This window comes from Sphingomonas sp. Leaf10, assembly GCF_001421245.1.
Classification (GTDB): domain Bacteria; phylum Pseudomonadota; class Alphaproteobacteria; order Sphingomonadales; family Sphingomonadaceae; genus Sphingomonas.
Map to the genome: position 1 here is coordinate 157,035 of NZ_LMKE01000033.1, position 55,483 is coordinate 212,517.

Annotated in this window: 57 protein-coding genes (1 of these 57 running past the window's edge); 24 read left to right on the plus strand and 33 right to left on the minus strand. The window is 67.1% G+C overall.

Annotated features, from left to right (window positions below; all coding sequences use genetic code 11):
• Positions 1-95 precede the first annotated feature (95 nt).
• Entirely contained in the window at positions 96-1,226 is a 1,131-nt protein-coding gene (gene dapE / locus ASE59_RS17395; RefSeq protein WP_200913335.1) for a succinyl-diaminopimelate desuccinylase, read from the minus strand.
• Positions 1,227-1,317: 91 nt separating this feature from the next.
• On the opposite strand from dapE, the gene ASE59_RS17400 reads away from it, so the two are divergent.
• A complete protein-coding gene (locus tag ASE59_RS17400; protein WP_082458553.1) occupies positions 1,318-2,343 on the plus strand; it encodes an esterase-like activity of phytase family protein in 1,026 nt (341 codons plus the stop codon).
• Between the two features lie 430 nt (positions 2,344-2,773).
• Here ASE59_RS17400 and rpmB read toward each other — a convergent pair whose 3' ends face one another.
• Positions 2,774-3,076, minus strand: coding sequence for a 50S ribosomal protein L28 (gene rpmB, locus ASE59_RS17405; protein ID WP_056459328.1), 303 nt, complete (start codon positions 3,074-3,076; stop codon positions 2,774-2,776).
• 167 nt (positions 3,077-3,243) lie between these two features.
• Here rpmB and ASE59_RS17410 point away from each other — a divergent pair, with 167 nt between their 5' ends.
• A complete protein-coding gene (locus ASE59_RS17410) occupies positions 3,244-3,477 on the plus strand; it encodes a hypothetical protein (protein ID WP_056459329.1) in 234 nt (77 codons plus the stop codon).
• A gap of 61 nt (positions 3,478-3,538) precedes the next feature.
• Complete coding sequence (locus tag ASE59_RS17415; RefSeq protein ID WP_056459331.1) at positions 3,539-3,970, plus strand: nucleoside deaminase; 432 nt, start codon at positions 3,539-3,541, stop codon at positions 3,968-3,970.
• A gap of 2 nt (positions 3,971-3,972) precedes the next feature.
• Here the strand turns inward: ASE59_RS17415 and ASE59_RS17420 are convergent, their stop codons facing one another.
• Positions 3,973-4,650 (minus strand): OmpA family protein, encoded by a 678-nt coding sequence (locus ASE59_RS17420; protein ID WP_056459339.1) that lies wholly within the window; start codon positions 4,648-4,650, stop codon positions 3,973-3,975.
• A 172-nt stretch (positions 4,651-4,822) separates the two neighbouring features.
• Between ASE59_RS17420 and ASE59_RS17425 the strand changes: the two genes are divergently transcribed.
• Together ASE59_RS17425 and ASE59_RS17430 are read left to right on the plus strand one after the other, a co-directional pair.
• Positions 4,823-6,127, plus strand: coding sequence for a hemolysin family protein (locus ASE59_RS17425; RefSeq protein WP_056459528.1), 1,305 nt, complete (start codon positions 4,823-4,825; stop codon positions 6,125-6,127).
• A gap of 69 nt (positions 6,128-6,196) precedes the next feature.
• Positions 6,197-6,547 carry a hypothetical protein gene (locus tag ASE59_RS17430; RefSeq protein WP_056459340.1) on the plus strand — a complete coding sequence of 117 codons (351 nt, stop codon included), beginning with the start codon at positions 6,197-6,199 and terminating at the stop codon, positions 6,545-6,547.
• A gap of 122 nt (positions 6,548-6,669) precedes the next feature.
• On the opposite strand, the gene ASE59_RS17435 is transcribed toward ASE59_RS17430, so the two are convergent.
• Together ASE59_RS17435 and purD are read right to left on the minus strand one after the other, a co-directional pair.
• Positions 6,670-7,377, minus strand: coding sequence for a hypothetical protein (locus ASE59_RS17435; RefSeq protein WP_056459343.1), 708 nt, complete (start codon positions 7,375-7,377; stop codon positions 6,670-6,672).
• A 3-nt stretch (positions 7,378-7,380) separates the two neighbouring features.
• Complete coding sequence (gene purD / locus ASE59_RS17440; RefSeq protein WP_056459346.1) at positions 7,381-8,649, minus strand: phosphoribosylamine--glycine ligase; 1,269 nt, start codon at positions 8,647-8,649, stop codon at positions 7,381-7,383.
• Between purD and xseA the strand changes: the two genes are divergently transcribed.
• The 6 genes from xseA (at position 8,648) to ASE59_RS19995 (ending at position 13,208) form a co-directional block, all read left to right on the plus strand.
• Complete coding sequence (gene xseA / locus ASE59_RS17445; protein WP_056459349.1) at positions 8,648-10,021, plus strand: exodeoxyribonuclease VII large subunit; 1,374 nt, start codon at positions 8,648-8,650, stop codon at positions 10,019-10,021. The genes purD and xseA overlap by 2 nt on opposite strands.
• A gap of 12 nt (positions 10,022-10,033) precedes the next feature.
• The gene (locus tag ASE59_RS17450; protein ID WP_056459352.1) at positions 10,034-10,231 is read left to right on the plus strand and encodes a DUF2093 domain-containing protein; all 198 of its coding nucleotides are present in this window, start codon (positions 10,034-10,036) and stop codon (positions 10,229-10,231) included.
• A 5-nt stretch (positions 10,232-10,236) separates the two neighbouring features.
• The gene (locus tag ASE59_RS17455; protein WP_056459531.1) at positions 10,237-11,022 is read left to right on the plus strand and encodes a M23 family metallopeptidase; all 786 of its coding nucleotides are present in this window, start codon (positions 10,237-10,239) and stop codon (positions 11,020-11,022) included.
• A gap of 56 nt (positions 11,023-11,078) precedes the next feature.
• Complete coding sequence (locus tag ASE59_RS17460; RefSeq protein WP_156360162.1) at positions 11,079-11,606, plus strand: superoxide dismutase family protein; 528 nt, start codon at positions 11,079-11,081, stop codon at positions 11,604-11,606.
• 35 nt (positions 11,607-11,641) lie between these two features.
• Positions 11,642-12,718 carry a lactonase family protein gene (locus ASE59_RS17465; protein ID WP_056459536.1) on the plus strand — a complete coding sequence of 359 codons (1,077 nt, stop codon included), beginning with the start codon at positions 11,642-11,644 and terminating at the stop codon, positions 12,716-12,718.
• A 163-nt stretch (positions 12,719-12,881) separates the two neighbouring features.
• Positions 12,882-13,208 (plus strand): hypothetical protein, encoded by a 327-nt coding sequence (locus ASE59_RS19995; protein ID WP_156360163.1) that lies wholly within the window; start codon positions 12,882-12,884, stop codon positions 13,206-13,208.
• Between the two features lie 7 nt (positions 13,209-13,215).
• On the opposite strand, the gene ASE59_RS17475 is transcribed toward ASE59_RS19995, so the two are convergent.
• Both ASE59_RS17475 and ASE59_RS17480 read right to left on the minus strand, forming a co-directional pair.
• Positions 13,216-13,812 (minus strand): 5'-methylthioadenosine/S-adenosylhomocysteine nucleosidase, encoded by a 597-nt coding sequence (locus ASE59_RS17475; RefSeq protein WP_056459358.1) that lies wholly within the window; start codon positions 13,810-13,812, stop codon positions 13,216-13,218.
• A complete protein-coding gene (locus ASE59_RS17480) occupies positions 13,727-14,323 on the minus strand; it encodes a hypothetical protein (RefSeq protein ID WP_056459360.1) in 597 nt (198 codons plus the stop codon). Before ASE59_RS17480 ends, ASE59_RS17475 begins: the two co-directional genes overlap by 86 nt.
• Positions 14,324-14,844: 521 nt before the next feature.
• Between ASE59_RS17480 and acnA the strand changes: the two genes are divergently transcribed.
• Positions 14,845-17,520 (plus strand): aconitate hydratase AcnA, encoded by a 2,676-nt coding sequence (gene acnA, locus ASE59_RS17485; RefSeq protein WP_056459539.1) that lies wholly within the window; start codon positions 14,845-14,847, stop codon positions 17,518-17,520.
• Positions 17,521-17,595: 75 nt separating this feature from the next.
• Positions 17,596-18,600, plus strand: a complete 1,005-nt coding sequence (locus tag ASE59_RS17490) for a glycosyltransferase (RefSeq protein WP_056459363.1) — start codon at positions 17,596-17,598, stop codon at positions 18,598-18,600.
• 198 nt (positions 18,601-18,798) lie between these two features.
• Here the strand turns inward: ASE59_RS17490 and ASE59_RS17495 are convergent, their stop codons facing one another.
• The 3 genes from ASE59_RS17495 to ASE59_RS17505 all read right to left on the minus strand — a co-directional run bounded on the left by ASE59_RS17495 (position 18,799) and on the right by ASE59_RS17505 (position 20,680).
• A complete protein-coding gene (locus ASE59_RS17495; RefSeq protein WP_056459366.1) occupies positions 18,799-19,545 on the minus strand; it encodes an HAD-IIB family hydrolase in 747 nt (248 codons plus the stop codon).
• Between the two features lie 63 nt (positions 19,546-19,608).
• Positions 19,609-19,989: a hypothetical protein gene (locus ASE59_RS17500; protein WP_056459369.1), complete on the minus strand. Its 381-nt coding sequence runs from the start codon at positions 19,987-19,989 to the stop codon at positions 19,609-19,611.
• A complete protein-coding gene (locus ASE59_RS17505) occupies positions 19,982-20,680 on the minus strand; it encodes an EI24 domain-containing protein (protein ID WP_056459372.1) in 699 nt (232 codons plus the stop codon). Before ASE59_RS17505 ends, ASE59_RS17500 begins: the two co-directional genes overlap by 8 nt.
• A 125-nt stretch (positions 20,681-20,805) precedes the next feature.
• On the opposite strand from ASE59_RS17505, the gene ASE59_RS17510 reads away from it, so the two are divergent.
• A complete protein-coding gene (locus ASE59_RS17510; protein WP_056459376.1) occupies positions 20,806-21,804 on the plus strand; it encodes an adenosine kinase in 999 nt (332 codons plus the stop codon).
• An 80-nt stretch (positions 21,805-21,884) separates the two neighbouring features.
• Here ASE59_RS17510 and ASE59_RS17515 read toward each other — a convergent pair whose 3' ends face one another.
• The 4 genes from ASE59_RS17515 to ASE59_RS20000 all read right to left on the minus strand — a co-directional run bounded on the left by ASE59_RS17515 (position 21,885) and on the right by ASE59_RS20000 (position 24,384).
• Positions 21,885-23,429: an amino acid permease gene (locus ASE59_RS17515; protein ID WP_056459378.1), complete on the minus strand. Its 1,545-nt coding sequence runs from the start codon at positions 23,427-23,429 to the stop codon at positions 21,885-21,887.
• A 107-nt stretch (positions 23,430-23,536) separates the two neighbouring features.
• On the minus strand, positions 23,537-23,914 hold the full coding sequence (locus tag ASE59_RS17520; protein ID WP_056459381.1) for a histidine triad nucleotide-binding protein: 378 nt from the start codon (positions 23,912-23,914) through the stop codon (positions 23,537-23,539).
• A 4-nt stretch (positions 23,915-23,918) separates the two neighbouring features.
• Positions 23,919-24,236 (minus strand): phosphoribosyl-ATP diphosphatase, encoded by a 318-nt coding sequence (locus ASE59_RS17525; RefSeq protein ID WP_056459384.1) that lies wholly within the window; start codon positions 24,234-24,236, stop codon positions 23,919-23,921.
• 1 nt (position 24,237) lies between these two features.
• Positions 24,238-24,384 (minus strand): hypothetical protein, encoded by a 147-nt coding sequence (locus ASE59_RS20000; RefSeq protein WP_156360165.1) that lies wholly within the window; start codon positions 24,382-24,384, stop codon positions 24,238-24,240.
• 171 nt (positions 24,385-24,555) lie between these two features.
• On the opposite strand from ASE59_RS20000, the gene ASE59_RS17530 reads away from it, so the two are divergent.
• The gene (locus tag ASE59_RS17530) at positions 24,556-25,320 is read left to right on the plus strand and encodes a hypothetical protein (RefSeq protein WP_056459387.1); all 765 of its coding nucleotides are present in this window, start codon (positions 24,556-24,558) and stop codon (positions 25,318-25,320) included.
• A 358-nt stretch (positions 25,321-25,678) separates the two neighbouring features.
• Here ASE59_RS17530 and ASE59_RS17535 read toward each other — a convergent pair whose 3' ends face one another.
• From ASE59_RS17535 to ASE59_RS17585, 11 genes are all read right to left on the minus strand, one after another.
• Positions 25,679-26,137 carry a MaoC family dehydratase gene (locus ASE59_RS17535; protein WP_056459543.1) on the minus strand — a complete coding sequence of 153 codons (459 nt, stop codon included), beginning with the start codon at positions 26,135-26,137 and terminating at the stop codon, positions 25,679-25,681.
• Between the two features lie 40 nt (positions 26,138-26,177).
• On the minus strand, positions 26,178-27,434 hold the full coding sequence (locus ASE59_RS17540) for an ectonucleotide pyrophosphatase/phosphodiesterase (protein ID WP_056459389.1): 1,257 nt from the start codon (positions 27,432-27,434) through the stop codon (positions 26,178-26,180).
• 67 nt (positions 27,435-27,501) lie between these two features.
• Positions 27,502-28,602: a redox-regulated ATPase YchF gene (gene ychF, locus ASE59_RS17545; RefSeq protein ID WP_056459392.1), complete on the minus strand. Its 1,101-nt coding sequence runs from the start codon at positions 28,600-28,602 to the stop codon at positions 27,502-27,504.
• Between the two features lie 65 nt (positions 28,603-28,667).
• A complete protein-coding gene (locus tag ASE59_RS17550; protein ID WP_056459393.1) occupies positions 28,668-29,252 on the minus strand; it encodes a TIGR02466 family protein in 585 nt (194 codons plus the stop codon).
• Between the two features lie 38 nt (positions 29,253-29,290).
• Positions 29,291-30,172 carry an alpha/beta hydrolase family esterase gene (locus ASE59_RS17555; protein ID WP_056459546.1) on the minus strand — a complete coding sequence of 294 codons (882 nt, stop codon included), beginning with the start codon at positions 30,170-30,172 and terminating at the stop codon, positions 29,291-29,293.
• A gap of 136 nt (positions 30,173-30,308) precedes the next feature.
• Positions 30,309-30,743, minus strand: a complete 435-nt coding sequence (locus tag ASE59_RS17560) for a GNAT family N-acetyltransferase (protein ID WP_082458555.1) — start codon at positions 30,741-30,743, stop codon at positions 30,309-30,311.
• A gap of 10 nt (positions 30,744-30,753) precedes the next feature.
• Positions 30,754-31,623, minus strand: a complete 870-nt coding sequence (locus tag ASE59_RS17565) for an AraC family transcriptional regulator (RefSeq protein ID WP_056459399.1) — start codon at positions 31,621-31,623, stop codon at positions 30,754-30,756.
• A 617-nt stretch (positions 31,624-32,240) separates the two neighbouring features.
• Positions 32,241-32,858 (minus strand): DUF1190 domain-containing protein, encoded by a 618-nt coding sequence (locus ASE59_RS17570; protein ID WP_056459402.1) that lies wholly within the window; start codon positions 32,856-32,858, stop codon positions 32,241-32,243.
• Positions 32,859-32,872: 14 nt separating this feature from the next.
• Entirely contained in the window at positions 32,873-33,286 is a 414-nt protein-coding gene (locus ASE59_RS17575) for a DUF350 domain-containing protein (protein ID WP_056459405.1), read from the minus strand.
• Positions 33,287-33,305: 19 nt separating this feature from the next.
• Positions 33,306-33,944: a DUF2491 family protein gene (locus ASE59_RS17580; protein ID WP_200913337.1), complete on the minus strand. Its 639-nt coding sequence runs from the start codon at positions 33,942-33,944 to the stop codon at positions 33,306-33,308.
• Positions 33,941-34,945, minus strand: a complete 1,005-nt coding sequence (locus ASE59_RS17585; protein WP_056459408.1) for a potassium channel family protein — start codon at positions 34,943-34,945, stop codon at positions 33,941-33,943. The genes ASE59_RS17580 and ASE59_RS17585 overlap by 4 nt, the downstream gene beginning before the upstream one ends.
• Before the next feature lie 98 nt (positions 34,946-35,043).
• Between ASE59_RS17585 and ASE59_RS17590 the strand changes: the two genes are divergently transcribed.
• Genes ASE59_RS17590 through ASE59_RS17600 form a run of 3 tightly spaced genes read left to right on the plus strand, consistent with a single transcriptional unit; the run spans position 35,044 to position 37,391 of the window.
• Positions 35,044-35,475 carry a YjfI family protein gene (locus ASE59_RS17590; RefSeq protein WP_056459411.1) on the plus strand — a complete coding sequence of 144 codons (432 nt, stop codon included), beginning with the start codon at positions 35,044-35,046 and terminating at the stop codon, positions 35,473-35,475.
• Between the two features lie 12 nt (positions 35,476-35,487).
• Entirely contained in the window at positions 35,488-36,228 is a 741-nt protein-coding gene (locus ASE59_RS17595) for a PspA/IM30 family protein (RefSeq protein ID WP_056459414.1), read from the plus strand.
• Positions 36,228-37,391 (plus strand): glutathionylspermidine synthase family protein, encoded by a 1,164-nt coding sequence (locus tag ASE59_RS17600; RefSeq protein ID WP_056459417.1) that lies wholly within the window; start codon positions 36,228-36,230, stop codon positions 37,389-37,391. Before ASE59_RS17595 ends, ASE59_RS17600 begins: the two co-directional genes overlap by 1 nt.
• 108 nt (positions 37,392-37,499) lie before the next feature.
• Here ASE59_RS17600 and ASE59_RS17605 read toward each other — a convergent pair whose 3' ends face one another.
• On the minus strand, positions 37,500-37,835 hold the full coding sequence (locus ASE59_RS17605) for a DUF167 domain-containing protein (RefSeq protein WP_056459420.1): 336 nt from the start codon (positions 37,833-37,835) through the stop codon (positions 37,500-37,502).
• Positions 37,836-37,900: 65 nt separating this feature from the next.
• Between ASE59_RS17605 and ASE59_RS17610 the strand changes: the two genes are divergently transcribed.
• Positions 37,901-39,571 (plus strand): MFS transporter, encoded by a 1,671-nt coding sequence (locus ASE59_RS17610; protein ID WP_056459425.1) that lies wholly within the window; start codon positions 37,901-37,903, stop codon positions 39,569-39,571.
• Between the two features lie 101 nt (positions 39,572-39,672).
• Entirely contained in the window at positions 39,673-43,068 is a 3,396-nt protein-coding gene (locus tag ASE59_RS17615) for an acyl-[ACP]--phospholipid O-acyltransferase (protein ID WP_235515828.1), read from the plus strand.
• A 4-nt stretch (positions 43,069-43,072) separates the two neighbouring features.
• Here ASE59_RS17615 and ASE59_RS17620 read toward each other — a convergent pair whose 3' ends face one another.
• The 7 genes from ASE59_RS17620 to ASE59_RS17650 form a co-directional block, all read right to left on the minus strand.
• Positions 43,073-44,566: a DUF4139 domain-containing protein gene (locus ASE59_RS17620; RefSeq protein WP_056459428.1), complete on the minus strand. Its 1,494-nt coding sequence runs from the start codon at positions 44,564-44,566 to the stop codon at positions 43,073-43,075.
• 89 nt (positions 44,567-44,655) lie between these two features.
• On the minus strand, positions 44,656-46,062 hold the full coding sequence (locus ASE59_RS17625; RefSeq protein ID WP_056459431.1) for a DUF4139 domain-containing protein: 1,407 nt from the start codon (positions 46,060-46,062) through the stop codon (positions 44,656-44,658).
• Positions 46,063-46,365: 303 nt separating this feature from the next.
• Positions 46,366-47,043 carry a 50S ribosomal protein L25/general stress protein Ctc gene (locus tag ASE59_RS17630; protein ID WP_056459434.1) on the minus strand — a complete coding sequence of 226 codons (678 nt, stop codon included), beginning with the start codon at positions 47,041-47,043 and terminating at the stop codon, positions 46,366-46,368.
• A gap of 306 nt (positions 47,044-47,349) precedes the next feature.
• Positions 47,350-48,207: a TraB/GumN family protein gene (locus ASE59_RS17635; protein WP_056459437.1), complete on the minus strand. Its 858-nt coding sequence runs from the start codon at positions 48,205-48,207 to the stop codon at positions 47,350-47,352.
• On the minus strand, positions 48,204-48,641 hold the full coding sequence (locus ASE59_RS20125) for a hypothetical protein (RefSeq protein ID WP_056459440.1): 438 nt from the start codon (positions 48,639-48,641) through the stop codon (positions 48,204-48,206). The genes ASE59_RS17635 and ASE59_RS20125 overlap by 4 nt, the downstream gene beginning before the upstream one ends.
• A complete protein-coding gene (locus tag ASE59_RS17645; protein ID WP_056459443.1) occupies positions 48,634-48,834 on the minus strand; it encodes a helix-turn-helix transcriptional regulator in 201 nt (66 codons plus the stop codon). Before ASE59_RS17645 ends, ASE59_RS20125 begins: the two co-directional genes overlap by 8 nt.
• A 7-nt stretch (positions 48,835-48,841) precedes the next feature.
• Positions 48,842-49,033 (minus strand): hypothetical protein, encoded by a 192-nt coding sequence (locus tag ASE59_RS17650; protein ID WP_156360166.1) that lies wholly within the window; start codon positions 49,031-49,033, stop codon positions 48,842-48,844.
• A gap of 211 nt (positions 49,034-49,244) precedes the next feature.
• Between ASE59_RS17650 and ASE59_RS17655 the strand changes: the two genes are divergently transcribed.
• From ASE59_RS17655 to ASE59_RS17670, 4 genes are all read left to right on the plus strand, one after another.
• On the plus strand, positions 49,245-50,111 hold the full coding sequence (locus ASE59_RS17655; protein WP_056459447.1) for a glycine--tRNA ligase subunit alpha: 867 nt from the start codon (positions 49,245-49,247) through the stop codon (positions 50,109-50,111).
• Positions 50,108-52,600, plus strand: a complete 2,493-nt coding sequence (glyS, locus tag ASE59_RS17660; protein WP_056459450.1) for a glycine--tRNA ligase subunit beta — start codon at positions 50,108-50,110, stop codon at positions 52,598-52,600. The genes ASE59_RS17655 and glyS overlap by 4 nt, the downstream gene beginning before the upstream one ends.
• A 102-nt stretch (positions 52,601-52,702) precedes the next feature.
• Positions 52,703-55,363: a pyruvate, phosphate dikinase gene (ppdK, locus tag ASE59_RS17665; protein ID WP_056459453.1), complete on the plus strand. Its 2,661-nt coding sequence runs from the start codon at positions 52,703-52,705 to the stop codon at positions 55,361-55,363.
• A gap of 7 nt (positions 55,364-55,370) precedes the next feature.
• Positions 55,371-55,483 carry the 5' portion of a hypothetical protein gene (locus ASE59_RS17670; protein WP_056459456.1) on the plus strand. 82 nt of this gene lie beyond the right edge of the window, so the window shows 113 of its 195 coding nt (coding positions 1-113); the start codon lies at positions 55,371-55,373; the stop codon falls past the right edge of the window.

Genomic DNA, 55,483 nt, shown 5'->3' on the forward strand with positions numbered 1-55,483 from the left:
CCCCTACTCAGCACGAACGGTTCTACCTGTTGTCATCTTGTTCTAACGTCGGCGTATAGGAATTTCCGCGTGCGCGGGAATGACGAGGGTCGGCGTCACTCCCCCGCCAGCGCCGCCCCAACGATATCGACGTAAATTTCCTCCAGCAGCCGCAGGTCGTCGACCGCTACCGCCTCATCGACCTTGTGCATCGTCGCGTTGAGCAGCCCGAACTCGACCGTCGGGCACAGTGCTGACAGGAAGCGTGCGTCCGACGTGCCGCCGGTCGTCGACAATTCCGGCGCCAACCCGGTATGCTTGCCGATCGCACCGGCGATCAGCGTCGAGAATGCGCCGGGTGCCGTCAGGAACGCCTCGCCCGACACCCGCCCGACGACCTTCGCGTCCGGCGCATGCGACCGCACGACGTGCGTGATCCGCTCGACCAGTGCATCGCCGCGTTGTTCGTCGTTGAAGCGGATCGACAGCCGCGCCGCCGCATGGCCGGGAATGACGTTGGTTGCCGGATTGCCGACGCTCAGGTCGGTGATCTCGATGTTCGATGGCTGGAACCACGCATTGCCGCCGTCGAGCACGATGCCCTCGATCTCGTGCAGCGCCGCGATCAGCGGGGTGATCGGATTGTCGGCCAGATGCGGATAGGCGACATGCCCCTGCCGCCCGGGCACGTCGATCCAGATATTGACCGACCCCCGCCGCCCGATCTTGATCATGTCGCCCAGCTTGTGCTGCGACGTCGGCTCGCCGACCAGGCACAAATCGGGCCTGATCCCGCGCGCCGCCATCCGGTCGATCAACGCGCGCGTGCCATAGACCGCCGGCCCTTCTTCGTCGCCGGTGATGATCAGGCTGATCGTGCCGGCCGCGACCGGCACCCGCGCCGCCGCCGCGACGAATGCCGCGACCGCGCCCTTCATGTCGACCGCGCCGCGCCCGAACACCAATCCGTCGCGGATCGTGCCGCCGAACGGATCGCCTTGCCATCCGGCGCCGGCGGGCACGACATCGACATGGCCGGCAAAGGCGAAATGCCGCCCGCTGTCCCCACGCACCGCCAGCAGATTCTCGACTGGCCCATCGGGGGCTTCGCCGACCGTGAACCGGTCGACCGCGAAGCCGATCGCGGTCAGTTCCGCTTCCAGCACGTCGAACACGCTGCCGGTCGCCGGGGTCACGCTGTCACAGGCGATCAGGCGGCAGCTCAGGTCGACGACATCGGCAGGCATAATAGTCTCCACGCGCATTTCGTCGCGGCTGTAGCGTGTGCGCGGACAAACGCCACTGGCGCTTGGGACGTGGGACGCTACAGCCGGGGCGATGCGGGTCCTGTTCGTGATATTGGCGGTGCTGCTGCTCGTCCCCGGCTGGAGCGGCAGCGAACGGTTGCCGCTATATGCGAAGGTGCCGACGATCACCGCCGAGCGGGTCGCGCTCGATCCCGAAAACCCGACGCGGCGCGATCTCGGGCCGTTCACCTATCTCGGCGGCGTCGTGCTGCGCGGTAACGACCCGGCCTTTGGTGGCTTCTCGTCGATGAATGTCGAGGGCGACCGGTTCAGCCTGTTGTCCGACGGCGGCTCGCTGGTTCAGTTCACCATGGGTGCCGACTGGCGGCCGCATGACGTCGCGGTGCGCGAAATTGCCGGTCCCGGTACCGGCTGGGAAAAGCGTGACCGCGACACCGAATCGCTCGCCGTCCGCCCCGACGGATCGGTGCTGGTCGGCTATGAACGCCATAACCAGATCTGGCGCTTCACCGCCGACCTGTGGCACCCCTTGTCCCACGCCGCTCCGCGCCTGATGGCCGACTGGTCGGCCAACAGCGGTGCGGAGGCGATGGCGCAGCTGCGCGATGGCAGCGTCGTCGTGCTGAGCGAGAGCCATGGCAGCAAGGGGAAACCCGGCTATAGCGCGATCCGCTTCCTCGGCGACCCGACCGATCCCCGGACGCCGCGCTACGGTTTTCGCTACGCACCGCCCGCCAGTTTCGTGAACACCGACGCGGTGCAACTGCCGGACGGCCGGCTGCTGGTGCTGACCCGCCGCACCCGACTGAAGGATTTCTTCACGACCGGCATCGAACTGCTCGACACGCGCGGCGTCCGTCCCGGCCAGTTCCTGCGCGGCCGCACGCTCGCCCGCCTCGCCCCGCCGACGTTGCACGACAATTTTGAGGCGATGGCCCTGACCCGTGAGAACGGCCGCCTGATCCTGTGGCTGGCGACCGACGACAATCAATCGATGCTGCAACGCTCGCTGCTGCTGAAATTCGCGGTCGGCCCGCTACCCGAGTCGTGGCAGCCGAAGGGCAGGCGGAAGTCGAAGCGCAAGAACGGGCGCTAACCCCCATCGTCATTCCGGCGAAAGCCGGAATCCATGGACGCGACCGGCTTCGATCCCATCGAAACGTTCTGCCTCCATGGATCCCGGCCTACGCCCCGATAATAGGCCATGTTGGCAACCGGCCCGTCATTCCCGCGAGGGCGACACCTCTGCAAAGTCTATTTCCTGTACCCCAGCGAAGGCCGGTGCCCAGTTGGGGACGCCAGTAAGATACGGAACAGCCTTCCCGACAGGACCCCGGCCTCCGCCGGGGTACGCGTAGTTTTCGGCTGCGCGCGGACTTACGCCGAGGTCTCGCGAAGGCGGGGAACCATAGCTGCACCATAGCTGCAATGTCAGGACAGGTGCGAACTGCCGGCGCCACCTGCCCACGACAAAACCCCCGGCGCCGCTGGGACGCCGGGGGCATATCTCGTGTCACCCGAACCGCTTATGCGGCGGCGGTGGCGACCTTCTTGGCAACCTTCGCAACGTCGCGCTTCAGGCGACGGGCGCGCAGCGACAGGTCGTCGTCGCGGGTCTTGAGCAGCCAGTTGTCGAGGCCGCCGACATGCTCGACCGAGCGCAGGCCGTGCGTCGACACGCGCAGGCGAATCGACCGCTCCAGCGCTTCCGACATCAGCGTCACATTCTGCAGGTTGGGCAGGAAGGTGCGCTTGGTCTTGTTGTTGGCGTGGGAAACGTTGTGACCCACCTGCCGGCCCTTGCCGGTCAGCTCGCAGATGCGCGACATGATCGTTGATCCTGATTCTGTGTCGGGACACATGCCCCGGAAAGACGGCGCGGATAGCGTCGAACGGCGCGGACGTCAACCGTCCCGCGACCGTGCAACCCTCACCGCCACCACCGCGTTGTTAGGCCATCGATTCGGATACGGACAAGTCGCAAGGGAGTGGCGGAATGCGCGCAATATTGGTTCTGCTGGGCGTCGCGGCGCTGATCGTCGCCGCCCTGATGGCGTTCGGTTTCATCGGCATCGACCAGACCCGGACCGCCGCCCTGCCGCAGGTGAAGGTGGAAGGCGGGCAGGCGCCCAAATTCGACGTCGAAGTCGGCAAGGTCGATGTCGGCACCGTCAACCGCACCGTCGAGGTGCCTGCGATCAAGGTCGAACGCCCCGCCACCGCGCAATAAGCCGCTGGCCGCCGCCGGCCCTGGCTGGCAAGGGGGGTGCGCGATGTTCGACGCATCCCCCATGCGGGCGGCCCTTGCCGCCGCTCTTGCCGCTGCGCAGGCCGGCGAAGTCCCGGTCGGCGCCGTTGTGCTGCAACGGGGCAGGGTGATCGCGACCGCCGCCAACGCACCGCGGACGTTGCACGACCCGACCGCCCATGCCGAAATCCTCGCCATTCGCGCCGCCGCACAGGCGCTAGGCCGCGATCGCCTGGAAGATTGCGATCTCTGGGTAACGCTCGAACCCTGCGCGATGTGCGCCGGGGCCATCGCCCATGCGCGCATCGCCCGACTCTATTATGGTGCCGATGATCCGAAGGGCGGGGCAGTCGCGCACGGTCCGCGCTTCTTCGGCCAGTCGACCTGCCATCACCGCCCCGACATTTATTCGGGGATCGGTGAGGTCGAGGCCGCGGCGCTGCTCCGCGATTTCTTCGGGCAGCGCCGCGAATAAGTTCAGCGCAAATCGTTCTGCGCGATCGGCACGATCTTGATCTCGACGCGGCGATTTTCGGTGCGCCCTTCCTCGGTATCGTTCGACGCGATCGGCTGCGTCTCGCCGAAGCCGCGCGTGCCGATACGGGCCGACTGCACGCCCTGACTGCTCAGATAATTGGCGACCGCGCTGGCGCGGCGTTCCGACAGCGTCTGGTTGTACGCGTCCGACCCGGTCGAATCGGTATGGCCGTACACGTCGATATAGGTCTGGTTATATTCCTTCAGCACGTCGGCGACCTGATCCAGCGTCGGCCGGAACTGCGGCTGCACATTGGCGCTGTCGGTCGCGAAAGTGATGCCCGAGGGCATGTTGAGCACCAGATCGTCGCCACGCCGCGTCACTTCGACATCGGTGCCGGCGGTGCGGGCGCGCAGGTCACGCTCCTGCTTGTCCATATACGCGCCGATCCCGGCCCCGGCCAAACCGCCGATGCCCGCACCCAGAATCTTTTCGGTCCGGTCACGCCGGCCACCGACCAGATCACCCAGCAGATAGCCGCCGACCGCGCCGCCGATGCCGCCGATCGCCGCGCGCGAGATGCTGCGCTGGCCGGTCTCGGGGTCGGTGACGCAGGCCGAGGTCAGCATCGCTGCCGACAGCGCACCCGCCACCCAGATTTTCGAACGAGCCGCCATTAAATCCTCCATGGTATTCGATATCGTCGTCGCCCGGAAAAACCGGGCAGGCGGTCCGTTGTTCCGCAGCCGTTTTGAACGGATGCTGACCGGAGCGTTCGCCAAATCGTGTCGGAAGGGCGACTCGCAGGTTGTACCGCGCGCGGCATTGCGGCATGGGTGGGTCAGTTCGATGGAACCTCTTTCTCCCTTCCCCTGGTTCGACGTCGTCATCATCCTCGCGCTGGTGGCGTTGAACGGCGTGTTCGCCATGTCCGAACTCGCCATCGTGTCTGCGCGCAGGGCCCGATTGGAAGGCTTGGCGAAAGCGGGGGGCAGGGGCGCGCAAACCGCGATGCGGCTGGCCGACGATCCCGGCAAGTTCCTGTCGACCGTCCAGATCGGCATCACCCTGATCGGCATCCTGTCGGGCGCGTACTCCGGGGCCAGCCTCGGCGGCCCGGTCGGCGAACGGATGGTCCTGCTGGGGTTGCCCGAATCGTTGGCGGCCAATGTCGGGTTCGGCGTTGTCATCGCCGTGACCACCTTTGCCAGCCTCGTGATCGGCGAACTGGTGCCCAAGCAGTTCGCGCTGCGCAGTCCCGAGCCGATCGCGGTGCTGGTCGCGGTGCCGATGCTGTGGCTGTCGCGGATCACTGCACCGTTCGTGTGGGCACTCGACACGACCTCCGCGCTGATCTTCAAGCTGCTGCGCATGAACCGTGAATCCGAAAACCGGGTGACGGCGGAGGAACTGCACCTGCTGGTCGCCGAAGCCAGCAAGTCGGGCGTGATCGAGGAGCATGAACGCTCGATCATCTCGGGCGTCGTCCGCCTTGCCGACCGGCCGGTGCGCGAGGTCATGACCCCGCGCACCGACGTCGAATGGCTCGATGTGTCGCTCGACGAAGCCGGCATCCGCGCGGCGATGGCGGCGACGCCGCATACCCGCTTGCCGATCGCCGAAGGATCGGTCGATGCGGTGATCGGCGTCGTGCAGGCGCGCGATATCGTCGCCGCACTGTGCCGGGGCGAACCGCTCGACCTGCGCACGCTGCTCCATGAAGCGCCGGTGCTCCCCGACCAGGTCGATGCGATGGACGCGTTGCAGGCGATCCGCCGTGCCGCCGTGCCGATGGGCCTGGTCCATGACGAATATGGCCATTTCGAAGGGATCGTCACTCCCGCCGATCTGCTGCGCGCCATCGCCGGTGACTTTGCATCGGATGCGGAGGAGGGCGATCATCCGCATATCGTCCGCCGCGACGACGGATCGCTGCTGGTCTCCGGCCAGACCCCGGCCGACCAGCTGGCCGAACGCATCGGCATCGACCTGCCCGAGGACCGCGACTACGCCACTGTCGCCGGCCTAGCACTCGCCATCCTCAAGCACCTGCCGACCGAAGGCGAGCATTTCACCGAGCAGGGCTGGCGCTTCGAGATCGTCGACATGGACGAGCGGAAGATCGACAAGCTGTTGGTGCAACAGGTCGAATAGACCGTTCCGCGCTGCTGCAACGCAGCGTCGATGTTGCGCTGCAATATGTAGGGATGATAGTTTCGTCCCATGCAGATTTCGTCGGAATATGCGTCGCTGGTACAGTGGATCCGCAACAACACCGATGCGTCGGACCCGGTGTTGCATATCCATGCCGGCATGGCGGTGCTGATCCTCGCCCGGCTGGTCACGCGCTATCCGCTGTCGCATCCGGTGCCGTTCATCGTCGTCGTCATCGTGGCGGCGGGGAACGAGGTGCTGAACCGACTGAACTTCGGATCATGGCGGTGGAGCGATACGACGGAAGACTTCACCTATTCGGTGTTCTGGCCGGCGGTGTTGTTCGTCGTGCTGGCTGTGCAGCAGCGCGTGCAGCGTCGTCCGGCGCTTCGGGGAATGCCGGCAAACCGGACGCGCTGACGAGACGTCACCCTCACCCTTCCGCGGCGCTGCCGCTCCCTCCCTCTCCCATCGGGAGAGGGAAGGGGTCCGCCCGGCGCAGCCGGGTAGGAAGGGTGAGGGTGAAGCCCTAAGCGCCCCCCTTACAACTTCCCGAAAACCGCCTCGAACCCGGCAACATCCCCCGCCGCCAGGTAGCGCGCCTGTTCGACCCAACGGTCCTTCGCCATGCGCGGCGCAAATACCCCGAGCCGTGCCGCCACCGCTTCCGCCTCGTCCGGCGGCAACAGTGCCAGTGTCGCGACGTCGGGAATGCCCTGTTCGACCAGCATCGCCGCTACCTTCGGCCCCAGTCCCTTCAACCGCGTCAGGTCGGTACCGGCCGGCGTGGCAGGTACCACCGGTGCCGCCGATTCGACGAAAGGCGCACGCGCCGGCTCGGACGAGACGATCGGCGGTTCCGGTGCCGCAATCGGCGGTTCGGGCGCGGCCATCGGCGGCAGCGGCGCGTCGATCGGTTGTTCCAGCGGCGTCGTGACCGGCTCCAGCGAGACGGGCAGGACCGGTTCCTGCACCACCGGTGCCGGCTGCTCGACCCGCCCCGGCGCGGGCGTGGCGACCGGTTCGCCCGGCGCATCGGGATCGGCCACCGGCACATCGCCGGTCCGCCTCAGATGGCCCGCTTCCTCCAGTTCGCGCGTCGCCGCCCGCCGCTCGCGCGACAGCTTCATGCCATAAAGGATGCCGATGATCGCCAGCACTGCCAATATCGCGATGATGACGAAATGCACCGTGGTCAGCGTTCCCAGAAAGCCCGCCGATTGCAACGGGGTCGTACCGCTATCCTGCATGGTCTATTCCTGCTCGTTCTCGCGTGCCACTTCGCGCCAGCCGATGTCGCGGCGGCAGAAACCCGGAAAGTCGAGCGCATCGACACCGCGATACGCCGCCGCCTGCGCGGTGGTGACGGTCGCCCCGCGCGCGGTGACGGCCAGCACCCGGCCTCCGGCGGTGACAACGCCTGCATCGCCCATACGGGTTCCCGCATGAAATACGGTCGTGCCCGTGGCTTCCGCCGCATCGATCCCGCCGATCGGCTTGCCCGTCTCGGGCGTCCCCGGATAGCCCGATGCCGCCATCACCACCGTCAGCGCGCTATCGTTCGAGAATACCGGCGTTTCCGCCTCGGCCAGCCGCCCCTCGGCCACCGCCAGCAACAGCGGCAGCAGGTCGCTGTCGAGCCGCGCCATCAGCACCTGACATTCGGGATCGCCGAACCGCGCATTATATTCGATCAGCTTCGGACCGCGTGTCGTCAGCATCAGCCCGGCATAGAGCACTCCCGAATAGGGCGTGCCGCGCGCCGCCATCGCCTCCACCGTCGGTCGCACGATCGTATCGATCGCCAGTTTCTCCAAGGCCGCCGTCAGCACCGGTGCGGGCGAATAGGCGCCCATGCCGCCGGTGTTCGGACCAGTATCACCGTCACCGACGCGCTTGTGATCCTGTGCCGATCCGAACGGCATCAGCGACACGCCATCGGTCAGCACGAATAGGCTGGCTTCCTCGCCGGCCAGGAACTCCTCGATCACCGCCTCGCCACCGGGCTTCTCGAAGATCGCGGCCAGCGCGTCCTCCGCTTCGGTCCGGTCCATGGCGATCGTCACGCCCTTGCCCGCTGCCAGCCCATCGGCCTTGATGACCACCGGCAGCGAGAAGGGCGAGAGCGCCGAAATCGCCGTGTCGAGATCGGTGACACGGACATAGCCGGCGGTCGGGATATCGGCCTCGCGGCATAGATCCTTGGTGTATCCCTTCGACCCTTCGAGCTGCGCGGCGGCGGCCGACGGGCCGAAGGTCGCGATACCCGCCGTGCGCAGGTCGTCGGCAAGGCCCGCCACCAGCGGCGCTTCCGGCCCGACCACCACCAGCTTCACCGCCCGTTCGACGCAGAACCGCACCACCGCGACGTGATCGGCGACGTCGATCGGCACCAGCGTCGACACTTGCGCGATGCCGGGGTTGCCCGGTGCGGCATAAAGCGTACCTAGGAGCGGCGAACGCGCCAGCTTCCACGCCAGCGCATGTTCGCGCCCACCCGATCCGATCAACAGGACATTCATGGACGATCGCTTCCCCGGTTTTCAGTCGAGCCGGCTCGTAGCCGAGCAACAGCCCGGCGACAACGCCGCGCCCGAAAGCGTGTCCGAACTGGCCGGTCGCCTCAAGCGGATGGTCGAGGGCGAATTCGGCCGCGTCCGCCTGCGCGGCGAGATTTCGGGCTACAAGCGTGCATCGTCAGGACATGTCTATCTGTGTCTGAAGGATGATTCGGCGCTGATCGACGGGGTGATGTGGCGCGGTTCAGCGGGCAGCCTGCCGTTCACGCCGCAGGACGGGGTCGAGGTGATCGCCAGCGGCAAGCTGACCACCTATCCCGGCCGTTCGCGCTATCAGATCGTGATCGACCGGATGGAACTGGCCGGCGAGGGCGCGCTGATGGCGCTGTTGGAGAAGCTGAAGGCCAAGCTGGCGGGCGAGGGACTGTTCGACCCGGCAAAGAAACGCCGCCTGCCGTTCCTGCCGAAAACGATCGGCATCGTTACCTCGCCGACCGGCGCGGTGATCCGCGACATCCTCCACCGGCTGGAGGATCGCTGCCCGACCCATGTCATCGTCTGGCCGGTGAAGGTCCAGGGCGAAGGATCGGCGGCGGAGATCGCGCGGGCGGTACAGGGCTTCGGTGCGTTGCCCGAGGACGGACCGGTCCGCCGCCCCGACCTGCTGATCGTCGCGCGTGGCGGCGGGTCGATCGAGGATCTGTGGTCGTTCAACGAAGAAATCGTTGTCCGCGCCGTCGCCGCTTCGCCGATCCCGGTCATCTCCGCCGTGGGGCATGAAACCGACACGACGCTCTGCGATCACGCCGCCGACCTGCGCGCGCCGACCCCGACCGCCGCGGCCGAGATCGCGGTGCCGGTCCGCGCCGAACTGGCGCATAATATCGCCACCCTGTCGCTGCGCACCCAGCGGATCGTCCGCCGCTATCACCAGCGCGGCAGCGAGCAGCTGGCGGCGCTCGTCCGCGTCATGCCGCGCCGCGACGCGTTGCTGGGTCCGCAGCGCCAGCGGCTCGACGATGCCGCCGCCCGCCTGTCGCTGGCACTCGAACGCCGCGTCGCGACCGCGCGCCGCAATCTCGACCGCCACGGCCACGCGCTCCGCCCCGCCATGCTCACCCAGCGGCTGGCGCAGGCGCGCGCGCAGTTCGAGGGGACGGCGCGGATGCTGGCGCAGGTCGATCCCGACAATCTGCTGCAGAAAGGCTATGTCCGCGTCACCGCCCGCACCAGCGGCAAGACGGTGACGTCGGCCGCCGAGGCCCGCGCGGCGGGCGCGCTGCAACTCCATTTCGGCGACGGCGTGCTGGAGGCGAAGGTTGAGCGCACCTCCGGCCGCGCCTATGTCTCCCGTGAGCAACCCACTTTGCTGTAGAACCGGAACCTTATGCTGAAACCCGAAGCCCGCCCCGCCAAGCTGCAATATCTGACCAACAATTTCCGGGTGCTGGTCGATGGCGACTTCGTGACCTGCGCGGTCACCGGCGCGCGCATCCCGCTCGACGAACTGCGCTATTGGAGCGCGGCGCGGCAGGAGCCGTATCTCGACGCCGAGGCCTCGACGAAGGCGATGGCCCCGCAGTGATCGCGATCGCCGCCGCGCTGCTGCTGGCGGTCCAGCCCGCCATCGCGCTGAACGGCACGCCGGGGCAGGGCGCGGCGATGACCGGACAGGTGCCGCCCGGCACGACGCTGACGCTAAACGGACAGCCGGTGACCGTCGTCCCCGACGGCGCGTTCCTGATCGCCTTCGATCGCGACGCCGGCCCCGCCGCCACGCTGATCGCGACCCTGGCCGACGGTAGCTCGCTGGTCCGCACCCTCGCCATCGCGCCCCGCGCATGGCGGATCGAGCGGCTGCCGACCCTGCCGCGCGTGTCGCAACCCTCCGCCGAATTCCAGCGCCGCCGCGCCCCCGAACTGGCGCAGATCACCGCCGCCCGCGACACGGCGAGCGACGCTCAGGGCTGGCGGCAACGCTTCGTCTGGCCGGTCACCGGCCGCATCTCCGGCCTGTTCGGGTCGCAGCGCATCTATGCCGGCGAACCCGGCGCGTACCATTCGGGCGTCGACGTCGCCCGCCCGACCGGCACCCCTGTCGCCGCCCCCGCCGATGGCGTCGTCATCCTCGCCGCCCCAGCTCCTTTCACCCTCGAGGGCAATCTGCTGATGATCGATCACGGCATGGGGTTGAACAGCGCCTTCCTGCACCTCTCACGCATCGACGTGAAGGTCGGCGACCATGTCGCGCAGGGCCAGCAAGTCGGCGCGATCGGTGCGACCGGCCGCGCCACCGGCCCACACCTCCATTGGGGCATGAAGTGGCACGACGCGCGCATCGATCCGCTGCTCCTCGCCGGACCGATGACGCAATAGAGGAACCGCAGGCCGCCCCCGATCATTCCGCCCCCATATCAAAGGGGACTGCGACCATGCTGCGTGCCACCATCCTGACCGCCATTGCCGCCACCGCGCTGGCCGGCTGCACCACCACGACCAGCGGATCGGGCACCGCCGCCGGCCGCAGCGCCACCGCGCCGCTGCGCACTGCGACCGGCGCCGATGTCGGCACCGTCACCGCCACCGAAACCGCGGGCGGCATCCAGGTCCGCATCGACGCGCGCGGCATGCCCGCCGGTGTCCATGGCGCGCACGTCCACACCATCGGTCGCTGCGACGCGCCCGACTTCACCACCGCCGGCGGCCATTGGAATCCCACGTCGAAGCAGCACGGCACCAGCAACCCCGCCGGCCCCCATGCCGGCGACGCACCTAATCTGACCATTGGCGCCGATGGCACCGGATCGCTGACGGTCGAACTGCCCTCGGGCACGATGGACGGCCTGCTCGATGCCGATGGCGCGGCGTTCGTCATCCACGCCAATGCCGACGACTATAAGACCGATCCGTCGGGCAATTCGGGCGGGCGCATCGCGTGCGGCGTGTTCGCCGCCGCCTGATTGCGCGGGCGGACGGCCACGGGCATAGCGTCGGGATGACCACCCGACGCACGCTCCTGGCCGGCATGGCCGCCACCGCCACGCTCGCCGCCGTCCCCGCTCGCGCGCAAGGGGGGCGGCTGGACCTCATCGCCGGCACCTATGCCCGGCTGGGCGGGCAGGGGCTTTACAAGCTGCCTGCGCGCGGTCGCGGCTGGAGCGTCGGTGCCGCCGACCCCGCGCTGAAGGACATTTCGTTCGGCGTCAGCCGCGGGCCGATGCGCTATCTGGTCCGCGAATCGGCCGCCGGGCGGCTGCTTGCCACCGATCATCAGGGCAAGATCCTCGCCGACCTGCCGAGCGGCGGTGACGATCCCTGCCATGTCGCGCTCAACCGCCGCGGCAATCTGCTCGCCGTCGCCAATTATTCGTCAGGCACCGTCGCGATGTATCCGCTCGCCGCCGGCCTGCCGCAGCCGCCGATCGTCCGCCGTCACAAAGGCACCGGCCCGAACAAGGACCGGCAAAGCGCTCCGCACGCGCACTGGGTCGGCTTCACTCCGAACGATCGCTTCTGCCACTCGGTCGATCTCGGCGCCGACACGATCTTCGCCTATCCGCTCGACAGCGGAGAGATCGGCGAGCCGGTCGTCGCATGGCGCGCTCCCGCCGGCGCCGGTCCCCGCCACATGGCCTACCACCCGACCTTGCCGCTCGGCTATGTCGTCACCGAACTCGCCAACACGCTGGTCACGCTCGACGCGCAGGCCGATGGCAGCTTCACCACCCGCGCCACCACCTCGCTGCTCCCGCCCGGTTGGACGGGGCAGTCGCAGGCCGCGCATATCGCGATCGACAGCGCCGGCCGCCGCCTCTACGCCTCGAACCGCGGCCATAACAGCATCGCCGTGTTCGATCTGGCCGAGGACGGCACCGCGACGCTCGCCCAGCATATCGACTGCGGCGGCAACTGGCCCCGCTTCTTCCTGCTGATCGAGGATAGCGGCCAGTTGCTCGTCGCCAACGAACGCAGCGGTGACGTGACGGTGTTCGACGTGACCGTCGACGGCCCGGTCCGCCCGACGCCGGCGCGGCTAGCCGTCCCTGGCGTGGTTTTTCTCGACAAGGCGTAGGGGAAAGCAGGTTCACGCGAAGGCGCGAAGGCGCGGAGGAGTCACGTAGCGGGAGAGCGCTTGCGACCGGGAGACGAAATCGTCCGCTACCAGCGAAGATGAAGCCCGCTGGCGCGGGTGAGGCGCCCCAAAACGCAACCCCTCCGCGTCTCCGCGCCTTCGCGTGAACCCAATCTTCTTCTTCCTTCAACCATTACAACACCTTGCCAGCGCATGGCCGATCAGCCAGCCTGCCATCATGGCCAGGGAACCCCGCGAAGGCTTTTCATCTCCCACCCGCTGGGGCTGTGGCGCCGGATTGGTCGTCGGCATACCGATCTTCTTACTCTTTTTCGTTGCCGACACGCTGGGTACCTGCCGGCCGGTCGACAACTGCCGCACCGGCATTCTCCCATGGGTCCTAGCGCCCAGCACCGTAATCGCGCTGCTGGTCTTCTTCGCCATGCGCTTGCTGGTGGGCTGGCTGCAACGTTGCAACCGCCGCGACTGATCGCCGTTTACCCCAGCCGGTCCACCGCCACCGCCAGCCGCTCGTCCAGCACTCCCAGCATCGCCGTCAACCCGCCCAGCGCCTCCAGCTCACCCGGCCCGTCCGACACGCCGCGCAGCCCCATCACCGGCACCCCGAAGCGCTGGCACGCGCGCAGCACCGCGAACGTCTCCATATCGACCATATCCGCATCGATTCCGTCATAGTCGCTGCCCCCGACGATATCCGCCCCGGTCGACAGCCGCGCGACCGGCCAGTCGAGCGGCATCGTCAGCGCCATCTCGGCGGGGTGGTCCGAAAACGGCGTCACCCCCTTGGGCACGCCGATGCGCGTCGCATCCATGTCGCGCCACGACACGCTGGCGACCTGCCAGATCGACCCCAATGGCAGTCTCCGCGACCCCGCCGACCCGATCGACACTACCAGATCGGGCAGCTCCGCCATCCCCGCCAATCCCTGCGTCGTCCCGATCGCCGCCTCGACCGGTCCGACCCCGGTGATGAGCGGCACGAAGCGTTCAGCCAGACAAGGTCCATATTCGTGGTCCGTCGCCATGACGAACAGCACCCGCCGTCCCCCGATCCGCGTCACCTGCATCGCCATTCCCCTGCTGTTCCGCGCGGTTGGTGACGGCAGGAGTAGGCGCAGGCAAGGCTTGCTGCGCCTTCTCCGCCTCGATCCGACGCTTCATTCCGTCGATCCTGGCGATCAACATCGCATCGGTCTCGGCCTGCGTCGCCATGTTCGCGACGATCGCTTCCTCGCCGTCGCGCCGCGCATCTCCGACCCCGCGCGTGAGCAGCAACCGCAACAGCCCATCCGAGTACCGCCGACGATGCCCGACGATCTTGCCGCCATGCCACACCGGCTCCTCCCACCCCAGCACGGCACGTTCATACGCCGCCTGTTCGATCGTCGGCGCGACCTTGGCCATCGCCCGCCGCCACGCCCGATCGAACGCCATCGACCGGTCGCGCATCCGATAGGCGGAGGTCGTCGAAATCTGCGCCCGCACGCACGCATCCCGAACCGACCCCGTCTCGCTCAACGCCCGCAAGAACGCCCGCTGCCGCTGCGGCGTCCACCCGTCATGCCGCACCCGATATGTCGCCATCGCCCGCCCTCCGTGATGAGCGAGAACGTTACGGGAACATTAATGCTGTAGGAAAGGGGGAAGTCTATGTCGATCATCACCCCCGGCTCCCGCCTCTGATGGCCAGCCCGAGAAGGCGCGCCCCGCCGATCGCGCGGCTCAACTCCCCTCCCTGACAAGGGAGGGGGGGGTAGGCTCGAGAGGGAACGTCACGCCTGCCAACCGGCCGACCCACCCCAACCCCTCCCTTGTAAGGGAGGGGGGCCGGTGCACGCCTAAGTAAGTCGGCGATCAACGATAACCGGTCACGAACCCCGCTCTACCCCGACAAAAACCGATATTATCGCTATTGCAAAGCGAAAGCATTTATGATGGACTAAAAGTCGGGGATCGTCCAACCCAATGGCGGATTCACCCACTTCCCCCGGCTTTATACGGTTGCTAAGGGCCACCGGTACAGCTCGATAACCTCCCGCGGCGGCATGCACGTCGACGGCCCCCGGCCGATCGATCCCGCCCGCGACCAACTGGGAAGGATCCGCATGACCGCTATCGGCCAGGACACGCTCGGCACCCGCGACACGCTCGATGTCGGCGGCAAGACCTATTCTTATTATTCGCTGGCAAAGGCGTCGGCAAAGCTCGGCGACGTGTCGCGGCTGCCCTTCTCGATGAAGGTGCTGCTCGAAAACATGCTGCGCTTCGAGGACGGCACGACCGTCACGCCCGAGGATGCGCAGGCGATCGTCGACTGGCAGAAGGACGCCCGTTCGGATCGCGAAATCCAGTATCGCCCGGCGCGCGTACTGATGCAGGACTTCACCGGCGTTCCCTGCGTCGTCGATCTGGCGGCAATGCGCGATGCGATCACCAAGCTCGGCGGCGACGCGGGCAAGATCAATCCGCAGGTGCCCGTCCACCTCGTCATCGACCACTCGGTGATGGTCGACGAATTCGGTACGCCGACCGCGGCCGAAGAGAATGTCGAGCTGGAATATCAGCGTAACATCGAACGCTATGAATTCCTGAAATGGGGTTCGAAGGCGCTCGACAATTTCTCGGTCGTGCCGCCGGGCACCGGCATCTGCCACCAGGTGAACCTGGAGTACGTCGCGCAGGCGGTATGGTCGTCGGAATCGACCGATGGCAGCGGCACGATCGCCTATCCCGACACGCTCGTCGGTACCGACAGCCACACGACGATGGTCAACGGTCTGGGCGTGCTCGGCTGGGGCGTGGGCGGTATCGAGGCGGAAGCGGCGATGCTGGGTCAGCCGGTGTCGATGCTGATTCCCGAAGTCGTCGGCTTCAAGCTGACCGGCAAGCTGCAGGAAGGCATCACCGCCACCGACCTCGTGCTCACCGTCACGCAGATGCTGCGCGCCAAGGGCGTGGTCGGCCGCTTCGTCGAATTCTATGGTCCGGGCCTGTCGTCGATGACGCTCGCCGATCGCGCGACGATCGCCAACATGGCGCCCGAATATGGCGCGACCTGCGGCTTCTTCCCGATCGACGACAAGACGATCGACTATATGCGCCTGACCGCGCGTCCGGCCGAGGTGATCGCGCTGACCGAAGCCTATGCCAAGGCCAATGGCTTCTGGCGCGACGAGAATGCCGTCGACCCGATCTTCACCGACACGCTCGAACTCGACATGTCGACCGTCGTGCCGTCGCTCGCCGGGCCGAAGCGTCCGCAGGACCGCGTCGAACTGCCGAACGTCGACGACGTATTCAACGGCGACCTGACCAAGGTCTACAAGAAGGACGCGCCGAAGCGCGTCGCGGTCGAGGGTGAGAATCACGACATCGGCGACGGCGACGTCGTCATCGCCGCGATCACCAGCTGCACCAACACGTCGAACCCGTCGGTGCTGGTCGCCGCCGGCCTCGTCGCGCGCAAGGCGAACAAGCTGGGCCTCAAGCCCAAGCCGTGGGTCAAGACCTCGCTGGCGCCCGGTTCGCAGGTCGTCACCGACTATCTCGACAAGGCGGGTCTGACGCAGGATCTCGACGCGGTCGGCTTCAACCTCGTCGGCTATGGCTGCACCACCTGCATCGGCAATTCGGGTCCGCTGGCGGCACCGATTTCGGCGGCGATCAACGGCAACGACATCGTCGCCGCCTCGGTCCTGTCGGGCAACCGCAACTTCGAAGGCCGCGTGTCGGCCGACGTCCGCGCCAACTTCCTCGCCTCGCCGCCGCTCGTCGTTGCCTATGCGCTGAAGGGCACCGTGACCGAGGATATGGTGTCGACCCCGATCGGGCAGGGCTCGGACGGGCAGGACGTGTATCTCAAGGACATCTGGCCGTCGAACGAGGAGGTCGCCGACCTCATGGCCGCCAACATCGACGACGGCATGTTCCGTTCGCGCTATGGCAACGTCTATGCCGGCGACAAGCATTGGGCCGGCATCTCGGTCGAGGGGTCGGATACCTACAACTGGCCGACGTCGAGCACCTACATCGCCAATCCGCCCTATTTCGAAGGGCTTACGATGACGCCGAACCCGACTGCGGACATTATCGAGGCGAAGCCGCTGGCGATCCTCGGCGACTCGATCACCACCGACCACATTTCGCCCGCCGGCAGCATCAAGGCGGACAGCCCGGCCGGAACTTTCCTGCAAGAACATCAGGTTAGCCGCCGGGACTTCAACAGCTACGGCGCCCGCCGCGGCAACCACGATGTGATGATGCGTGGCACCTTCGCCAACATCCGCATCAAGAACGAAATGGTCCCCGGCGTCGAAGGCGGCATGAGCCGCTATGACGGCGAAGTCATGCCGATCTACGACGCCGCCATGCGCCACAAGGCCGACGGCACCCCGCTGGTCGTCATCGCCGGCAAGGAATATGGCACCGGCTCGTCGCGCGACTGGGCGGCGAAGGGTACAAACCTGCTGGGCGTCCGCGCGGTCATCACGGAGAGCTTCGAACGCATCCACCGCTCGAACCTCGTCGGCATGGGCGTGCTGCCGCTCCAGTTCGCCGAAGGCGTGACCCGCCAGACGCTCGGCCTGACCGGCGACGAAAGCTTCACGATCCAGGGCGTGGCCAACCTGCGCCCGCGTCAGGACGTCGAAGTCATCTTGACCCGCGCCGACGGCTCGACCGAGACGTTCCTGACCAAGTGCCGCATCGATACCGTCAACGAACTGGAATATTTCCTGAACGGCGGCATCCTGCAATATGTGCTGCGCAAGCTGGCCGCGTAAGCACCGGTAACCGGCAAAGCGCGGGCCGCGTCTCCGATCCGGGACGCGGCCCGTTTCGTATGGGGGGAGCGGGCCATGGCAGGCATCACGGTCATCACGGTGTTCCACAACCGCGCCCACCGGGTGCGGCCGTCGATCGAATCGCTGCTGGCACAGGATTGCGATGACGTGCGGATCGTCGCCATCGACGACGGATCGCGCGACGATACGCTCGCCGAATTGCATGCCCTGTCCGCGCCGAACCTGACCGTTATATCCCAGCCGAACAAAGGCTTCACCGCGACGATGGCGGCGGCCTGCGCGGCGGCCGACACCGATTTCATCGCCGTCCATGGTGCCGGCGACGAAAGCCTGCCTGGGCGCCTCCGCGCGCAACGCGACTTCCTGCTCGCCCATCCGGACGCCGTCGCGGTCGGCTGCGCGATCGAGAATGTCGAGGAAGGCGGCAAGGGCTATGTCATCCGGCCCGCCCAGCCGATCCGCAAGGGGCCGATGATCGCCGGCTTCGGCATTTCGCATGGCGAAGTCATGTTCCGCCGTTCCGCCTATCTGGCCGCGGGCGGCTATCGCCCGTTCTTCCGCGTGGCACAGGCGACCGACCTGTTCCGGCGGATGAGCCGGATCGGCGATTTCGGCTATGTCGACCAGCTATTGTACCGCCGCTTCCTGTTCCGCGACGGCGTCAATGCCTCGGCGGCCAAGTTCGCCGAACACGAACTCTATTCGGCGATCGGCCACGACGCCTTCGCCGACGCCCTGTCGAGCGGCGCGGCTGCCGACGTCATCGACCGGTACGGCGTCCTCGCGCCCTATTACATGCCGCGTTCGAAGAAGATTGCCGGCGGTCTCGCCCGCGCAGCGGTCGTCCACTGGCTGCAGGGCGACGACCGCCTCGCCCGCCACCTCGCCCGCCGCTCGCTGGCCGAAAAGCTCACGCCGCGCGGCGCGATCGTCGCCACCCAGTTGCTGCTCTCGACCATCGGCCTGCGCGACGCGATGCAGCGGCTGGCGGTGAAGACCAATCGAGGGCGCAATGAATATGCGCTCTCCCGCTTCTATCGCCCGCCCGCCGGGAAATAGCGGATCAGCCGCCCCCAATACCCCGCTTTCCTACAGCGAACGGCTTATCCTATCGATCACGGCGCTCTTTCAACGGTCCGTTCAAAACCCCGGTCGACGGGCCGAAAGCATCTCGCCGCGCGATGCTGCACGAGTGTGAACTTTGTGAACTTTGGGCCGCCAACCCCGCCCCGCGCGCGGCGGGGCAGGGGGTGCCGCTTACTTCTGGCAGGCGACGATCGCCTCGATCACCGCCAACGTTTCCTGTGGGTCGCGGATCTTGACGGTGTCCATGCCCGCGGCCTTTGGGGCATAGTCGTTGCCGCCGGGGAAGATTGCGTCGCCGATGAACAGCATGTCGTCGGTGGCGATGCCGCTGATATCGGCCAGCTTGGCAAGCCCGGTCGCCTTGTCGACGCCTTCCTTGGTGATGTCGATCGACGTTGCGCCGCCCATGTTGATCGACAGCCCCGGCAACCGCTGCTTCAAATCGGCCTGAATGATCTTGCGCTTCTCGAACTTGGGGTCCCAATGTTCCTTGGCGTCGATCGGCGCCTGCTGGCCCAGCGCCGAAAAGGTGATCTGGCTGCCACGATTCTCGATCCGCTCGCCCCATGTCTGTTCGGGGACGAAGCCGGTCGCCTCCAGCGCCGCATCGAACGCCGCCAGGATCTTCGCCTTGGTCTCGTCGTCGAACAGGTCGGCATAGACCGTGTTCCAGCGGCCATCGCCATAAGTGTACAGCTTGGTGCCGCTGGTCGGCATCATCCACAGCCGGCTGAGATCGGCGCGTTCGGGGAGGCGGCTGGCGACCTGTTTTTCGAACTGCGGCCAGTCGCCGCCCGAAATAATCGCGACATGCGCCACGCCCAGCAGATCGGCCAGCGCTTCGCCCATCGCCTCGGTCAGTTGCTGTTTGCTTTCGGCCAGGGTTCCGTCGAGGTCGAAGGCTACGAGTTGCTTCATATTGTCACTCCGGCAGGGGGCGAGCGCCGGCGGGCGCCGGCACGGGAAAGGTTGGCAGGATGGTCAGCGGCCGCCCTCGCGACGGGTCAGCGCGGCGACGCAGCTCGCCCGGTCGATCGGCGCGCCGTTGCGCTGGCGCGAATCGATATGGCGGACCACCGGCACGCCCCCGTCCTGCGGCGGGTAGAGATAGGCGTCGAGCACGCAGATGTTCGATCCGAATTGCAGCTTGCGCCCCGCCCCTTCGGTCAGGTCGAGCTGCGGCTGGCCGAACAGGCCGGTCAGCGCATTGGCGTTCTGCCCCAGCACGCGTTCGAGGCCGACGGTGCCATAGGTCGGTCTGGGCGGGACGGGCAGGGCGTTCTGGCGGACGACCGGCGCAGTCGACCCGGCACAGGCCGACAGGGTCAGCCCTGCGGCGACCGCGATGAAACCGCTACGCATGTCCGTCCCCCCTTGGGCGCCGCCGGTGAAACCGATGCGTCGCCATCGCCGCGCCGATCAGGGGCGCAACGAAATTCACAAACGGCACAAGCAGCAATCCGGTTCCGGCTAGCCCCAGCACGAAGCGCCGCCCGCCCGTGGCGGACCGTTCGGCGCGCATCGCGGATGGCGGCAGGTGCCGGGCGGCGACCATGTCGGACAGGTCGCGCCCCAATAGCCAGCCATTGACGACGAAGAACACCGCCGCCGTCCCGATCCCGGTCGCCAGCAGCACGAGGTAGAGCGGCAGGAAGAACAGATTGACCGCCAGCGCGCGAAGCGCCGACGTCGCGCTCATGCGCAACGACCGGCCGATCGGCACCGGCCGTGCAGTGGCGAGGGCGGAGGGATAATGTTTCGCCTCGACCGCTTCGACCACTTCGTCGGCGAACAGGCCGATGACCGCGATCGCGACGATGCGGAACAACAGCCACGCGATTCCGATCGCGGCGATCGCCGCCGCCACCGCCGCCAGCGTACCGGCATCGTCGCCCAGCAGCAGGAAGTCGGCGGTCAGCCAGTGCGCTGCCCATGCCAGCACCGCCGCCAATGCGGCGAGGAGCACAAGGGTCAGCGTCAGCGACTTGGCCAGCACGCGCAGGAACGCGCGGTCGCCGAGTTGGCCTACGGACAGAAGAAAGCTCTCGATCATCGTCCCGGACGATGCGGGCCGCGCCGCCCGCCGTCAACGCCTTGCCTGCCCCCGCGCCGCTGGCTAACGCCGCTGGCAACGTCCGCGCCTATGCTGGCGGCGGATCGCTTGTTCGGAGACCTTATTTGACCCAACCCACGCTCGACGTCGTCGCGATCGGCAACGCCATCGTCGATATTCTCGCGCAGTCCGACGACGCTTTCCTGGCCAGCCAGGGCATGACCAAGGGGTCGATGCAGCTCGTCTTCTCCCCCGCCGATGCCGATGCGCTGTATGCAAAAATGGGTCCGGGCCGCGAAGTATCGGGTGGGTCGGCGGCGAACACCGTCGCGGGCATCGCGGCGCTGGGCGGCAAGACCGGCTTTATCGGGCAGGTCGCCGATGATCAGTTGGGCGCGGTGTTCGCGCACGACATCCGCGCCGCCGGCGTCCGCTTCGACACTGCGGCACGCGCCGCCGAGCCGACCACCGCGCGCTGCCTGATCTTCGTCACGCCTGATGGGCAGCGGACGATGAACACCTTCCTCGGCGCGTCGCAATTCCTGCCCGAAGCCGCGCTCGACGCCGAACTGATCGCCAGCGGCGCGATCCTGTATCTCGAAGGCTATTTGTGGGATCCGGAGGAGCCGCGCGCCGCGATGCGTGCCGGCATCCGCATCGCCCGCGATGCGGGGCGCAAGGTCGCCTTCACCCTGTCGGACACCTTCTGCATCTCGCGCCACGGCGACGACTTCCGCGCGCTGATCGCCGAGGGGCAGGTCGACATCCTCTTCGCCAACGAGAGCGAGTTGCTGGCGCTGGCTATGCAGGAGGATTTCGACGCGGCGGTCGATCAGGTCAGCGCGCAGGTGCCGGTGCTGGTCGTGACCCGCGGCGAACATGGTGCGATCGCGGTGACCGGGGGTCAGCGCACCAGCGTGCCCGCCCAGCCGATCGAGCGTGTCGTCGACACGACCGGTGCGGGCGACCTGTTCGCGGCCGGCTTCCTGCACGGCCAGTCGCATGGCTATGACATCGAACGCTCGCTGAAGCTTGGCGCGCTGTGTGCGGCCGAGATCATCTCGCACTATGGCGCGCGGCCCGAAGTCGACCTGACCAAGCTGATGGTCGAAAAGCTCGGCTGAACGCCGCGAACCCCTACACAATGAAAAGGGGGGAGGCCGACTGGTTCGGCCTCCCCCCTCTTTGTTTGCATCCGGTTCGATCAGTGCGAACCGGGCGTGCTGCGATGATCGTCCATTTCCGCGACCTCGACGATCCCGCGACCCAGATGGCTGCGGCGATAGCCATAGACGAAATAGATGACCAGACCGATCGCGCCCCATACCGGCAGCACCAGCTTGGCGTCTGGCGGCAGTGCCAGGAACAGGCCGACGCACCCGATCATCGTCGCCGGTGCGACCAGCCAAACGGCGGGGGTGCGGAACGGGCGATGGCGATGCGGATCGCGCTTGCGCAGCACCAGCACGCCGACCGCGACCATGAAGAAGGCGAACAACGTGCCCGCATTGGCAATGTCGGCCAGCTTGCCCACTGGCAGGAACGCCGCAGCGAAGGTCACGCCGATACCGGTGATCGCGGTGATGACGTGCGGCGTCTTCCACTTGGGGTGGATCGCCGACAGCTTCTCGGGCAGCAGGCCGTCACGCGACATGGTGAAGAAGATGCGGGTCTGGCCGAACAGCATCACGAGGATGACCGACGGCAGCGCGAGGAAGGCGGCGAGGCCGATCAGGTTGCCGACGTTCAGATAACCGATCTCGCGCAGGACGTGCGCCAGCGCTTCCTTCGAACAGGCCAGCGGTTCGGTGCCCATGCCGGCCAGTTCGGTGCAACGCGCGCCAAGCGCGGTCGAACCCGGTGCCAGCCATTCGCCGATCGCCGACGTCACCGGCTGCGAGCCGAGCGGCGAACCGATCGCACCTGCCGCCACCAGCATGTAGAAGACCGTACAGATGGCCAAGCTGCCGATCAGGCCGAGCGGCACGTTACGTTGCGGGTTCTTCGTTTCCTCCGCCGCGGTCGATACCGCGTCGAAGCCGACATAGGCGAAGAAGATCGACGCTGCGGCACCGACGATGCCCTGACCCTCGCTACCGACCCAGCCATTGGGAGCGAAGGGTTCGAAATTCTCCATCCGCATGACCGGAAGCGCAAGGACGATGAACGCGGTCAGCGCCGTCACCTTGATCGCGACCAGTACGGCATTGACCTTGGCACTCTCGCTGGTGCCGAGCATCAACAGCCCGGTGATCAACAGCGCGATGGCAACGGCAGGCAGGTTGATCAGGCCGCCGGGTACATACGGCCCGGTAATCAGCGCGGTCGGCAGGGTGATGCCGAACCATCCCTGCAACTGCCCGACGAAATAGCCGGACCAGCCGACCGACACCGCCGATGCGGCGACGGCATATTCGAGGACCAGCGCCCAACCGACCATCCATGCCAGCAGTTCGCCGAGCACGGCATAGGTATAGGTATAGGCCGATCCCGACACCGGTACCATCGACGCGAATTCGGAATAGCAAAGCGCTGCCACTGCGCAGACCACCGCGGCGATGATGAACGAGACCATCATGCCCGGTCCCGCCTTTTGCGCGGCTTCGGAGGTTAGGACGAAAATGCCGGTGCCGATGATGGCACCGACCCCCAGCATGGTCAGCTGGAACGCACCCAAAGTGCGGGTAAGCGATTTCTTCTCTGCGGTCGCGAGGATCGCATCGAGTGGCTTGATACGGCCGAAAATCATGCAGGCCCCCCAAACGCGGCGCCTTTTACCGAGGGCCGCGGATTACAAAGGCGTAAGCCTACCCGCAAAAACCGTCCGCGCAATTCCTTTCGTGTAATAAAGCTGTCCTATCGCGAAAGCATCGGTCCCAGCACCTGACCGCCGAACAGGTGGACGTGCAGATGCGGCACCTCCTGTCCGCCGTGCCCGCCGATATTGGCGAGCAGGCGATAGCCCGGTTCGACCAGCGCATTGTCGCGGGCGATCTGTCCCACCGCGCGCACGAAGCCGGCGATCTCCGCATCGCTGCCACGCGCCGAAAAATCGTCCCACGACACATAGGCACCCTTGGGAATCACGAGGATATGGACAGGCGCTTGCGGGGCAATGTCGTGGAAGGCGAGGGCGAAGTCGTTCTCATATACCCGCTTGGCCGGAATGTCGCCGCGCAGGATGCGGGCGAAGATATTGTCGGGGTCGTAACCCTGGGTGGCATCGATCGGCATCGGATCACTCCTTGGGACGGGCGGCCTTTTCGGCGATGCCCGAGCGGCCTTCGCGGGCGGTCAGTTCGGCGCGGACATCGTCGAGCGTAATGCCTTTAGTCCTCAGCAGCAGCGTCAGGTGGAACATCAGGTCGGCTGCCTCGCCGATCAGCCCGGCACGGTCGTCCTGACAGGCGGCGATGACGCATTCGACCGCTTCCTCGCCAACCTTCTGTGCGATCTTGGCAGTGCCGCGTGCGTGCAGCTTCGCGACATAGGATTGGGTCGGATCGCCACCGATCCGGCTGGCGATTACCGATTCGAGCCGGTCGAAGGCGTCCATGTCAGTCCTTGCGCTTGCGGTTGCGGATCGCCCGCCGGGCCAGCACCACCATGAACGCGAACGCGGCAAAGGTCGCGACGTCGGAAAGGGCAAAGCCTTCACGGGGTGGGGCGACACCCGAATGGGCGGCGAGGGCGGCGGTCGGCATGGGCCATGCTCTATGCGGTTTGGCGGGCGGCGGGCAAGCGGCACGATCCGCGCCGTACCGGGACGGCCGCGCGCAGGAACCGGCTGGATCGGCCGGTCGTTTTGACCGATCATCCATTATCGGGCGCTGCGACCCTTGTCGGATCGCGCGGCGACCTGCGGGAGTAATCGCATGTTTTACCGGCTGCGCGCGATCGTGCTGGCTCTGGCGGCGGGGGCGGGCGTGTCCGCCTGCGCCTATGGCGATTTCGGTTATGGCGGCGTCGGGGTCGGCGTCGGATCGGGCTATTATGGCGGGGGCGACTATGGTGGCTATGGCAGCTATTACGACCCCTATGCCGCCGGCTTCGGCGATCCCTATTGGGGGTGGTTCGGTGACTATTATTATCCGGGCACCGGCTATTACGTCTATGATCGCTATCGCCGGCCGTTCCGCTGGAACGATCGCCAGCGTTATTACTGGCAGCAGCGGCGCGGCCAGTGGCGCGGCGATTGGGGCAACGGCCGACCGCGCTGGGACCGCTGGGACCGGCCGGGGTTCGACCGGCGTCCGGGGTTCGAGAATGTCCCGCGCGGCAGCAGTCAGTCGCCGCTGCCCGGCCGTCCCGGCAGCTGGCGCGGGCGGGGCGATGTGCGTCCTGACGGTGACGCGCGCCCGGGCTTCGATCGCCGGCGCGGCTTTCAATATGTACCGCGCGGGTCGACCCAGTCGCCGGCGCCGGGACAGCCGGATGTCTCACCGGGCGGCGCGGCGCGACAGGGCTTTGAACGGCGGCGCGGGTTCGAGAACGTGCCGCGTGGCACCAGCCAGTCGCCACGGCAGGGCGCCGGAGCGGTGCGCGGGTTCGATCGGCCGGAAGGGGTTCGTCCGGGCGGCGGTCGCTTCCGGGGGCCGGAAGGACGCGGACCGGGTCGTGGGGGGCGGCGGCCGGATTGAGCCGCCGTTCGTGCCCGCTTCCTGCACATCGAAGCAAGCGTCATCCCAGTATAGACTCAGATGTGCCGGAAATGGATCGCGGTAGGAGCCGGCAGCAGCCCCAGCCTTTACTCAAGTGACTTCCATGTCCGACCAGCTCCATCTCTCCCGTCCCTGGAAGGGAGGGGGCGGGGGTGGGTGGGCCCGTTGGCGGGCGTGACCATCCCTCGCAGCCCAACCCGCTCCCAGCCCTTCCTACTGTCGCTGACCTTGCGTCCATAGCAGGGTAACATGAGCCTGCCCCGTTCGTCCTAAGCCCCTACTCAGCCCGAACGGTTCGACCTGATGTCATAACGCTCTAACGTCGATCGGACCTTGGTCAGCCCTTCTGCTTCCCCGCCCGCGTCGCAATCAATGCCTGCGAAATGAACGTCAGCACTACCTGATCGTCCTGGTTGCGCACCGTCACCTTGCTCGCGACGCTGCCCATTTCGGGACGGCTGGTCGATGGCCGGACCGACAGCACCTCGGTCTCGCACGACAGCGTGTCGCCGGGATAGACCGGCCGCCGCCAGCGCAGTTCGTCGATACCGGCCGCGCCGAGGCTGGCGACCGGGTTGGCGGTCCAATGTTCGACCAGCATCGCCATGGTCATTGCACAGCTATGCCAGCCGCTTGCCGCCAGCCGTCCAAAATGGGTTCGAGCGGCGGCATCGTCGGACAGGTGGAACGGCTGCGGATCATATTGGCGGGCGAAGTCGATCACCGCGGCGCGATCGACGGCGTAGGAGCCGAAGCGGGCGGTGTCACCGACGGTGATGTCCTCGAAATAGCGCATGGCGACCAGCTTCAACCTGAAACCATCTGGCAGGCAAGCGCTATCGTAGCGCCTTCGCCGCGATGCCGCTGTCACCGTCGAGCGTCGGATCGGCGGGCAGGCCGAGCATTTTGCGCAGTAACGGGTGGATGGCGGTGTTGCGGAACGACGGTAGCGTCACGCCCTGTCGGAAGGCGGGGCCGCCCGCGACGAACAGTGCCTGCATGTCCGGCGCGGCATCGTCATAACCGTGCGCTCCGCCGGTGACCGGTCGGGTCGGAGCGGTCGGCATGATCATCCAGCCGATATCGGCCAGGCACAGGAACGCGGGCGCGCGCAGGTTGGTGCCGTAGCGCAACCGCGCCGGGACGTTTGCCTTCGGCCAGCATTGCATATGCGGCCACGGCCTGGCGAGCGCGACGGCAAGCGTCGCTTCCTTGCCGGGCATCGGTTCGATCGCGGCATAGGGACCGGTTTCGATCAGGCGATAGCTGTCGGTGGGGGCAATGCGGTCGAACGAAATGACCCGGTCGGCGGCGATCGGTGCCATGCCGTGATCGGCAACGACGATCAGGTTGGCGGGCTGGCCCATTGCGGCAAGTTCGCGTTGTAACCGGCCGATCGCGGCATCGACCTGCGTCATCGCCGCCAGCGTCTCGGTGCTCTTGGGGCCATGGTCATGACCCGCGACATCGACATCGTCGAAATAAAGGGTGACGAAGCGCGGGCGGGTTGCGGCCGGGCGGCGCAGCCAGTCGACGACCGCATCGACGCGCTGTTCGGCGGTGACCGCCTGATTGAATGCCTGCCAATCGGACGCGTGGCGGCCACCGGCATAGACGCCGTGGTCGGGCTTGCCGGTGCCGCCCCATGCGACCTCGCTGCCCGGCCAGAACATCGTGGCGCTGCGCACGCCACCTTCCTCGGCCGCGATCCAGATCGGCTTGGCGGTGTTCCACCAGAACGGATCGTCGGTCGCCATGGTGAAGACTTCACCGGGGCGGGCGGCGTCCTCCATCTTGTTGCCGACGATGCCCGACTTGTCTGGGCGGACGCCGGTGGCGATCGTCCAGAAATTGGGAAAGGTCTTGGTCGGGAAGCTCGGCTGCATCGACGCCGACACGCCGTCCGCCGCCAGTCGCGACAGGTTGGGCGCGATCGCGGCCGACAGATAGTCGGGCCGGGCGCCGTCGACGCCGATCAGGATGGTGACCGGCGCCTTCGCCTCGGCCACCGCCGCGGGCGGGGCGACCGTTTCGCTATGGATGACGCAGCCCGACAGGGCGGCAAGCGCGACGAACAGGGTCGGGATACGCATGACAGGTCTCGGCAAAGGTGCAGGCCGTCGGTCTATCGCCCGCGCATGACGGGAATGTGTCGGGCGATCAGACGTTGAAGCGGAACAGCATCACGTCGCCGTCCTGAACGACATATTCCTTGCCCTCGGCGCGCAGCTTGCCCGCATCGCGCGCGCCGCTTTCGCCCTTGCACGCGATATAGTCGGGATAGGCGATGGTTTCGGCGCGGATGAAGCCGCGTTCGAAATCGCTGTGGATTTCGCCTGCCGCCTGCGGTGCCTTGGCCCCGACCGACACGGTCCAGGCGCGGGCTTCCTTGGGGCCGACGGTGAAGAAGGTCAGCAGGTGGAGCAGCGAATAGCCGGCGCGGATGACGCGGGCGAGGCCGGTTTCGGCGAGGCCGAGGTCGGACAGGAATTCGGCGCGGTCGGCGGGTTCCATGGTCGCGATATCGGCCTCGATCGCAGCGGAGACGACGACCGCCTCGGCCCCTTCCGCCTTGGCCTTGGCAAAGACCTTTGCCGACAGTTCGTTGCCTTCGGCGGCGTCTTCCTCGTTCACGTTGCACACGTACAGGACCGGCTTGGCGGTGAGCAACTGCGCCTGCGCGAACAGCCGCTCTTCTTCCTCGTCCTTGATCTCGGTCAGGCGCGCGGGCTTGCCTTCGCGCAACAGGTCGAGCGCCCGGCCGAGCACGGCGGCGGCGACCTTCGCTTCCTTGTCGCCCTGCTGGCCCTTCTTGGCCAGATTGGGAACGCGCTTTTCAAGGCTTTCGAGGTCGGACAGCATCAGCTCGGTCTCGACCGTATCGGCGTCGGCGATCGGATCGACCCGGTCGTCGACATGTTGAATATCGTCGTTCTCGAAGCAACGAAGCACATGGACGATCGCATCGACTTCGCGGATATTGCCGAGAAACTGGTTGCCCAGCCCCTCACCCTTCGAAGCGCCGCGTACCAGTCCGGCGATATCGACGAAGGCGAGCTGCGTTTCGATCTTTTTGGCCGAACCGGCGATCTCGGCCAGCTGGTCGAGGCGCGGATCGGGGACGGCGACGTTGCCGACGTTCGGCTCGATCGTGCAGAAGGGATAATTGGCCGCCTGTGCCGCCTGTGTCTGAGTCAATGCGTTGAACAGGGTGGACTTGCCGACATTCGGCAGGCCGACGATACCGCAGCGAAAACCCACTTGGCGCAATCCCGGTGATGATGGAAAGCCCGCCCCTTAGCGGCTGCGGCCGGGCTTTGCAAAAGCTACCAGCGATAGTTGAAGCTGACGCTGATCCGTTCGCCCTTGCCGGCGTGCGGCATGACTTCGTGCCGCAGCCAGCTTTCCCACAGCAGCAGCGTGCCGGGTTGTGGCGCGACCGTCTCGAACGTGCCGGGGCGGGTGGGGGCGGCCATCAGCATCGGCAGGCGGGGGTCTTCGAAGCGGATGCCGCCGGCGCCCTCAGGCACCGCGACATAGACGGTGCCCGACACCACGCTGTGCGGGTGGAGGTGCCCCGAATGGCCGCCGCCGGGCTTCAGCAAATTCACCCACAGGCTGTCGAGCTTCAGCTTGCGACCACCCAGTTCCATGCCGCAGGCGGCGGCGAACTTCGCGACATGGCGGTCGAGTATGCGCTTCAAATCGGCGAAGACCGGGTCGCGCAAGGGAAGGTCGTTCAAGGAGGCGTAGGAGGTATAGCCGCGATAGCCATGCTCCTTCGACCAGCGGCGCCCCGCCATGTCCTCCTCCGCCAGCGCGCGGACCGATGCGTCGAGATCGGCGACCAGCGCCTCGTCGGCGAGGTTCGCTTCGTAGAGATGGGTCGGGAACAGGGTGCGGACGGTCATGGGCGCGGCTTGGCCGATCGCGAGCGCTTTGGGAAGGGTCAGCGGCGGTGCTGCGACAGGAACGCCCAGAGTGCGTCGTTGTCGACGACCCAGCTATGCCCGCCGCCGACGGTCACCCGCCCGACCACGTCCGCTCCGCCCTGGCAGGCGGTGTAGCGTTCCTCATAGACGTTCGGCGCGACCCAGCGGGTGACGGGGGCGGCGGTGCAGCGGTTCAGCGCGGCCCAGCGCTGTTCGGCGGCGTGCATGGTGTAGGACCAGTATTTGGCACCGCCGCCCTGGATCGGGTTGGTGGTGTCGGCGTCGCCGGCGAAGGCGATCACCGGAACGGCACGCGACGGGCGGCAGGTGGCGGGGTCGGGGCGGCTGAGGTCGCTGCCTAGCGGATTGCCGGCGCGCAAGCCCACGACCGGGGCGATCGCGGCGAAGCGGTCGGCGGCGACGCAGCCGAGCCATGAGGTCATCCGCCCGCCGCCCGACAGGCCGGTGGCATAGACACGGGCGGGGTCGACGCAGCCCGCCTTGGCAAGCTGGTCGATCAGGGCGCCGATGAAGGCGACGTCGTCCGGGGCGTCGGGGCCGGGGATCGTGCCGGCGACGGTGGGAACGCCGGGGATGTTCCAGACGAAGCCCTTGTCATGCGGGATGCCGGCATCGGGGGCGGCGACGAGGAAGCCGTGTTGGTCCGATGCCTGGGCAAGCCGCGAGTCGCGGAGCATCGCGGCGCCGGTGCCGCCGCTGCCGTGGAGCAGGATGACGAGGGCGGCCGGGGTAGTCGGACCCTGTGGCACATGCACCAGAACCGATCGGTCGCCGACCGCGACCCGCGCGTCGCCGGTCAGGGTGCAGGTCGGGGCGGCATGGGCGGTGCCAGTGACCAGCAGGAACAGGAAAGCGAGCAACTGGAGCAGTTTGGCCATGGCGCCGGTATAGGCGGCGGGCGGAAGTTTGCGAAGGTTACACATAAGGAGGGTGTCGGCGGCTGAGCAGCGGGGCCAGCATGGCGCCGGTGGCGCGGTCGAGCATGACGGGCGAATCGCGTGTAGGACAGCCCGTTCAGTCGAGACGGAGCAATAGTTCGTCCGGTTCGACGGGGCCGATCGCCCGGAAGCCGGACGCATGCAGCACCGCGCGCGATCCGGCATTGGTCGCCAACACCGTCGCGAAGACCGGACGTTCGGGATGTTGCGCGAGGAACGCGGACACCGCCGCGCGGGCGATGCCGCGGTTCCAGGCGGCGCGGTCGATCCAGAAGGCGATCTCGCGCCGACGATCCTGCAGGAACGTCGAGACATAGCCGAGCGGGGCGTCGTCGGCCTCGATCGTCGCGACGATGCAGTCGGTATCGGCCAGGATCCGGTGCCAATGCGCATCGAAGTTTACACGATCCCGCGGCGTGAAGCCCGCCATCGCCGCCGCGACCGGATCGCATTGGTGCGCGAAGAAGACCGGGAGGTCCTCGGAACGGACCGGGCGGAGACGTACGGGCAGCGACGTTCCTCTATCGCAGCGGCAGGAACAGGTCGGTGATCGCTTCCGCCTCCGCCACGTCGGGAAAGAAGCTAACGCGCTGGCAGAACAGGGGGAAGTCGCGCAGTTCCGCGCCGCTGTCGGGCAGCCAGTCGCGGTAGAGATGAAGGGCGGCGGCCGCCAGATCGTCGCTGCGGCCGGTCACCCGCAACACGGCGCAGCGGCCGCCGGGGATGAGGCCGGCGGTCACGCCGTCACCTTCGGGAAAAACGCGATCGGTGCCGACGCACAGATCGATGCGGACCGGCCCCGCCGCCGGGTCGGTGGGATCGCTGTGGAAGAGGTTGAAGGTCGCGGTGTCGGCGGGGGAAAGGCCATTGGCGCGACGCCATGCGATGAAGCGGCGGATCGTGTCGCCGATCGCCGCCATATCGCCGTCATGGGGCATCAGTGCGATCGGCGTGGCGGGGAAGTCGCGGATGGTGACGTCGTCGAAATGCTGCATCGTTCGGTTCCTCAGATCGTCGAGCGGCAGGAGCGCCGCGCGCCACGGCGCCCAATCGGGCGCGGAACGGAAATCGGACGGCGACTGGCCGAAACGCCTGCGAAAGGCGCGGGCAAAGGCATCGGGCGCGTCATAGCCGGCATCCAGCGCGACGTCGGTAATCCGGTCGGCTTCGCGATAGGCGAGCTGGTAGGAGGCGCGCTTCAGCCGGGCGAGCTGGACGTAGCGATGCACCGACAGGCCGAAGCAGGCGGTGAATTGCCGATGGAAATGATATTTGGAGAAGGCGGCGACCGCGCTGATCTGCGCGAGGTCGAGATCGTCGTCGAGATGCCGGTCGATATGATCGAGCGCCCGGCGCATGCGGTCGTCATAGTTGCGCTGTGCCGGCGTCATGTCGGTTCCTTGTCATGGCGGGGGCAGGGGTAGCCGGGACGGGGCCGGAGTGCGCGACCGATATTGCGGTTTGATGCCGTTCTCTGCGCTTTTCCCGACAGGATTGGTCTGCCTTCCCCCCCCCCCGGCAGAGCGCAGGAGGTCGCGCGGGGCGACGCGCTGATCCGCGGCGATGCGGATGCGGGCGATGCCGATCCCGCCTGTCATAGACGGGAGCGGCGCACGGCGTTGAAGGCGGCCGGGGTCGGCGACCGCCTCCGGCAGGCTCGGCGCGGCCGGTTGGTCGGGCGCAGGCGCGGGCCAGGGCCGATCGACATTCAGTTCCCTGGACGCGGGACGACTGCTTTATCTGCAATCGTCACTCCCGCGACGGCGGGAGTCCATATGCGCCAGCGTCGCGATTCCAGCCGAAAGGTCAGCGGTTATGGATTCCCGCCTGCGCGGGAATGACGGAAATTCGCGATCGTTGCCGAATGTCGATCGGCTCCGGGCGAAGCTCGGGTCGGTAGGGTTGGGGCTGGTGTAACGATTCCTCGCGGGCCGACCCACCCCCGACCCCTCCCTTGTCAGGGAGGGGAGAGTAGAACCGTCGTTGCAGGTCGATCGGCTTCGGGAGATTACCCCCCGAACGACCTTCCTCCGCCCCAGCCGCCGCTGGAGCGCGCGCTCACGCGCCCGCCGAAGCCGCCGCGCGAGACGACCGAGCTGCGCGTCTGGATGCGCTGGGTCGTGACCGGGGTGGTGATGGCGTCGCGGCCGACCGAATAGCGATAGCCGTTGCCATTGCCGAGATACGCGCCCGACCCCGTGTACCAGCCGCCATCGCGCCGGTCGCGGTACAGTCCGCCATAATTGTAGCGCGACGAATTGTTGTTGAGCAGCTGGCCGATCAGGAAGCCGGTCAGCAGCGGTGTGAAGAAACTCTGCCCGCCTTCGCTGCGGCGCTGGCACTGGGCGGCGCCGAACTGTTCCTCGCACAGTTGCTGGCTGTCGAAACGGGGCGCGGCCTTGCCGTCCTCGTTCACCGCCTTTTGCTGGGCGGCGGTGCAGGTGTCGCGGTCGTACTGGCCGCTGTCGACGCATTGCTGGATCGTCTGGAACGCGGCGACCTCGGTCGGGGGGCCGAAGCGCGTCTGTTCGTTATTGTCGTCGCAGCCGGACAGCATCGCGACCGCGCCGACGGCGGTCAGGCCGGCAGCGACCGAGCGTTTGCGGCGGGGGGGCTGGGTGGTCATGGGCGACAAGCCTCTCAATAGGTCATCGACGCGGCGTTGAGCAGGCCGAGCCCGATCGACGTCGCCGCGCTGTAGATCGCGCTGGCGATATTGCCTTCTTCGATACGGACCGCCATGTCGCGGACGATCAGGCGGCGGACGATGAAGGCGGCGACGATCTGGATCACGCCCGCCAGCAAGGCCCAGGCGGTGAATTCGATCACGCTGACGGTGACGCTGAGCGCCGAAGCGAGGGGCAGAGCGAATCCGATGATCGCCCCCCCGAGCGCGATGCCCGCCGCCGGATTGTTGGCGGCGATCAGCGCGCGTTCGTCATAGGGCGTCGAGATCTGGTACAGCCATTTGAAAACGGTCAGGAACAGGCAGGCAAGGCCAAAGGCGATGACGAAGTGCAGCGCCCCGTCCAGAAAATATGCGACATCGAACATCCCTGTCCCCCCTTAAAGCTCAGGCGTTGAATTCGGCGGGCAGCAGCGGCAGCCCGACCATGATTTCGTGGGTCATGTCGCCGCCCTCGGGCTGCATGGCGATGGCGAGCAGCAGCTCCTGCCCCTCGGGCGCGATGTCGCGCGCATAGAGCATGCACGCCTGCTTGATCTGGCGCACCGGGCGGCCGGTGCGTTCGTAATAGACCGCTTCCCACAGCTCGACCGGCGGTTGGCTGCGATCGTCCTCGGCATACCAGAAACGCTGGAAGCGGGCGAGGCCGGGTTCGTCCCAGACCGGTTGCGACAGGCGCTGGCGGAACGCGCCGGTATCGGCCCAGTCGGTCGGGTAGGTCGACGACCATGGCCGGAACAGGGTGAAGTCGTCGGCGTCGGATCCGTCGGCCGACTGACTCACCGCCTGCAGCATCAGTTCGTCGTCGGTATAGAAGCGGTGAACGTGGCTGCCATCGTCGAGCCGGATCACGCCCTGCGCGGTGATTTCCAGCGTATCGCGATCGAGGGTGAAGGCGGCACCGGTCAGCCGCCGCCATGCCAGCGCATCGAGCCGGACCTGCCGCCCGATGGTGATGTTGCGGACCACGGCGATGGCCGCAGGTTCGTCCTTGGGAGCGCCGCCGAACAGGCTGCCGAAAATCATGCCGCGATCCTTGTCCGGGCGATGTAGAACAGCCGGTCGCCGACCGCGATCCGACCGTCGGGGTCGAATACCGGCGAATGCTGTCCGGCGCCACAGGTCGCGACCAATATTCCGCCGCGTGCGCGCAAATCGCGGGCGGCATCGTCGAAGCTGCCGCCGGTGCGCGCGGTGGTGGCGTAGAGGGTGCCGCCATCGTCGGTATGGCTGGCAAGCTGTGCGATCAGGCGGCTGGAGCCGGGATCGCTTAATGCCTTCACCACCAGTTCGACGGTCGGGGTAAGCACCACCTCGACCTGCGGACAATGCGCCGTCAGCAGCCCGGCGGTGTCGGGATCGCGCAGGAAGCAGACGACATGGCCGGTTTCGTTGAGCGCGGTGACGGCCAAGGTCGCCGCCAGCGTATCGGGATCGGACGGACCATAGACGATGACGCGTTCGGCGGTCGCCACGCCGGCGCGGCGCAGGTCGGCAGGGGCAGTGAGCGAGGCGACGCGGACGAAGCGATGCGTCGTGGCATCGCCGGTCAGTTCCTGCGTCGCGACCAGTACGAGTTCGTGCCCCTGCCCATCAGCGACGATCTCCGCGATCATGCGGGGTGTGCGATCGGGGTCGTAGCCGACCAGGACGATATGGCCGCGCATCGCGCTATAGTCCCCCAAACCCATGCGCCGCCGCCGCCAGCGCGCCGACACCCCGGCAAAGGCGCGCGCGATCGACACGGTGAACAGCGCGATCGCCCCGGGCATGACGAACAGCGCGGTGACGATCCGGCCCCCGTCCGATTTGGGCGACAGGTCGCCATAGCCGACCGTCGAGGCGGTCGTCGCATACCAGTAGAGATAGGCCGAGGGGCGCAGCAGGTCGCCCTCCCCGGCAAAGGCCAGCAATTCCCACGAGATGGTCATGTGCAGGACCAGCAGCGCCAGCAGCACGCCACGGTGCAGCTCGCTGGCCGCAAGATAGAGCCGCCTTAAATAACTGCCGAGACTGAATGACTTCATCCCCTGCTTATGCCCCCGCATCTTGCTTTTTGGTCGGCCCTTATGCTTGGGGTGTCAAGCGCGGCCAACACACCGGGCCATGCTTTTCGGAGGGATGGATGGACGAAGCACCCCGTAGCTGGACGACCGCCGGATTGGCGCAGGCGCTGGGCGGTCCCGATTATGCCGACGAACTGAGCGTCGAGCGGATCGAGCAGGCCGAACCGGTCCTGAAACTGACCATGCATCATTTCGGCGACCTCGCCATCTTCGCCTCGGTCGCGGGCGAGCAGATCGTCGTGTCGAGCCTGTTGTGGCCGGTCGACGAACAGAGCGAGCCGGATGCGTTCAACCGGTTCCTGCTGAAGACGCAGAAGCTGGTGCCGTTGTCCAATTTCGCCATCGCCGATGTCGGCGGGCGCGAATATTATGAACTGGTGGGTGAGTTGTCGGTCGAATCGTCGCTCCGGACCGTGTTGATCGAACTGCGCGTGCTGGCGCAGAATGCGATCGAGGCGGCGTCCGAGCTGCGCACCGAATTCGCCGCGTAACGGAGAGACACGATGTCGATGTGGAAGAACCTCGTGGCGCTGGTGCGCGGCACCGCGCACGAAACCGGGCAGTCGATCGTCGATGCCAAGGCGCTGACGATCCTCGACCAGCAGATCCGCGATGCGGGCACGTTGCAGGCGAAGGCGCGCGACGATCTGGCGACGCTGACCGCCAAGCGGCGGATGATGGAAAAGGAGCTGGAGGGGCTGACCTCGCAGCGCGAGAAATATGAATCGTCGGCGCGTGCTGCGATGGCGCGCGGCGACATGGACCTGGCGCGCGAAGTCGCGCAGCGCCTCGCAACGATCGAGCAGGAACAGTCGAGCAAGACGCCGCAGATCGCCGACATGCGCGCCGCCGAGGACAAGATTCACGGCATCATCAAAACCGGCGATGGCAAGATCGATGCGCTGCGCCGCGAGGTCGACGTCGTCCGCGCGAACGAAAGCGTGCAGAAGGCGCAGGCCTCGGTCGCCAGCAGCTATGGCGGCGCGGCATCGTCGCTGGGGTCGGCGGCGGACAGCCTCGCGCGGCTGAAGGAGCGGCAGGCGATCCGCGAGGAGAAGTTCAAGGCGTCGGCCGAACTGGAGGATATGCGCACCGGCGCCGATCTCGACGCCAAGCTGCAGGCGGCGGGGCTGTTGCCCGGCCATTCGAGCGCCGATGACATTCTCGCGCGTCTGTCGCAGCCCAAGGACGCGCCGCGCCTGTCCGACGGGACGCGCGACGGCGGGACGATCGGGCGCGATTGATGGAACGCCGCGCGGTCGCCCCCCGTCCCGACTGGCGGGCGACCGCCGAGCGGATGGGATTCACCTTCCACCATCAGGACGGGCAGAAATATTGGGAGGAGGGGGCGTATTACGCCTTCTCGCTCGACGAGGTGGAGCAGGGGATCGAGGGGCCGAGCGCCGAACTCCATGGCCTGTGCCGCGAGTTGGTGAACGAGGTCGTCGGCAGCGAGGCGCTGATGCGCCGCCTCGCCATCCCCGACGATATGCGCGACGTGGTGGCGGCGTCGTGGAAGGCGCATGCGCCGTCGCTCTACGGGCGGTTCGATTTCGCGTTCGACGGGCAGGGGCCTGCCAAGCTGCTCGAATATAACGCCGATACGCCGACCAGCATCTTTGAGACCGCGCTGTTCCAGTGGCAATGGCTGGAGGATCGCATCGCCGACGGCACGCTGCCGGCAGGCGCGGACCAGTATAACCGGCTGCACGATGCGCTGGTCGAACGCTTCGGTGCGCTGTTCACGCGGGGCAGCACGGTGCATTTCGCGTCGGTCGACGACCATATCGAGGATCGCCAGACGGTGCGCTATCTGGAGGATGTCGCGCGGCAGGCTGGGCTGGACCCGGCGTTCGTCGCGATCGACCGGATCGGGGTCGATGGCGACGGCGCGTTCGTCGATGGCGACGACGTGCTGATCGCGGCGCTGTTCAAGCTGTATCCGTGGGAGGATATGCTGCGCGAACCGTACGCCAAGCAGTTGGCGGCGACGAAGACGCTGTTCCTCGAACCGGCGTGGAAGGCGTTGCTGTCGAACAAGGGCATCTTGCCGTTGTTGTGGCAGCGTCACCCCGGGCATCCGAATTTGCTGCCGGCGGCGTTTGCCGATGATGCGGCGGCGTTGGCGGAGATCGGCGACGCCTATGTGCGCAAGCCGATCTTTTCGCGCGAGGGCTGGGATATCGAACTGGTCGATGGCGGGGCAACGGCGCGCGGGCCGGATGGCGGTTACGGCGAGGAGGGTCATGTCGTGCAGGCACTGGCGCGGCTGCCGGTGTATGACGGCAACCATGCGGTGGTCGGGTCGTGGATCGTCGGCGACGATGCGGTCGCGCTGTCGGTGCGCGAGGATGACGGGCCGATCACGCGCGATCTGGCGCGGTTCGTGCCGCATGCGATTGTTTGAGGGTTAGCGTTGCTCCCCTCCCTGAGAAGGGAGGGGTTGGGGGTGGGTAGGCCCGCGAGGGAAGGTCACGCCAGCCAACTGGCCGACCCACCCCCGACCCCTCCCTTCTCAGGGAGGGGAGTTAGGGCAGCAGGCCCGCAACGCCGCCTCCAACGTTCCCGGCTCTCCCTCGATCCGCAGCCGCTTCACCCGGCTCGTCTGCCCCGCGACCAGCGTCACCGCGCTGCGCCCGACCCGCAACTGCTTCGCCACGAACCGCATAACCTCGTCATTCGCCGCGCCATGGACCGGTGGGGCGGCGACGCGCAGGCCGAGTGCGGTTGCTTCGGCCTCGAGCGCCACCACGCCCGTAACCGCCGTCTTCGATGCTTTTGGCGTGGCTCGGATGGTCAGCGTGGCGCCGGTCGCGTCGAGGGTGAAGGGGTCGCGCATCGTCTTCGACATGCCGCGCCGCCGGTCCGTGAGGCAAGCGGCTTGGCACAAAGTCGCACGCGGCGCATTCATCGGCCATGGTATCTGCTCCCGTAACGACCACGACAGCGACGCATAGCTCGCCGCTGTCGATCCCGATTTTTCGCGCCATCTGGATCGCGTCGATGGCGTCCAATTTCGGCGGGCTGATCCAGTCGGTCGGTGCGTCGTGGATGATGACCTCACTGGCCGCGTCGCCGCAGATGATCGCGCTGGTGCAGGCGTCGACGACGCTGCCGATCATGCTGTTGTCGCTCTGGGCCGGGGCGGTCGCCGACAATCTCGACCGGCGACGGGTGATGCTGGCGGCACAGGGGTTCATGCTCAGCGTCTCGGTTGCGCTGGCGGTGTGCGCATGGATGGGGTTGCTCAGCCCATGGCTGCTGCTGTCGTTCACCTTCCTGATCGGATGCGGGACGGCGATCAACGGGCCGGCATGGCAGGCATCGGTCGGCGACATGGTGCCGCGCAGCGTGCTGCCGAGCGCCGTCGCGTTCAATTCGATGGGGTTCAATATCGCACGAAGCGTCGGGCCGGCGATCGGCGGCGCGATCGTCGCCGCGGCGGGGGCGGCGGCGGCGTTCCTGACCAACGCGGTCAGCTATATCGGGCTGATCGCGGTGCTCGCGCGGTGGAATCCCAACTATCCCCCGCGCACCCTGCCGCGCGAGACGCTGGGCCTCGCAATGGCCGCCGGCGTGCGATACGTCCGGATGTCGCCGAGCCTGCGGACGGTGCTGATCCGTGCGGCGTTGTTCGGGTTGGCGGCGAGTGCGGTGCCGGCGATGATGCCGCTGGTCGCGCGCGACCTGGTGACCGGCGGGCCGCTGACCTATGGCGCGCTGCTGGGCGCGTTCGGCGCGGGGGCGGTGATCGGCGCTCTGTCGAGCGTGCGGTTGCGGCGACTGTGGAACCCCGAACGGCTGGTGCGGGTGGCGGCGACGGCGCTGGCGGCGGGGGCGGCGATCGCGGCGGTCAGCCCGGTCTTGCCGCTGACGCTGGCGGCACTGGTGCTGGCCGGCGCGGGCTGGGTATCGGCGCTCAGCACGTTCAACGTATCGGTGCAGATGGCGGCGCCTCGCTGGGTCGTGGCGCGGGCGGTGGCGCTGTACCAGATGGCGGCGTTCGGCGGGATGGCGGCGGGAAGCTGGCTGTTCGGATCGATCGCCGAAAGCCATGGCGTCTCCGATGCGCTGCTGGCGGCGGCGGGGGTGCAGATGTTGAGCGTCCTGGCCGGGCTGCGCCTGCCCTTACGCGATATCGAGACCGCGAACCTCGCCCCGCGCGGTTGGGAGACGCCCGATACCGAAGTGCCGGTCGAGGCGCGGTCGGGGCCGGTGGTGGTGACGATCGATTATCGCATCGCGCCGCAGGACGTCGTCGCGTTCCTGAACGTCATGAACGAGCGCCGCCGCATCCGGCGGCGCGACGGGGCGCATCACTGGGCATTGCTGCGCGACCTGAACGATCCGGCATTGTGGATCGAGCGCTATCACGTGTCGACGTGGCTCGAATATATCCGCCACAACCAGCGCCGGACCGAGGCCGATCGCGCCAATAGCGAGGCGTTGTTGGCGCTGCACCGGGGGCAGGAACCGCCGCGTGTCCACCGGATGATCGAGCGCCAGACCGGGTCGCTGCCGGTCATGCGCCTGCCGACCCCGCGCGAGATGGCCGATCCGCTGACCGATCCGACGCGGTCGAACTGATTTATTGAACACTGTTATTTTTCTGCTAGTCTGACCCCGTCGCCGTGATTCGGGGCGGGCTTGTGCCTGTTTCGCTGTCCGGCATCCCGATGGGGGAATGGATGTCCGCGCCCGATTTCTCGCTGCTGACCAAGCGCCGCTATGCACCGTTGTTCGTCGTTCAGTTTCTGGGCGCGATGAATGACAATCTGCTCAAATTCGCGTTGCTGTTCCTTGCGAATTTCACGCTGTACCGCGCCGATCCGGCACAGGCGGCGACGCTGGCGACGGTGTCCACCGGGCTGTTCATCCTGCCCTATTTCCTGTTTTCCGGGCTGGCCGGGCAGATGGCGGATGCGTGGGACAAGGCGTGGCTGATCCGCGCGGTGAAGGCGGCCGAGATCGCGATCATGGCGTTGGCGGTGGCCGGGTTCTGGTTCCAGTCGGTCCCGGTGCTGCTGACCTGCCTGTTCCTGATGGGCGTGCATTCGACCGTCTTCGGTCCGGTCAAATATTCGATCCTGCCGCAGCATTTGCGCCGCGAGGAGTTGATGGGCGGGACCGGGCTGGTCGAGGCGGGGACGTTCGTCGCGATCCTTACGGGTCAGTTGCTGGGCGGGATCATTCCGCCATGGGAGGCGGGGCTGGTCGCGTTCGGGGTGGCGGTGCTGGGGTTCGTCGCCGCGCTGGCGGTGCCGTCCGCCCCATCCGCCGCGCCCGACATGCGGATCGACCTGAACCCGTTTCGCAGCACCGCCGCGATCCTGCGCGCGGCGCATGGCGGGCGGGGCGTGTGGCTGGCGATCCTCGGGATCAGCTGGTTCTTTTCGGTCGGCGCGGTCGTGCTGTCGGAATTCGCGCCGCTGGTCGCGGGGACGCTGAACGCCGCGCCGGAGGTGGTGACGCTGTTCCTCGCGGTGTTCAGCCTGTTCGTCGCGGTCGGATCGCTGCTGGTCAACCGCCTGCTGAAGGGGGAGGTGTCGGCACGCTATGTGCCGATCGCGGCGATCGGGCTGGCGGTGTTCCTGATCGATGCATGGATCACGTCGCGCCGGTTCGTGGTCCTGACGCCGGGCGCGGATATCGCGGCGTTCATGGCGACGCCGGGCAGTTGGCATCTGCTGATCGACCTTGCCGGCATCGCGCTGTCGGGCGGGGTGTTCGTGGTGCCGCTCTACGCCATTCTCCAGACGTGGAGCGCGCCGGAAAAGCGGTCGCAGATCATCGCCGCGAACAACATCATCAACGCCATCGTCACGGTCGTGATGGTCGCGGTGGTGACGGCGATGCTGGCGGGCGGGAGCAGCGTGCCCGGCATCTTTGGCGCGCTGGGCTTCGCGACGCTGTCGATCGCGCTGATCTCGTGCTGGCTGCTGCCCGAGACGGTCTTCAAGTCGGTGGTGCGTGGCGCGCTGCGGCTGGCATACCGGGTAAAGGTACATGGCGCGGAAAACATGCCGCTGCCCGGCGAACGCGCGGTGGTGGTGGTCAACCATGTCTCGTTCCTCGACGGGCTGCTGCTGGCGGCGTTCCTGCCGGGCAAGCCGACCTTTGCGATCCATAGCCGGTTCGCGCGGGCGTGGTGGATGCAGCCGTTGCTGAAGCTGTTCGATGCCTTTCCGGTCGACCCGACCAACCCGATGTCGGCCAAGGCGATGGTGAAGGCGGTGCGTGAGGGGCGGACGCTGGTGATCTTTCCCGAAGGGCGGATCACGGTGACCGGCGCGTTGATGAAGGTGTTCGACGGGCCCGGCATGGTCGCCGACCGCGCCGATGCGCCGATTGTGCCGGTGCGGATCGACGGTGCGCAGTATACGCGCTTCTCACGCCTCAAAGGCAAGGCGCGGTTGCACTGGTTCCCGAAAATCGAATTGACCGTGCTGCCCCCGCGCCGCTTCGACCTGCCGGAAGGGTTGAGCGCGCGCGAGCGCCGGGCGATCGCCGGGCGGCGGCTGTACGATGTGATGAGCGAGATGATCTTCGCCACGTCGGACACCGACCGGACGCTGTACGACGCGCTGATCGATGCGCGGCACCTGCACGGCGCGAACATGGGTGTGGTCGAGGATGTGCAGCGCTTGCCGCTGACCTACGACCGGCTGGTGACGGGGACGCAGGCGTTGGCCCGGCCGCTGGCGAAGGGCACGGCGCAGGGTGAGGCGGTCGGCGTGCTGCTGCCCAACGTCAACGGCGTGGTCGCGACCTTCTTTGCGTTGCAGGCGATGGGGCGGGTGCCGGCGATGCTGAACTATACCGCCGGCCTTGCCAACATGCGGGTGGCGTGCACGGCGGCGCAGGTGCGGACGATCGTGACCGCGCGAGCGTTCGTCGAGCAGGCGAAGCTGGGCGAGGTCGTCGCCGGGCTGGTCGATGACGGGATCAGGGTCCGGTATCTGGAGGATATCCGCGAGACGATCGGTGCGAAGGCGAAGCTGGTCGCACTGGTCCGGTCGCGGATGGCGGGGCGGCTGCATCGGCGGTTGCGGGTGTCGGCGGATGCGCCCGCCGTCATCCTGTTCACCAGCGGATCGGAAGGCGTGCCGAAGGGGGTGGTGCTGACGCATCGCAATTTGCTCAGCAACTGCCTGCAATTGTCGTCGCGGATCGATTTCAATCGGGCGGATACGGTGCTGAACGCGCTGCCGGTATTCCACAGCTTCGGGCTGACCGGTGGCACGTTGCTGCCGATCCTGTCGGGGGTGAAGACGGTGCTGTATCCCAGCCCGCTGCATTACCGGATCGTGCCGGCGCTGGCCTATGATGCGAATGCGACGATCCTGTTCGGGACCGATACCTTCCTGTCGGGCTATGCGCGGATGGCGCATGGTTATGATTTCTATGCGCTGCGCTACATCTTTGCCGGGGCGGAGCGGGTGCGGCCGGAGACGCGTGCCGTCTATGCCGAGAAGTTCGGGCTGCGCATCCTCGAAGGCTATGGCGCGACCGAGGCGGCGCCGGTGATCGCGGTCAATACGCCGATGCACTTCCGTGCGGGCAGTGTCGGGCGGCTGCTGCCGGGGATCGAGGCGCGGCTGGAAAGCGTGCCGGGGATCGACGAGGGCGCAAGGCTGGCGATCCGCGGACCGAACGTCATGGCCGGCTATCTGAAGGTCGATGCGCCGGGCGTGGTCCAGCCGCCGGCGGACGGGTGGCACGACACCGGCGATATCGTCACCATCGACGATGCCGGGTTCGTGACGATCCGGGGGCGGGCCAAGCGCTTCGCCAAGATCGGCGGCGAGATGGTGTCGCTGCCCGCGGTCGAGGGCTATGCGGCGAAGGTCTGGCCGAATGCCGAAAATGCGGTGGTGACGCGGCCCGATGCGAAGAAGGGCGAGCAGCTGGTGCTGTTCACGACGCAGGCCGGCGCGACGGCGGGCGAATTGTCGGCATGGGGGCGGGCGAACGGGGTCGCCGAGCTGGCCTTGCCACGCGACGTGCGGGTTGTCGCGGCGCTGCCGGTGCTGGGGACGGGGAAGCTGGACTATGTGACGATGGGGGCGATGGCGGCGGGGTAGCGGTTCAGAAGCGATAGTCGAGCGTCGCGGTGGCGCCGGGGGGCAGCGTCGTGCGCCACGTCGGGATGCCGTCGATCTCGGTCAGGCCGGCGGCCTTCACGCCGGAGCCGGCCCAGCCGATCGGCAGTTCGACATCGACCGCGACGTCGCGCGCATTGGTGACGGTCAGGCGGGCGACCCGGTCGGAGAGCCGGATCTGCGAGACCAGCACCTGTCGGCTGGTGCCCGCCGCGATCAGCAGCGTCTCACCCTCCGCCCGGTCGGTCATGGTACCGGTGCCGACCAGCAGCGAAGCGTCGCCGCGCGGTGCATAGAGCGCGGTGGTGCCGGCGGGCAGGGGGATGCCGAGGCCATCTGCCTTGTCGTTCCTGACGCGCAGGACGATGTCGACCGCCTGCGCCTCGATCGGCTGCCCGACTCCGACCTTGCGGCGGTAGATGCGGGCATAGCGCACCCCGTCCTGCCGCAGCAGCGCGACCTGTTTCTGCCCCTGCGCGGCGACGGTGGTCCGGCCGGGCAGGCGGTAGAGTTTAAGGTCGCCGAGATTTTCGGGGGGCGGTGGCGGTGCGGGCGGGGCCGGTGGGGCAGGCAATGGTGCCATCACCGGCGGCGGCGGTGTGATGCGTGCGGCGGTGACGATGATCTCATCGGCCAATTCGAACGTCTCCTCGCGCAGATCGGACGTCGTCGTGCCGAGTGGATAGCAGCGCAGTTGCAGCCGGGTCGCCGCCGCCTCGACCGGTGCGACGCGTTCGCGGTTCAGCCGGCCGGCGACGACCTGTACCTCCGCATCGGCGAACCCTTCGCGATTGCCGTTGGCGAGCGTGGTCCAGGCGAACAGGTTCAGCCGGTCGCCTGCCAGCGTACCGACATAGCTGGCCGACCAATCGAAACCGCTGGCGAGATAGGACAGGCTGACGGTGACGGTGCGTGTGGAAAGGCTATCGGTGGTGACGCTCAGCACCGGTTTGGCGGCGAGGTCGGCAGGCACGCGGGCATAGCGCAGCGATTCGGGCAGGCCGCTGCATCCCAGCGCCTCGACCCCGCTGGCGGTGCGCAGCACCACGCCGCCGATGGGACCGGAGACGATCGTCGCCGCCTCCTCGCGCGATCGGCCCGTCGCACGATCGGTTCTGCGCAGCGTTACCCGGTTGCCGAGCGTGCCGTCGACCAGCGCGGCGGGGGAGAGCAGCCGGGCGTCGCGGTTCTTTTCGATCGTCCCGCCGGGCAGGCCGTCGATCACCGCGCTGACCGGGATGATCCCGCCCGCCACCCCTTCGAACCGGAGCACGGCACGGCCCTTGGGCAGTTTCACGCGGCGGGTTTCGGTGACCAGCGCATAGCCGTTCAGCGCGTCGAGGTTCATCGCGTCGCGCGGCGTGCGATAGGGCGCACGGTAGACGGTGACCGCAACCGTGGCCGGACCGGGAGAGATGATGCTCGGCAATTGCTGCGCGAACGCGGGGGCGGGGAGCAGGAGGAGGGCGTAGGCGCTCAAGACGCGACGGTGCTGCGGGCGACGTCCGGCGACCGCAGCACCGTGCCTGGCCGCCCCACGCGCCCACCGACGACCGGCCGTCCCCGGCATCAGTAGCGCGTGTCGAACGTGGCGGTGACGACCGCCGATCCGTTGGCGGGGACCGGCACCTGCCACACGGTCTGTCCGGCATCGATCCGTTCGCTGGGGCGGCTCTGTTCGGGAATGCGGGTGTCGCTCCAGTCGAGGCCACCCTGCACCAGTTCGACCGTCACCGGCGCAGGCGTGGCGTTGGTGAGCGTGTAGCGCATCTTCGTCTGCCAGCGATTGACGTTGATCCGGGTCCGGCTCTCGACCACCGGGCGGACCTTCACGTCGAAGGCATCGCCGGTGGCCAGCGCGATCTTCGACCCCTGCGGCGTATGGTCGATCGCCGCTTCACCGGTAAATTGCGGCTGGCCGCGCGCGTCGCGCAGATAGACGCGGATCGTGCCGGCGGGCAGGGCGTCGCCAAGACCCCCCTGCCGCGCGTTGCTGAAGCGGACGATGGTCTGCGCGCTCTGCGGGTTTTCGGCGGTGCCCAGCCAGCCATTTACGTAGCGATAGCCACTGGTCGCGGGTGCGCCCTTCACGTCGAGGAAGCTGACCTGCTTAGTCTGCTTGTCGGCGATGGTCGTGCGTTCGGGCAGCGGATAGAGGTAGAAATCGCCGAGCTGTTCGCGGTTCGCCGTCTCGGTTCCGGCCTGGAACCGCGCGCGCGGGCGCTGCGGACGGTACATGCCGTCCTCGCTCGACCCGACATCCCCCGCGACCAGCAACGTGCGGGCATTGGCAAAGGTCGTGCCGGTGGTGTTGGTGAGCGTGACCCAGCCCTGCACGTCGATCGTCCCGCTCTTGCGATCGAGCAGCGCGACATAATCGGCTTTCCAGCCCATGCCGCGGCTGAGATAGGACAAGGTCGCCGGACGGGTGCCGGACCGGCTGCTGTCGAGCGTCACCGACAGCGTCGGGCGCGCGCGCAGCGACGGCGGCACCTTGTCGAAGATCGCGCGTACCGGCAGGCCGTCGTCGCGCAGCACCTCGATCCGGTCGCCGATCTGGAGCACGACGCCACCATTGACCGCCAGCACCTTTGCCCGTTCGCGCGTCTCGGCACCGGTCGCGGGGTTGGTGCGCAACAGGGTGATGGTCTCGCCCTCCGCCTTCTCCATCAGGCTGGAGGGGGAGAGCAGATCGAAGTCGAAATTCTGTTCGATGATGCGCGTGTCGGGGACGGCCAGTGACACCGTCTCGGCGCGGATCTGTGCGCTGACATCGGGAAATTCCTGCCGCACCGTGCCGCGGTCGAGGGTCAGTTGCCGGACGTCCTGCACCAGCGCGACATCGTTGTTGTAGATGGTGACCGACACGTCGCCCTGCGCATTGCCACCGATGGCCGGGGGCAGGTTGGCAGGGCTTTCCTGCGCGACGGCGGGAAGGGGGAGGAGGGTGGCGAGAAGGATCCAGGTCGGTTTCAAGATGATGTGCCCCCCACTGCGCTGGGCCGAGTGTGGCCGGGGGTGGAGGGGTTGGCAAGGGGCACGCGGACGGCGTTGGGCGGCGAACGGATTTTCTTCCGAAGTCCGCGAGCCGGCGGTTCGGATGCGGGAAGAACGAGAATTTTTGCAGAGGTGTCGATCACGTCCCGAGGGGGCGATGGGGACGACCGGACCGCTTTCCCCCTGGAACGGGGCGAGGGATATTACCCGTCGCCCAAACGCAAAGGAGCGGGACGACCTCGGTCATCCCGCTCCCTCGTAACGCCGGAGAGGCGGGGCGGATCAGCCCTCGGCCTTGTCCTCGCCTTCGGCTTCCTCGGCCTCGGCAGCGGCTTCGGCCGACTGCGCTTCGGCGACTTCGGCGTCGAGCGCCTCGTCCTCGGCGGTCAGCGTGGTCGGCTGGCTGATGGTCGCGACGGTGACGGCGTCTTCCGAAGCGGTCGCTTCGGCGCCGTTCGGCAGCGTCACGTCCGACAGGTGGATCGTGTCGCCGACTTCGCGGCCGGTCAGGTCGACGACGATCTCGGTCGGGATGTTCGACGCTTCGACGGTCAGTTCGATTTCGTGCGCCACGACGTTGAGCACGCCGCCGTCACGCTTGATGCCCGGCGCGTCGTCTTCGTTGGTGAACACCACCGGCACGGCGACGGTCACGGTCGCATTCTTCGAAATGCGCAGGAAGTCGACATGGATCGGCTGGTCGGTGACGACGTCGAACGCGACGTCCTTGGCCAGCGTGCGCACCTTGGTACCACCGACGTCGACCATGATGACCGAGTTCATGAAGTGGCCGGTCATCAGCTGCTTCATCAGTTCGCGGGCGTTCAGGTGGATGCCCTGCGGGTCCTGCTTGTTGCCATAGATCACGGCGGGGACGCGGCCATCGCGACGCAGGGCACGGGAGGCTCCCTTGCCTACCCGATCGCGCGTCTCGGCCGACAGGTGCAGCGTATCGCTCATTATGTCTTCCTTGAATGCTTGGTTTATAGGTCTTGCGCGGCCGGGCCTCCAGGGATGACCCCGGCACGAACAAGCGCGGGCGCATAGGCGAGTTCGGGGGGAAAGGCAAGGTTGGGGGTGTTGCTTCCTTCTGTTCCCGTCCGTTTGCTTCTCCTCCCCCACACCGTTTGCTTCGAGCGCAGGTTCGAGCCTGTCGAGAACCGAAGTCGAGAAGGGGTGCCCCAAACTACGCGTTCTCGACGGACGCTTCTCGACAAGCTCGAAGCTGCTCGAACCAAACGGGATGGGTTGTCTGAGCGCGGGGCGTCATCGCACCCGCGTTACTTGCACCCCTAACGCCTGTAACCTTTGCTGCACGCTGCCCGGCCCGGTCAGATGCCCCGCGCCGACTGCAACGAAGCGCGTGCTCGGCTGGCGCATCCACTTCGCGATCGTCCTCGCCCAAACCGCGTTGCGCCGGTCGAGCAGTGCAGTGCGGACCGCCGGGCCGGCTTCGTCCATGTCGCCGGCCAACAACCGGTCGAGCGCGGCGACGTCGCCCCGGCCCCAGGTCGCTACGATGCGGTCCATTGCCGGCACCGGATCGGGATCGTCGAGAACGCGCGTCAGCATGGTGCGCTGCGCCGGTTGCGACAGGGCGGCGAAGATGGCGAGTTGCTGGCCCAGTGTTTCGAGCGGTTCGATCGCGGTGCCATCGCGATCGGCGAGTGTCGCCAGCAGCGTTTCGGGCGCGGGCAAGGGGCTGTAGCCGGCGCGGGCGAGCGGCTGGGCGGCGAGGGTGGTGGCCGCGAACCACGGGTCGGTCGCGTCGAAGGCGTCGTGCGGGAAGCCGAGGTCGTGCGCCCGCTTGCGCAGCCGCCGGTCGAGTTCGGGTGGCAGCGGTGCCGGCCGGACCGGCGCGATCGCGACCAGTGCCTGTGTCATCGCATCGGGGGTTACCGGCGCGATTTCGAGCGTCAGTACGTCGCTGTCGGCAAAGGCCCGCGCGACCGGACCGGTCAGCCATGGCGTGCCGGCGCGCAACTGATGCACGGTGCCGAACAGCCAGATCACCGTGTCGGCATCGCGCGCGACCCACAGGGCGGGCGCCAGCGCTGCCGGAACGGCGACCGGGCTGGCCAGCGACAGCCAGCCGAGCAGCGATGCGACGATGCGGAGGATCATCCGCGGATGCGCTGAACGATGCGGGTTCCGAGCAGCGTCGCTGCAGAAAGGCTCCACCCCAGCATTGCCGGGTTGGGCAGTGCCAGCGGCTTGGCCGCGAGCGACAGCACCGGCAGGGTCGACAGCGCGACGATGCCGGCCAGCCCCAGCGCGATGTTGATCTGTCCGCGCTCGACTTCGTCGGCGGCACGCCACAGGCGATACTGCACCGTGACGGCGACCAGCACCGCCAGCGCCATGCCGACATAGCCGATATGCGCCCGGCGATCCGGCGCCGGCCCCGGAGCGCCCTGACCGGTATAACCGTCGACGATCCCGAGTACGAAGGCCGCGACGATCGGTGCCGCGATGGCCGCGACGATCACCAGCGCGACCCATTTCCACCGCCGCCGCCGACGTTGCCGTTCGCGGGCGGTGCCCCAATCCTCAACCATTCGCGTCATCCTCGAAAATCGCTTCGATCGGTAGGTCGAACAGCCGGCTCATGCGGAAGGCGAGCGGCAGCGACGGGTCGTGCTTGCCGGTTTCGATCGCGTTCACCGCCTGCCGCGACACGTCGAGCCGCCCGGCCAGTTCGGCTTGGCTCCAGTCGCGTTCGGCACGCAGGATCTTCAGGCGGTTCTTCACGCCCGCGTCAGCGCCACGACAGCGAGATCGCGGCATCGCCGAGGCGTGCGGCGAAGGCGACGCCCTGGGTCGTGTCGACCGCGACCGGCAGGGTTACGACCTTTGGCAGGTCGAGCTTCACCCCCTGGAACACGACCAGCACGAACAGGCCGATCGCGAACAGGCTGGGTCGGCGGGGCTGTGATTTCGGATCGGCCATGATCGGCATCCCTTGTCAGCATGGGGCGACACAATGTCGCGTCTACCTGACTATATATCCGTCGGTTCGGGCATAGTGTCAATACTACCTGACATAATATCGTCTTGACCTGACATGGGCGCTGCTTGACCGGTGCGCGACGATCCGGCTAGGCGCGGTGGCTCTTGCACCAATAGGCGAAACCATGTCCGCCCCGCTCAGTTTCCAGAAAATGATCCTGACGCTCCATGATTACTGGAGCGATCGGGACTGCGTCATCCTGCAACCCTATGACATGCGGATGGGGGCGGGGACGTTCCACCCGGCGACCACGCTGCGCGCGCTGGGGCCGGAGCCGTGGAACGCCGCGTTCGTCCAGCCTTCGCGGCGGCCGACCGACGGGCGCTATGGCGAAAACCCGAACCGGTTGCAGCATTATTACCAGTATCAGGTGATCCTGAAGCCCTCTCCGCCTGATTTGCAGGAGCTGTATCTGGGGTCGCTGGCGGCGATCGGGATCGACTTCACGCAGCATGATATCCGCTTCGTCGAGGATGACTGGGAGTCGCCGACGCTGGGCGCATGGGGCCTTGGCTGGGAAGTGTGGTGCGACGGGATGGAAGTCACCCAGTTCACCTATTTCCAGCAGATGGGTGGGTATGACTGCAAGCCGGTCGCGGGCGAGCTGACCTATGGGTTGGAGCGGCTGGCCATGTATATCCAGGACAAGGACAGCGTGTACGACCTGGCGTTCAACGATGCCGGCGTCACCTATGGCGACGTGTTCCTCGAAAACGAGAAGCAGATGTCGAAATGGAATTTCGAGGTCGCCGATACCGACGGGCTGTTCGACCTGTTCAAAAAGGCGGCGGCGGAGTGCGAGAATGCGCTGGCCAACGACGTGCCGATCGCGGCCTATGAACAGGCGATCGAGGCGAGCCATGTGTTCAACCTGCTCAACGCGCGCGGCGTGATCTCGGTCGCGGAGCGGCAGGCCTATATCGGGCGGGTGCGCGATCTGGCGAAGGCATCGTGCGCGAAGTTCATCGAGACGCAGACGCCCAAATGGCAGGCGAAGTATCCGGGGTGGGTGGCATGAGCGTCCAGTTGGCTGGCGCGTCCAGCAAAGGCACCGATTTCCTGCTCGAATTGCGGTCGGAGGAAATCCCGGCGCGGATGCAGGCCAAGGCCCGCGAAGACCTGTCGAAGCTGTTCGTCGGTGAGCTGGGCAAGGCGGGGATCGCGGCCGCGCGGATCACGACCTATGCGACGCCGCGGCGGCTGGTGCTGATCGCGCACGACCTGCCGACACGGACCGAGCCGGTGCGCGAAGAGGTGAAGGGGCCGCGCGCGTCGGCCCCGCCGCAGGCACTGGAAGGGTTTTTGCGCAAGACCGGGCTGACGCGGGAGGCGCTGACCGAACGCGACGGCGTGTTGTTCGCCGTGACCGAGGTGCCGGGGCGCGAGACGGCGCAGGTGCTGGCGGCGGCGATCCCGGCGATCGTGCGTGCGTTTCCATGGCCCAAGTCGATGCGCTGGGGCGCGGCGTCGCTCAGCCCGGAGTCCCCACGCTGGGTACGGCCGTTGCAGGGCATCGTCGCGCTGTTCGGCAGCGACGTGGTGCCGTGCGAGGTCGCGGGCGTGACAAGCGGGGCGGTGACGCTCGGCCATCGCTTCCACCATCCGGGCGCGATCACCATCGGGTCGGCGACGGACTATATCGAGAAGCTGCGCGCGTGCCATGTGATCGTCGATCAGGACGAACGTGCCGCGATTATCGCGGTCGGCGCCAAGATGGCGGCGCAGGGTGCCGGACTCCGCCTCGTCGAGGATGAGGGATTGCTGGCGGAGAATGCCGGGCTGACCGAATGGCCGGTGCCGCTCATCGGGCGGTTCGACGAGGCGTTTCTGGCCGTACCGCCCGAGGTGATCCAGCTTACCGCGCGGGTGAACCAGAAATATTTCGTGTGCCGCGATGCGGACGGCAAGCTGGTTAACGCGTTCGTGTGCACCGCCAATATCGATGCTGCGGATGGCGGCGAGCGGATCGTCGCGGGCAATGCCAAGGTGTTGGCTGCGCGGTTGTCGGACGCGAAGTTCTTCTACGAAACCGATCTGAAGACGCGGCTGGAGGACCAGTTGCCGAAGCTTCAGAAGATCGTGTTTCATGAGAAGCTGGGCACGGTCGCCGACAAGGTCGAGCGGGTGGCGAAACTGGCACGGTGGTTGGTCGAGAGTGGCGTCGTAAAGCCCTCTCCCCTTCAGGGGAGAGGGTTGGGAGAGGGGGCTTCCACCGAAGCTTCGGCTCCTGCGGACAATCCCCTCTCCCCGGCCAGTTCCGGGTCAACATCGCCCCGCGCTGTTGAGGTTGTGCCGGGGGCACAACCGACCCGGAACTCCCCTAAAGGGGAGAGGGAGCGGTTGGCCGACATGGCCGAACGTGCCGCGCGCCTAGCCAAGGCCGATCTGGTCACCGGCATGGTCGGCGAGTTCCCCGAATTGCAGGGGCTGATGGGCGGTTACTATGCCGCCGCGCAGGGCGAACCGGCGGAAGTCGCCGAGGCGGTGCGCGATCATTACAAGCCGGTCGGGCAGGGTGACGACGTGCCGACCGCGCCGGTGACGGTTGCGGTGGCGCTGGCCGACAAGCTGGACGGCGTTGCCTCGTTCTTTGCTTGGGACTTGCGACCAACCGGTTCGCGTGACCCTTTTGCACTGCGCCGCGCCGCTTTGGGATCGCTCGAAATCGTTCTGACCAACCATCTCCGTATCGGTCTTACCGACTTACTGAGTAATGCCGCGTTGCCTGCGTCGTTTCTTTGGCAGAAGAACCAAGTCCGGAACGATATGGATGGTTTCTTCCAGTTTCTCAAAGAAGCCGCGCGCGACGCGCAGACTGAGGACCGCTACACCTCAGAAACGATGCAAGAAGCCAGTGACGCACGCGACCAGCAGGCTGCTCAGGCTAAAGCGGACGCGACTGCAGCCCAAATTCTCGACTTCTTTGCCGACCGCCTGAAAGTCCAGCAGCGTGAGGCGGGCGTGCGCCATGACCTGATCGACGCCGTCTTTGCCCTCGGCGGCGAGGACGATCTCGTTCGCCTGCTCGCCCGCGTTCATGCGTTGCAGGCGTTCGTCACCACCGAGGACGGTGCCAACTTGCTCGCCGGATACAAGCGCGCGGCAAATATCCTGAAGAAGGAAGCGCCGGGCACTAGCAAGCACATCCCGGAAACCGGCGAGGAAGACCCGCTGGCGATGGTCGAGGATCCTGATTTCGCCCCGGTCGTCGCCGAACTGGCGCGGACCGAGCGGGCGGCGCGCGACTATGATCGTGCGCCGGCCGAGGCGGCGTTGATCGCGGCGCTCGATGCGGCCGAGCCACGCGCCGCAGCCGCGATCGAGGCGGAGGATTTTGCCGGCGCGATGGCGGCGCTGGCGTCGCTGCGCGCGCCGATCGATGCGTTCTTTACCGACGTGACGGTCAACGACGCCGATCCGCATAAGCGCACCGCGCGCCTGTCGCTGCTGGCACGGGTGCGCGATGCGGTACACCGGGTCGCCGATTTCTCGAAAATTGAGGGCTGACCTGCCGGTTTAACCCGTTTAACGGGGGCTTCGGGCAAGGCCCGATCGAATCACGATACCCCGACGCGGGACCACTCGCGCGGTGAGCATGGGGAACGAGCAATGACGCAATATGTCTATCGCTTCGGCGGCGGGGTTTCGGACGGGGGATCGGGCGACAAGGTGCTGCTGGGCGGCAAGGGCGCGAACCTTGCCGAAATGGCGTCGATCGGCCTGCCGGTGCCGCCGGGCTTCACCATCGCGACGACGATGTGCACGCGCTATTACGAGGAAGGCCAGACCTTTCCCGAAAGCGTGCAGGACGAGGTGAAGACCGGGATCGCCCATATCGAGGGGATCACGGGCAAGAAGTTCGGCGATGCCGCTGACCCGCTCCTCGTATCGGTCCGCTCGGGCGCGCGCATTTCGATGCCGGGGATGATGGACACGGTGCTGAACCTGGGCCTGAACGACCAGACGGTCGAAGGGCTGGCGAGCGTGTCGGACGACGCGCGCTTCGCGTGGGACAGCTATCGCCGGTTCATCCAGATGTACTCGGACGTGGTGCTCGAACTCGACCATGGCCGGTTCGAGGAAGCGCTGGAAATCGCGAAGGAAGATCGCGGCTATTATCTCGACACCGACCTGACCGCCGACGACTGGCGCGCGCTGGTGGCCCAGTACAAGGACATCGTGGTCGAGCTGTGGGGCAAGCCGTTCCCGCAGGACGTGCACGACCAGCTATGGGGCGCGATCGGTGCGGTCTTCGGATCGTGGCAGGCGGACCGGGCCAAGGTGTATCGCCGGTTGAACGACATTCCCGGCGACTGGGGCACGGCGGTCAACGTGCAGGCGATGGTGTTCGGCAATATGGGCGACACGTCGGCGACCGGCGTGGCGTTCACCCGCGATCCGTCGACCGGCGACAATGCTTATTACGGCGAATTCCTCATCAACGCGCAGGGCGAGGACGTGGTCGCGGGCATCCGCACGCCGCAATATCTGACCCGCGCCGCGCGCGAAACGGCGAACGCCAAGCCGCTGTCGATGGAAGAGGCGATGCCCGACGCCTATGCCGAACTGGCGGCGGTGTTCGACCGGCTGGAGCGGCATTACCGCGACATGCAGGACATCGAATTCACGGTGCAGCAGGGCAAGCTGTGGATGCTGCAGACCCGGTCGGGCAAGCGCACCGCCAAGGCCGCACTGAAGATCGCGGTCGACATGGCCGAGGAAGGGCTGATCTCGCGCGAGGAAGCGATCGCGCGCGTCGATCCGCAGGCGCTGGACCAACTGCTGCATCCGACGCTTGACCCCAACGCCACGCGCGATGTGCTGACCAAGGGGCTGCCGGCGTCGCCGGGTGCCGCCAGCGGCATCGCCGTGTTCGACAGCGATACGGCGGAACGGCGCTCGAACGCCGGCGATGCGGTGATCCTGATCCGCACTGAAACCAGCCCCGAGGACATTCACGGGATGCACGCGGCGCGCGGTATCCTGACCGCGCGCGGCGGGATGACCAGCCACGCTGCGGTCGTCGCGCGCGGTATGGGCCGGCCCTGCGTGTCGGGTGCGGGCAGCATCTCGATCGATGCGAAGTCGGGCGTGATGAAGGTCGCCGGGCGCGAAATCCGCGAGGGCGACATCGTCACCATCGACGGTGCTACCGGCGAAGTGATGGCGGGCGCGGTTGCAACGGTGCAGCCTGAGCTAGCCGGCGATTTCGGCACGCTGATGGAATGGGCCGATGGCGTCCGTCGCCTGAAGGTGCGGACCAACGCCGAAACCCCGCTCGATTGCCGCACCGCGCGCGATTTCGGCGCGGAGGGGATCGGGCTGTGCCGGACCGAGCACATGTTCTTCGAACAGTCGCGGATCACCGCCGTGCGGCAGATGATCCTCGCGGAGGACGAAGCCGGGCGTCGCGTGGCACTCGACCGGCTGCTGCCCGAACAGCGCAGCGATTTCGTCGAGATCTTCGAGGTGATGGTCGGTCTCCCATGCACCATCCGCCTGCTCGATCCACCGCTCCACGAATTCCTGCCGCATGAAGAGGCGGAGTTCGCTGAGGTCGCGCAGGCGGCGGGGATTGAGGTCGAGCAGTTGAAGCGCCGTGCCGCCGAACTGCACGAGTTCAATCCGATGCTGGGCCATCGCGGTTGCCGGTTGGGCGTTACATACCCTGAAATCTACGAGATGCAGGCGCGCGCGATCTTCGAAGCGGCGGTGATCGTCGCCGAGAAGTCGGGCGAGGCACCGATCCCCGAGGTCATGATCCCGCTCGTCGGCACCAAGCGCGAGCTGGAGCTGATGAAGACGGTGGTCGACAAGGCGGCGGAAGCCGTGTTCGCCGACAAGGGACGGACGATCGAATATCTTGTCGGCACGATGATCGAACTGCCGCGCGCCGCGCTGAAAGCCGGTGAAATCGCCGAGGCAGGGCAGTTCTTCTCGTTCGGGACCAACGACCTGACCCAGACGACGCTGGGTGTCAGCCGTGACGATGCCAGCCGGTTCCTGGGCGCCTATGTCGAAAAGGGCATTTACGCGCGCGATCCGTTCGTCTCGATCGATGTCGAGGGCGTGGGCGAATTGATCGAACTGGCGGCTGAACGCGGGCGCAAGACCCGGCCCGATATCAAGCTCGGCATCTGCGGCGAACATGGCGGCGACCCGGCGTCGATCGCCTTCTGCGAACAGGTCGGCTTGGACTATGTGTCGGCCAGCCCGTACCGCGTGCCGATCGCACGGCTGGCAGCGGCGCAGGCTGCATTGAAAAAGTGAGAAGCGTATGACGGACGATGCGGCACAGGTGACGAAGGACGGGTTCGACCGCATCGGCCCGTTTCATCCGGCGTTCGTGTGGGGCGCGGTGATCGTGTTCGACCTGATCGTCGTGCTCGC

What these genes read in the sequence shown, in the direction of transcription:
- dapE (WP_200913335.1), bottom strand. Translation starts at nt 1,226, where the DNA reads ATGCCTGCCGATGTCGTCGACCTGAGCTGCCGCCTGATCGCCTGTGAC.
- ASE59_RS17400 (WP_082458553.1), top strand. Translation starts at nt 1,318, where the DNA reads ATGCGGGTCCTGTTCGTGATATTGGCGGTGCTGCTGCTCGTCCCCGGC.
- rpmB (WP_056459328.1), bottom strand. Translation starts at nt 3,076, where the DNA reads ATGTCGCGCATCTGCGAGCTGACCGGCAAGGGCCGGCAGGTGGGTCAC.
- ASE59_RS17410 (WP_056459329.1), top strand. Translation starts at nt 3,244, where the DNA reads ATGCGCGCAATATTGGTTCTGCTGGGCGTCGCGGCGCTGATCGTCGCC.
- ASE59_RS17415 (WP_056459331.1), top strand. Translation starts at nt 3,539, where the DNA reads ATGCGGGCGGCCCTTGCCGCCGCTCTTGCCGCTGCGCAGGCCGGCGAA.
- ASE59_RS17420 (WP_056459339.1), bottom strand. Translation starts at nt 4,650, where the DNA reads ATGGCGGCTCGTTCGAAAATCTGGGTGGCGGGTGCGCTGTCGGCAGCG.
- ASE59_RS17425 (WP_056459528.1), top strand. Translation starts at nt 4,823, where the DNA reads ATGGAACCTCTTTCTCCCTTCCCCTGGTTCGACGTCGTCATCATCCTC.
- ASE59_RS17430 (WP_056459340.1), top strand. Translation starts at nt 6,197, where the DNA reads ATGCAGATTTCGTCGGAATATGCGTCGCTGGTACAGTGGATCCGCAAC.
- ASE59_RS17435 (WP_056459343.1), bottom strand. Translation starts at nt 7,377, where the DNA reads ATGCAGGATAGCGGTACGACCCCGTTGCAATCGGCGGGCTTTCTGGGA.
- xseA (WP_056459349.1), top strand. Translation starts at nt 8,648, where the DNA reads ATGGACGATCGCTTCCCCGGTTTTCAGTCGAGCCGGCTCGTAGCCGAG.
- purD (WP_056459346.1), bottom strand. Translation starts at nt 8,649, where the DNA reads ATGAATGTCCTGTTGATCGGATCGGGTGGGCGCGAACATGCGCTGGCG.
- ASE59_RS17450 (WP_056459352.1), top strand. Translation starts at nt 10,034, where the DNA reads ATGCTGAAACCCGAAGCCCGCCCCGCCAAGCTGCAATATCTGACCAAC.
- ASE59_RS17460 (WP_156360162.1), top strand. Translation starts at nt 11,079, where the DNA reads ATGCTGCGTGCCACCATCCTGACCGCCATTGCCGCCACCGCGCTGGCC.
- ASE59_RS17465 (WP_056459536.1), top strand. Translation starts at nt 11,642, where the DNA reads ATGACCACCCGACGCACGCTCCTGGCCGGCATGGCCGCCACCGCCACG.
- ASE59_RS17475 (WP_056459358.1), bottom strand. Translation starts at nt 13,812, where the DNA reads ATGGCGATGCAGGTGACGCGGATCGGGGGACGGCGGGTGCTGTTCGTC.
- ASE59_RS17480 (WP_056459360.1), bottom strand. Translation starts at nt 14,323, where the DNA reads ATGGCGACATATCGGGTGCGGCATGACGGGTGGACGCCGCAGCGGCAG.
- acnA (WP_056459539.1), top strand. Translation starts at nt 14,845, where the DNA reads ATGACCGCTATCGGCCAGGACACGCTCGGCACCCGCGACACGCTCGAT.
- ASE59_RS17490 (WP_056459363.1), top strand. Translation starts at nt 17,596, where the DNA reads ATGGCAGGCATCACGGTCATCACGGTGTTCCACAACCGCGCCCACCGG.
- ASE59_RS17495 (WP_056459366.1), bottom strand. Translation starts at nt 19,545, where the DNA reads ATGAAGCAACTCGTAGCCTTCGACCTCGACGGAACCCTGGCCGAAAGC.
- ASE59_RS17500 (WP_056459369.1), bottom strand. Translation starts at nt 19,989, where the DNA reads ATGCGTAGCGGTTTCATCGCGGTCGCCGCAGGGCTGACCCTGTCGGCC.
- ASE59_RS17505 (WP_056459372.1), bottom strand. Translation starts at nt 20,680, where the DNA reads ATGATCGAGAGCTTTCTTCTGTCCGTAGGCCAACTCGGCGACCGCGCG.
- ASE59_RS17515 (WP_056459378.1), bottom strand. Translation starts at nt 23,429, where the DNA reads ATGATTTTCGGCCGTATCAAGCCACTCGATGCGATCCTCGCGACCGCA.
- ASE59_RS17520 (WP_056459381.1), bottom strand. Translation starts at nt 23,914, where the DNA reads ATGCCGATCGATGCCACCCAGGGTTACGACCCCGACAATATCTTCGCC.
- ASE59_RS17525 (WP_056459384.1), bottom strand. Translation starts at nt 24,236, where the DNA reads ATGGACGCCTTCGACCGGCTCGAATCGGTAATCGCCAGCCGGATCGGT.
- ASE59_RS20000 (WP_156360165.1), bottom strand. Translation starts at nt 24,384, where the DNA reads ATGCCGACCGCCGCCCTCGCCGCCCATTCGGGTGTCGCCCCACCCCGT.
- ASE59_RS17530 (WP_056459387.1), top strand. Translation starts at nt 24,556, where the DNA reads ATGTTTTACCGGCTGCGCGCGATCGTGCTGGCTCTGGCGGCGGGGGCG.
- ASE59_RS17535 (WP_056459543.1), bottom strand. Translation starts at nt 26,137, where the DNA reads ATGCGCTATTTCGAGGACATCACCGTCGGTGACACCGCCCGCTTCGGC.
- ASE59_RS17540 (WP_056459389.1), bottom strand. Translation starts at nt 27,434, where the DNA reads ATGCGTATCCCGACCCTGTTCGTCGCGCTTGCCGCCCTGTCGGGCTGC.
- ASE59_RS17550 (WP_056459393.1), bottom strand. Translation starts at nt 29,252, where the DNA reads ATGACCGTCCGCACCCTGTTCCCGACCCATCTCTACGAAGCGAACCTC.
- ASE59_RS17555 (WP_056459546.1), bottom strand. Translation starts at nt 30,172, where the DNA reads ATGGCCAAACTGCTCCAGTTGCTCGCTTTCCTGTTCCTGCTGGTCACT.
- ASE59_RS17565 (WP_056459399.1), bottom strand. Translation starts at nt 31,623, where the DNA reads ATGACGCCGGCACAGCGCAACTATGACGACCGCATGCGCCGGGCGCTC.
- ASE59_RS17570 (WP_056459402.1), bottom strand. Translation starts at nt 32,858, where the DNA reads ATGACCACCCAGCCCCCCCGCCGCAAACGCTCGGTCGCTGCCGGCCTG.
- ASE59_RS17575 (WP_056459405.1), bottom strand. Translation starts at nt 33,286, where the DNA reads ATGTTCGATGTCGCATATTTTCTGGACGGGGCGCTGCACTTCGTCATC.
- ASE59_RS17580 (WP_200913337.1), bottom strand. Translation starts at nt 33,944, where the DNA reads ATGATTTTCGGCAGCCTGTTCGGCGGCGCTCCCAAGGACGAACCTGCG.
- ASE59_RS17585 (WP_056459408.1), bottom strand. Translation starts at nt 34,945, where the DNA reads ATGAAGTCATTCAGTCTCGGCAGTTATTTAAGGCGGCTCTATCTTGCG.
- ASE59_RS17590 (WP_056459411.1), top strand. Translation starts at nt 35,044, where the DNA reads ATGGACGAAGCACCCCGTAGCTGGACGACCGCCGGATTGGCGCAGGCG.
- ASE59_RS17595 (WP_056459414.1), top strand. Translation starts at nt 35,488, where the DNA reads ATGTCGATGTGGAAGAACCTCGTGGCGCTGGTGCGCGGCACCGCGCAC.
- ASE59_RS17600 (WP_056459417.1), top strand. Translation starts at nt 36,228, where the DNA reads ATGGAACGCCGCGCGGTCGCCCCCCGTCCCGACTGGCGGGCGACCGCC.
- ASE59_RS17605 (WP_056459420.1), bottom strand. Translation starts at nt 37,835, where the DNA reads ATGTCGAAGACGATGCGCGACCCCTTCACCCTCGACGCGACCGGCGCC.
- ASE59_RS17610 (WP_056459425.1), top strand. Translation starts at nt 37,901, where the DNA reads ATGGTATCTGCTCCCGTAACGACCACGACAGCGACGCATAGCTCGCCG.
- ASE59_RS17615 (WP_235515828.1), top strand. Translation starts at nt 39,673, where the DNA reads ATGTCCGCGCCCGATTTCTCGCTGCTGACCAAGCGCCGCTATGCACCG.
- ASE59_RS17630 (WP_056459434.1), bottom strand. Translation starts at nt 47,043, where the DNA reads ATGAGCGATACGCTGCACCTGTCGGCCGAGACGCGCGATCGGGTAGGC.
- ASE59_RS17635 (WP_056459437.1), bottom strand. Translation starts at nt 48,207, where the DNA reads ATGATCCTCCGCATCGTCGCATCGCTGCTCGGCTGGCTGTCGCTGGCC.
- ASE59_RS20125 (WP_056459440.1), bottom strand. Translation starts at nt 48,641, where the DNA reads ATGGTTGAGGATTGGGGCACCGCCCGCGAACGGCAACGTCGGCGGCGG.
- ASE59_RS17650 (WP_156360166.1), bottom strand. Translation starts at nt 49,033, where the DNA reads ATGGCCGATCCGAAATCACAGCCCCGCCGACCCAGCCTGTTCGCGATC.
- ASE59_RS17655 (WP_056459447.1), top strand. Translation starts at nt 49,245, where the DNA reads ATGATCCTGACGCTCCATGATTACTGGAGCGATCGGGACTGCGTCATC.
- glyS (WP_056459450.1), top strand. Translation starts at nt 50,108, where the DNA reads ATGAGCGTCCAGTTGGCTGGCGCGTCCAGCAAAGGCACCGATTTCCTG.
- ppdK (WP_056459453.1), top strand. Translation starts at nt 52,703, where the DNA reads ATGACGCAATATGTCTATCGCTTCGGCGGCGGGGTTTCGGACGGGGGA.